Annotated in this window: 54 protein-coding genes (2 of these 54 only partly in view); 29 read left to right on the top strand and 25 right to left on the bottom strand. The window is 63.5% G+C overall.

The features are described from left to right. The 8 genes from NKH90_RS09540 to NKH90_RS09505 form a co-directional block, all read right to left on the bottom strand. Positions 1–908 carry the 5' portion of a 2-hydroxyacid dehydrogenase gene (locus tag NKH90_RS09540; protein WP_352612246.1) on the bottom strand. It extends 133 nt beyond the left edge of the window, so only the first 908 of its 1,041 coding nucleotides appear in the window; its start codon is at positions 906–908; its stop codon lies beyond the left edge, outside the window. A 7-nt stretch (positions 909–915) separates the two neighbouring features. Further along, the gene (locus tag NKH90_RS09535) at positions 916–2,478 is read right to left on the bottom strand and encodes an FGGY-family carbohydrate kinase (protein ID WP_352612244.1); all 1,563 of its coding nucleotides are present in this window, start codon (positions 2,476–2,478) and stop codon (positions 916–918) included. After that, on the bottom strand, positions 2,478–3,602 hold the full coding sequence (locus tag NKH90_RS09530) for an ABC transporter ATP-binding protein (RefSeq protein ID WP_352612242.1): 1,125 nt from the start codon (positions 3,600–3,602) through the stop codon (positions 2,478–2,480). Before NKH90_RS09530 ends, NKH90_RS09535 begins: the two co-directional genes overlap by 1 nt. Further along, on the bottom strand, positions 3,599–4,717 hold the full coding sequence (locus NKH90_RS09525) for an ABC transporter ATP-binding protein (RefSeq protein ID WP_352612240.1): 1,119 nt from the start codon (positions 4,715–4,717) through the stop codon (positions 3,599–3,601). The genes NKH90_RS09530 and NKH90_RS09525 overlap by 4 nt, the downstream gene beginning before the upstream one ends. A gap of 4 nt (positions 4,718–4,721) precedes the next feature. Next, the gene (locus NKH90_RS09520; protein WP_023676025.1) at positions 4,722–5,579 is read right to left on the bottom strand and encodes a carbohydrate ABC transporter permease; all 858 of its coding nucleotides are present in this window, start codon (positions 5,577–5,579) and stop codon (positions 4,722–4,724) included. 9 nt (positions 5,580–5,588) lie between these two features. Continuing rightward, complete coding sequence (locus NKH90_RS09515; RefSeq protein WP_352452414.1) at positions 5,589–6,512, bottom strand: carbohydrate ABC transporter permease; 924 nt, start codon at positions 6,510–6,512, stop codon at positions 5,589–5,591. Positions 6,513–6,664: 152 nt separating this feature from the next. Next, a complete protein-coding gene (locus NKH90_RS09510) occupies positions 6,665–8,110 on the bottom strand; it encodes an ABC transporter substrate-binding protein (RefSeq protein ID WP_352472259.1) in 1,446 nt (481 codons plus the stop codon). 44 nt (positions 8,111–8,154) lie between these two features. Beyond that, complete coding sequence (locus NKH90_RS09505; protein ID WP_023676028.1) at positions 8,155–9,129, bottom strand: sugar-binding transcriptional regulator; 975 nt, start codon at positions 9,127–9,129, stop codon at positions 8,155–8,157. 226 nt (positions 9,130–9,355) lie between these two features. On the opposite strand from NKH90_RS09505, the gene NKH90_RS09500 reads away from it, so the two are divergent. The 7 genes from NKH90_RS09500 (at position 9,356) to NKH90_RS09470 (ending at position 17,824) form a co-directional block, all read left to right on the top strand. Then, the gene (locus NKH90_RS09500) at positions 9,356–10,399 is read left to right on the top strand and encodes a substrate-binding domain-containing protein (protein ID WP_352612238.1); all 1,044 of its coding nucleotides are present in this window, start codon (positions 9,356–9,358) and stop codon (positions 10,397–10,399) included. 36 nt (positions 10,400–10,435) lie between these two features. Beyond that, entirely contained in the window at positions 10,436–11,704 is a 1,269-nt protein-coding gene (locus tag NKH90_RS09495; protein ID WP_352819101.1) for an ABC transporter substrate-binding protein, read from the top strand. A gap of 75 nt (positions 11,705–11,779) precedes the next feature. Next, on the top strand, positions 11,780–12,625 hold the full coding sequence (locus tag NKH90_RS09490) for a carbohydrate ABC transporter permease (RefSeq protein ID WP_352472253.1): 846 nt from the start codon (positions 11,780–11,782) through the stop codon (positions 12,623–12,625). Beyond that, positions 12,622–13,464: a carbohydrate ABC transporter permease gene (locus NKH90_RS09485; RefSeq protein ID WP_352819099.1), complete on the top strand. Its 843-nt coding sequence runs from the start codon at positions 12,622–12,624 to the stop codon at positions 13,462–13,464. Before NKH90_RS09490 ends, NKH90_RS09485 begins: the two co-directional genes overlap by 4 nt. A gap of 21 nt (positions 13,465–13,485) precedes the next feature. Beyond that, positions 13,486–14,526, top strand: coding sequence for an ABC transporter ATP-binding protein (locus NKH90_RS09480; protein ID WP_352455248.1), 1,041 nt, complete (start codon positions 13,486–13,488; stop codon positions 14,524–14,526). A 31-nt stretch (positions 14,527–14,557) separates the two neighbouring features. Continuing rightward, the gene (locus NKH90_RS09475) at positions 14,558–15,838 is read left to right on the top strand and encodes an amylo-alpha-1,6-glucosidase (RefSeq protein ID WP_352542240.1); all 1,281 of its coding nucleotides are present in this window, start codon (positions 14,558–14,560) and stop codon (positions 15,836–15,838) included. Between the two features lie 594 nt (positions 15,839–16,432). Continuing rightward, entirely contained in the window at positions 16,433–17,824 is a 1,392-nt protein-coding gene (locus NKH90_RS09470) for an FAD-binding oxidoreductase (protein ID WP_352819096.1), read from the top strand. A gap of 35 nt (positions 17,825–17,859) precedes the next feature. Here the strand turns inward: NKH90_RS09470 and NKH90_RS09465 are convergent, their stop codons facing one another. From NKH90_RS09465 to NKH90_RS09455, 3 genes are all read right to left on the bottom strand, one after another. Beyond that, positions 17,860–18,789: a pseudouridine-5'-phosphate glycosidase gene (locus NKH90_RS09465; RefSeq protein ID WP_352502990.1), complete on the bottom strand. Its 930-nt coding sequence runs from the start codon at positions 18,787–18,789 to the stop codon at positions 17,860–17,862. A gap of 12 nt (positions 18,790–18,801) precedes the next feature. Then, positions 18,802–19,911, bottom strand: a complete 1,110-nt coding sequence (locus NKH90_RS09460) for a carbohydrate kinase (RefSeq protein ID WP_352819094.1) — start codon at positions 19,909–19,911, stop codon at positions 18,802–18,804. 211 nt (positions 19,912–20,122) lie between these two features. Beyond that, a complete protein-coding gene (locus NKH90_RS09455) occupies positions 20,123–20,971 on the bottom strand; it encodes a MurR/RpiR family transcriptional regulator (RefSeq protein ID WP_352472245.1) in 849 nt (282 codons plus the stop codon). 187 nt (positions 20,972–21,158) lie between these two features. Between NKH90_RS09455 and murA the strand changes: the two genes are divergently transcribed. From murA to NKH90_RS09410, 9 genes are all read left to right on the top strand, one after another. Further along, entirely contained in the window at positions 21,159–22,415 is a 1,257-nt protein-coding gene (gene murA / locus NKH90_RS09450; RefSeq protein WP_352819091.1) for a UDP-N-acetylglucosamine 1-carboxyvinyltransferase, read from the top strand. Beyond that, complete coding sequence (locus NKH90_RS09445) at positions 22,412–23,302, top strand: glucosamine kinase nucleotide-binding domain-containing protein (RefSeq protein ID WP_352819089.1); 891 nt, start codon at positions 22,412–22,414, stop codon at positions 23,300–23,302. The genes murA and NKH90_RS09445 overlap by 4 nt, the downstream gene beginning before the upstream one ends. 184 nt (positions 23,303–23,486) lie before the next feature. After that, positions 23,487–24,410 carry an N-acetylmuramic acid 6-phosphate etherase gene (gene murQ / locus NKH90_RS09440; protein ID WP_352819165.1) on the top strand — a complete coding sequence of 308 codons (924 nt, stop codon included), beginning with the start codon at positions 23,487–23,489 and terminating at the stop codon, positions 24,408–24,410. A gap of 99 nt (positions 24,411–24,509) precedes the next feature. Next, complete coding sequence (locus NKH90_RS09435) at positions 24,510–26,030, top strand: ABC transporter substrate-binding protein (RefSeq protein WP_352819087.1); 1,521 nt, start codon at positions 24,510–24,512, stop codon at positions 26,028–26,030. A 34-nt stretch (positions 26,031–26,064) separates the two neighbouring features. After that, positions 26,065–27,024 carry an ABC transporter permease gene (locus NKH90_RS09430; protein ID WP_352819084.1) on the top strand — a complete coding sequence of 320 codons (960 nt, stop codon included), beginning with the start codon at positions 26,065–26,067 and terminating at the stop codon, positions 27,022–27,024. Beyond that, the gene (locus NKH90_RS09425) at positions 27,024–27,863 is read left to right on the top strand and encodes an ABC transporter permease (RefSeq protein WP_352452396.1); all 840 of its coding nucleotides are present in this window, start codon (positions 27,024–27,026) and stop codon (positions 27,861–27,863) included. The genes NKH90_RS09430 and NKH90_RS09425 overlap by 1 nt, the downstream gene beginning before the upstream one ends. Then, positions 27,860–29,608 (top strand): ABC transporter ATP-binding protein, encoded by a 1,749-nt coding sequence (locus NKH90_RS09420; RefSeq protein ID WP_352819082.1) that lies wholly within the window; start codon positions 27,860–27,862, stop codon positions 29,606–29,608. The genes NKH90_RS09425 and NKH90_RS09420 overlap by 4 nt, the downstream gene beginning before the upstream one ends. A 68-nt stretch (positions 29,609–29,676) precedes the next feature. After that, on the top strand, positions 29,677–30,678 hold the full coding sequence (locus NKH90_RS09415) for a serine hydrolase domain-containing protein (protein WP_352819080.1): 1,002 nt from the start codon (positions 29,677–29,679) through the stop codon (positions 30,676–30,678). 5 nt (positions 30,679–30,683) lie between these two features. After that, positions 30,684–31,814, top strand: a complete 1,131-nt coding sequence (locus tag NKH90_RS09410) for an anhydro-N-acetylmuramic acid kinase (protein WP_352819078.1) — start codon at positions 30,684–30,686, stop codon at positions 31,812–31,814. On the opposite strand, the gene NKH90_RS09405 is transcribed toward NKH90_RS09410, so the two are convergent. Together NKH90_RS09405 and NKH90_RS09400 are read right to left on the bottom strand one after the other, a co-directional pair. Then, positions 31,815–32,243, bottom strand: coding sequence for a GNAT family N-acetyltransferase (locus NKH90_RS09405; protein WP_352819076.1), 429 nt, complete (start codon positions 32,241–32,243; stop codon positions 31,815–31,817). A gap of 49 nt (positions 32,244–32,292) precedes the next feature. After that, positions 32,293–33,474 (bottom strand): MFS transporter, encoded by a 1,182-nt coding sequence (locus NKH90_RS09400; RefSeq protein ID WP_352819073.1) that lies wholly within the window; start codon positions 33,472–33,474, stop codon positions 32,293–32,295. Positions 33,475–33,522: 48 nt separating this feature from the next. Here NKH90_RS09400 and NKH90_RS09395 point away from each other — a divergent pair, with 48 nt between their 5' ends. Then, positions 33,523–34,062, top strand: a complete 540-nt coding sequence (locus NKH90_RS09395; protein ID WP_352452390.1) for an Lrp/AsnC family transcriptional regulator — start codon at positions 33,523–33,525, stop codon at positions 34,060–34,062. A 202-nt stretch (positions 34,063–34,264) separates the two neighbouring features. Next, complete coding sequence (locus NKH90_RS09390) at positions 34,265–34,528, top strand: sigma-70 region 4 domain-containing protein (RefSeq protein WP_352503014.1); 264 nt, start codon at positions 34,265–34,267, stop codon at positions 34,526–34,528. Here NKH90_RS09390 and NKH90_RS09385 read toward each other — a convergent pair. The 6 genes from NKH90_RS09385 to NKH90_RS09360 are packed head-to-tail and all read right to left on the bottom strand — an operon-like array spanning position 34,522 to position 38,901. Next, positions 34,522–35,781: an ABC transporter substrate-binding protein gene (locus NKH90_RS09385; RefSeq protein ID WP_352472226.1), complete on the bottom strand. Its 1,260-nt coding sequence runs from the start codon at positions 35,779–35,781 to the stop codon at positions 34,522–34,524. The genes NKH90_RS09390 and NKH90_RS09385 overlap by 7 nt on opposite strands. 48 nt (positions 35,782–35,829) lie before the next feature. Further along, positions 35,830–36,258, bottom strand: a complete 429-nt coding sequence (locus NKH90_RS09380; RefSeq protein ID WP_352819071.1) for a DUF4440 domain-containing protein — start codon at positions 36,256–36,258, stop codon at positions 35,830–35,832. 8 nt (positions 36,259–36,266) lie between these two features. Continuing rightward, positions 36,267–37,322: an aldo/keto reductase gene (locus NKH90_RS09375; RefSeq protein WP_352819069.1), complete on the bottom strand. Its 1,056-nt coding sequence runs from the start codon at positions 37,320–37,322 to the stop codon at positions 36,267–36,269. Further along, entirely contained in the window at positions 37,319–37,678 is a 360-nt protein-coding gene (locus NKH90_RS09370; RefSeq protein WP_352472221.1) for a TIGR04076 family protein, read from the bottom strand. The genes NKH90_RS09375 and NKH90_RS09370 overlap by 4 nt, the downstream gene beginning before the upstream one ends. Next, entirely contained in the window at positions 37,679–38,167 is a 489-nt protein-coding gene (locus NKH90_RS09365) for a DUF3830 family protein (protein ID WP_352452384.1), read from the bottom strand. Further along, entirely contained in the window at positions 38,164–38,901 is a 738-nt protein-coding gene (locus NKH90_RS09360) for a GntR family transcriptional regulator (protein ID WP_352502975.1), read from the bottom strand. Before NKH90_RS09360 ends, NKH90_RS09365 begins: the two co-directional genes overlap by 4 nt. A gap of 125 nt (positions 38,902–39,026) precedes the next feature. On the opposite strand from NKH90_RS09360, the gene NKH90_RS09355 reads away from it, so the two are divergent. The 6 genes from NKH90_RS09355 to NKH90_RS09330 all read left to right on the top strand — a co-directional run bounded on the left by NKH90_RS09355 (position 39,027) and on the right by NKH90_RS09330 (position 43,961). Further along, on the top strand, positions 39,027–39,824 hold the full coding sequence (locus NKH90_RS09355; RefSeq protein ID WP_352612206.1) for an ABC transporter ATP-binding protein: 798 nt from the start codon (positions 39,027–39,029) through the stop codon (positions 39,822–39,824). Next, positions 39,821–40,570: an ABC transporter ATP-binding protein gene (locus NKH90_RS09350; RefSeq protein WP_352819066.1), complete on the top strand. Its 750-nt coding sequence runs from the start codon at positions 39,821–39,823 to the stop codon at positions 40,568–40,570. Before NKH90_RS09355 ends, NKH90_RS09350 begins: the two co-directional genes overlap by 4 nt. Beyond that, a complete protein-coding gene (locus NKH90_RS09345) occupies positions 40,567–41,475 on the top strand; it encodes a branched-chain amino acid ABC transporter permease (protein ID WP_352819064.1) in 909 nt (302 codons plus the stop codon). The genes NKH90_RS09350 and NKH90_RS09345 overlap by 4 nt, the downstream gene beginning before the upstream one ends. Then, the gene (locus tag NKH90_RS09340; RefSeq protein ID WP_352819163.1) at positions 41,472–42,449 is read left to right on the top strand and encodes a branched-chain amino acid ABC transporter permease; all 978 of its coding nucleotides are present in this window, start codon (positions 41,472–41,474) and stop codon (positions 42,447–42,449) included. Before NKH90_RS09345 ends, NKH90_RS09340 begins: the two co-directional genes overlap by 4 nt. After that, entirely contained in the window at positions 42,446–43,738 is a 1,293-nt protein-coding gene (locus NKH90_RS09335; protein ID WP_352819062.1) for an NAD(P)/FAD-dependent oxidoreductase, read from the top strand. The genes NKH90_RS09340 and NKH90_RS09335 overlap by 4 nt, the downstream gene beginning before the upstream one ends. 76 nt (positions 43,739–43,814) lie before the next feature. Continuing rightward, positions 43,815–43,961 carry a hypothetical protein gene (locus NKH90_RS09330; protein ID WP_352452379.1) on the top strand — a complete coding sequence of 49 codons (147 nt, stop codon included), beginning with the start codon at positions 43,815–43,817 and terminating at the stop codon, positions 43,959–43,961. A 51-nt stretch (positions 43,962–44,012) separates the two neighbouring features. Here the strand turns inward: NKH90_RS09330 and NKH90_RS09325 are convergent, their stop codons facing one another. From NKH90_RS09325 to NKH90_RS09300, 6 genes are all read right to left on the bottom strand, one after another. Further along, positions 44,013–44,849: a GNAT family N-acetyltransferase gene (locus NKH90_RS09325; protein ID WP_352819060.1), complete on the bottom strand. Its 837-nt coding sequence runs from the start codon at positions 44,847–44,849 to the stop codon at positions 44,013–44,015. 5 nt (positions 44,850–44,854) lie between these two features. After that, positions 44,855–45,595, bottom strand: coding sequence for an aspartate/glutamate racemase family protein (locus NKH90_RS09320; RefSeq protein WP_352819058.1), 741 nt, complete (start codon positions 45,593–45,595; stop codon positions 44,855–44,857). Positions 45,596–45,597: 2 nt separating this feature from the next. Continuing rightward, a complete protein-coding gene (locus NKH90_RS09315) occupies positions 45,598–46,416 on the bottom strand; it encodes an ABC transporter permease (RefSeq protein ID WP_352819055.1) in 819 nt (272 codons plus the stop codon). Positions 46,417–46,420: 4 nt separating this feature from the next. Further along, positions 46,421–47,332: an ABC transporter permease gene (locus NKH90_RS09310; protein WP_352612193.1), complete on the bottom strand. Its 912-nt coding sequence runs from the start codon at positions 47,330–47,332 to the stop codon at positions 46,421–46,423. Between the two features lie 197 nt (positions 47,333–47,529). After that, positions 47,530–48,819 (bottom strand): ABC transporter substrate-binding protein, encoded by a 1,290-nt coding sequence (locus NKH90_RS09305; protein ID WP_352472208.1) that lies wholly within the window; start codon positions 48,817–48,819, stop codon positions 47,530–47,532. Between the two features lie 36 nt (positions 48,820–48,855). Then, positions 48,856–49,944 (bottom strand): ABC transporter ATP-binding protein, encoded by a 1,089-nt coding sequence (locus tag NKH90_RS09300; RefSeq protein WP_352819053.1) that lies wholly within the window; start codon positions 49,942–49,944, stop codon positions 48,856–48,858. Between the two features lie 258 nt (positions 49,945–50,202). Between NKH90_RS09300 and NKH90_RS09295 the strand changes: the two genes are divergently transcribed. The 5 genes from NKH90_RS09295 to NKH90_RS09275 all read left to right on the top strand — a co-directional run. Then, positions 50,203–50,916: a GntR family transcriptional regulator gene (locus NKH90_RS09295; protein ID WP_352819051.1), complete on the top strand. Its 714-nt coding sequence runs from the start codon at positions 50,203–50,205 to the stop codon at positions 50,914–50,916. A 339-nt stretch (positions 50,917–51,255) separates the two neighbouring features. Beyond that, positions 51,256–53,343, top strand: a complete 2,088-nt coding sequence (locus NKH90_RS09290; RefSeq protein ID WP_352819049.1) for a di-heme oxidoredictase family protein — start codon at positions 51,256–51,258, stop codon at positions 53,341–53,343. Beyond that, the gene (locus NKH90_RS09285; protein ID WP_352819046.1) at positions 53,340–54,770 is read left to right on the top strand and encodes a putative sulfate exporter family transporter; all 1,431 of its coding nucleotides are present in this window, start codon (positions 53,340–53,342) and stop codon (positions 54,768–54,770) included. The genes NKH90_RS09290 and NKH90_RS09285 overlap by 4 nt, the downstream gene beginning before the upstream one ends. Positions 54,771–54,806: 36 nt before the next feature. Continuing rightward, entirely contained in the window at positions 54,807–55,529 is a 723-nt protein-coding gene (locus NKH90_RS09280; protein WP_352819044.1) for a phosphoadenylyl-sulfate reductase, read from the top strand. Between the two features lie 437 nt (positions 55,530–55,966). Further along, positions 55,967–56,780, top strand: the beginning of a protein-coding gene (locus tag NKH90_RS09275) for an AfsR/SARP family transcriptional regulator (RefSeq protein WP_352819042.1). 2,435 nt of this gene lie beyond the right edge of the window; 814 of the gene's 3,249 nt are visible here — the first part of the coding sequence; it begins with the start codon at positions 55,967–55,969; its stop codon lies beyond the right edge, outside the window.

Raw genomic sequence — 56,780 nt, 5'->3', positions numbered from 1 at the left:
AACAGCGGCCAGTCGGCAGGCACCGGCTCGATGGCGAACGTCTCCAGCATAGCGCTGCCGATCTGCCCCGAGACGAGCGCATCGTAGAGCGCATCGTAGTCGACCAGCGGTCCGCGCGCGGTATTGACGAAGATTACGCCGGGTTTCATCCGGGCGATGGCGTTCTTGCCGATCAGGCCGCGCGTCTCCTCGGTGACCCGGGAATGCAGCGTGACCACATCGGAGCGCGACAGCAGATCGTCCAGCGCAACCAGTTCGACGCCGGCATTGCGGTCCTCGGCGCTCAATTGCACATAGGGATCGCAAACCAAGATGCGGCAGCCGAAGGCGCGCAGCAGGCGAACCAGCCTGGTGCCGATATTGCCGTAGCCGATGACGCCGACGGTCATTTCGTTGAGCTCGCGGCCGGTGCGATCGGCGCGGTAGAGATCGCCGCGCCATTCGCCCTTGCGCAAGGCTTCGTGACCGACGCGGATCAGCCGCGTTTCAGCGAGAATGGCGCCGATGGTGAACTCGGCCACGGCGCTGGCGTTGCGGCCGGGCACATTGACCACGGTGATGCCGTGGGCCTTGGCGGCGGCCATGTCGATGTTGATCGGTCCGCCGCGCGAGACCGCAACCAGCTTGAGCGTGGGCAGGCGCTGCATCATGCTTTCGGAGAGCGGCGCAAGCTGAGTGACGAAGATTTCGGCGTCGCCGATGAAATCCACCACCTCGTCGGGATCGCCGAAATACTCCTTGACCTTGTCCAGACCAAGTGCGGCATTGCCGAATTGCATCGGCTCGTCGGGCCAAGCGGTCTCAATGCTGCGGATGTCGAGATTGTCGCCGCAGGCCGCCTCGATTTTCTCGCGAAACACTTCCGGAAGCATGAAGCGGTCGCCGATGATCGCAATTTTCTTGGGCATGCTCTTCTCAATTCACGTCGGTTTGCCTGGACGCGGCCATCGAGCGCCAGACCGGCCGCAGCGCCTCATGCGCCAATGTGTAGGACGGAGCCATCGCCTCATAGGCAGCGGCAAGTTTCCGGTCGCTGGGTTCGGCCGTACGGAGCAAAGGCGTGACCCATTCGCTGACGCAATCGTCCATCGATGCGTATTGGCCGACGCAGACCGCAGCAATCATTGCGGCGCCCGCAGCACCGGCCTCCTCGCGCTCGCTGGTGCGAATGTCGGCGCCGACCGCAGCACCCAGGATCTTGCGCAGAGCCGGGCTCCTGGCCGCTCCGCCGGTCAGGCGGATTTCCTTGGGCAGGGGGCCCATGGCGGCGTAGCAATCGCGTGCCGCGAAAGCCAGCCCCTCGAACACCGCGCGGACTATGTCGGCATAGCCGTGCCTGGACGAAATGCCGATGAAGCCGGCCCTGGCATTGGCATCGACGAACGGCCCGCGCTCGCCGGCCTCCGAGACATAGGGCTGGTAGAGCAGCGAGCCTGGCTCGGACGACGATATCCACTGGTCGACCAGCGCGATCATCTCGCCATTGGTCCGCGTAATACCTTGCGAGGCGAGAATGCCGGAGGCGAGGCCAAGGACCCAGTCGATATTGAGCGTTGCCGCCATGTTCGACTGCATCTGCGCAAAGACGCCGGGTGCCGGCATCGTCATCGTGTAGCCGGTTGCAGCCTCGTTGAGCAGAACCTGGTCCGGCGTTTCGGCAAGCCGCATATGCATTCCGGTGGAGCCGATGATCGAGCATCCCGGCTTGCGTTCGCGATCGAACAGGCCGGCGCCGAGCGCCGTGCAGGCGACATCGACATAGGCCAGAACGACCGGTGTGCCGGCGAGCAGGCCGGTCGCATCGGCTGCTGCCGCCGACAGCGAGGTGCTTTGCCTGGTGCCATCGACGATGGGCGGCAACAGATGCCGGAGATCGGTGACGCCGAGTACCTCGAGCACATCATCGCAATAGCCGCGCGTGCGGAAGTCGCCGAAGGTGAAGGTGCCCTCGGACGGGTCGGTGGCGCGGTGGCCGGTCAGCTTGAAATAGAGCCAGTCCTTGCAGTGGAACGCCGTCGCTGCATTGGCAAGCATCGCGGGCATGTGGCGCTTCATGAACACGAACTGCGATCCCTGCTGGCAGGCAGCGAGCCCGCTGCCGGTCTTTTCGAAGCGCAGCCGGTCCTCCGGCCGCGCGCGGATCTCCTCGACGACCGCGGCAGCGCGCGCGTCGAGCCACAGCCAGCCCTTGGCAACCGGCTCGCCATCCTTGTCGATCAGCCAGGTACCGTCGCCCTGCCCGGTCACGGCGATGGCAATGGTCCGGCTGGCGAGATCCGGCACCTTGTCGGCAAGCTCGCACAAGGTCGTCGCGGTATCGGCCCAGGTGCGTGTCAGGTCCTGCTCGGCGCCGCCGCCCGGCAGTGTCTCGTATTTATTGGGCAGCGCGGCGGACGCGATCTGCCTGCCCGCCGTGTCAAAGGCGACGGATTTTATGACAGACGTGCCGGCGTCGATGCCGATCAGCACATCCTGCATCAAGCCAGCTCCGTGCCGTGCGAAATGGCATTGCCGCTCGCCTGATCGAAGACGTGAAGGTTTTTCGGATCGATGCTGATCTTGATCGGCGCGCCAAGCTCCAAGCGGGTTCGGTCATGTTCGACCAGGACCAGCGAACCGCCGGCGAAATCGGCGGCGATATGGGTCTGGTCGCCGAGCCATTGATTGGCCGAAACCGTCGCCGGCACACCATCCTTCGAGCGGCGGACCGCATAGGGCCTGACGCCGATGACGACGCGCTGCCGGTTGAGCAATTCGTCGCGAACCGGGCCGCTGAACGCATCCTTGTCGTAGTCGAGCGAAAGCCCGTCGGGCAGCTTGAGACTGATCTTGCCGGCGGCCGTGCCGACATAGGCCTCGAAGACATTCATCGGCGGCTCGCCAACGAAGGTGCCGGTGAACAGGTTTGCCGGCCGCTCCTTGAGCCTGTCAGGCGTGTCGAACTGCTGCAGCACGCCGCCCTCCATGACGGCAATGCGGTCGGCAAGCGCGTTGGCCTCGGTCTGGTCGTGGGTGACCAGGATCGCGGTCAGGCCGCGCTCCTTGATGAAATGCTTGATGCGGCCGCGCAGCACGGCGCGAAGCTGCGGCTCGAGCTGGCCCATCGGCTCGTCCAGCAGATGCAGGTCGGCCTCGCGGATCAGCGCCCGGCCAAGGCTGGCGCGCTGCTGCTGGCCGCCGGAGATCGAGCTCGGATAGCGCTCGAGAATGTCCTCGATCTCGAGCAGCTTGGCGATGTTGGCAACCTTTGCATCGACTGCACTCTTCGCCAGCCTGGCGGCCTTGAGGGCGAAGGCCATGTTCTCGCGCACGGTCAGCGGCGGGTAGAGCGAATAGCCCTCGAAGGCCATTGCGACGTTGCGCCTGACCGGCGGCAACGTGTGCACTTTGCGGCCGGCAACCGCGATGGCGCCGCGCGAGACCTCTTCGAAGCCTGCGATCATGCGCAATGTCGAGGTCTTGCCGCAGCCGGAGGAGCCGAGCAGCGCCACGATCTCGCCCTTGACGATTTCCATCGTCAGGTTCTTGACGGCGTGTACGCCACGGTCAATCGGACCGTAGAACTTGTCGACGCCCGAAATGGTGATTGCGGTCGGGCTCATGCCGCTTCTCCGCTGCGCAAATTGACGACGTTTTTCGAGCCGATGCGCTCGCCGCTTGTGCGATCGAACAAAAGGGCGCTTTTACTGTCGACGGCAATGTAGACCTTGCCCTCGGATTGGCCCGGTGTCCCGGAAGGACGCGAAACCAGGATTTCACGGCCGCGCACGGTGCGCACCAGCGTGACGATCTTCTCGTTGAGCGGCGTCTCAGCCTCGACCGTCACCGGGATGGCGCCGAGCGTGCGTTCATCGACAAACGCCAGCGCCTCCGGCCGCAAACCGATCACGCAGTCGCGGCCGACCGCCGTCTCATGAGCGCCGGCAAGATGGACCTGGACGTTGGACAGGCCGACATAGATGCCCTTGGCGTCCCGCGCCGGCTTGACGTCCAGAAGGTTGATGGTCGGGTCGCCGAACAGCCGGGCAATCTCGACGTTGGCCGGCTCGCGATAGATCTGTTCGGGCGTGCCGAGCTGTTTCACGACGCCCTGCGACATCACTGCGATGCGATCGCCAAGCGCCATCGCTTCCTTGTAGTCCTGGGTGACGTAGACAACGGTTGCGCCACGATCGGCGAGCAGCCTTGGCAGCTCGAGCCGCATTTCGAAGCGCAATTTGGCATCGACGTTGCGCAAGGGATCGTCGAGCAGCAGAAGCGGCGGCGAGCCGACCAGGGCGCGGGCAAGCGCGGTGCGCTGCTTCTGGCCGTTGGACAGAGCCCGCGGCTTGTGGCTGAGCACATGGCCGATCTTCAACAGCTTGCCGACGCTCTCGACGCCGGCCTTGATCGCGCCCTGCGACGAATGCTTCGCCTGCAGCGGCGTGGCGATGTTGTCGAACGCCGTCATATGCGGGAATAGCGCGAAGTTCTGGAATGCCATGCCGACGCCGCGGAACTCGGCGTCGACGTCGGTCATGTCCTCGCCGCCGATGAGGATCTTTCCCTCGTCGGGGTCGATGACGCCGGCGACCAGCCGCAATAGCACCGTCTTGCCGGCGCCGGACGGCCCGAACAGGACCAGCGTTTCGCCGTCGGCGACGGTCAGCGACAGATTGTCGAGAACGGTCTGGCTTTTGTAGCGCTTGACGATGTTTCGCAGTTCGAGGCTTGCCATCGGACTATCCTTTCACCGCGCCAAGCGACAGGCCTTCGACGAGATAGCGCTGCGCATAAAGCGCGAGCGCCAGCGTCGGCGTGATCGACAGCACGATCGCCGCCGATATCTGGCCATACTGGATGCCCGAGGAGGTGATGAAGGCGAGCGCGCCGACCGTCACCGGCTGCTTGTCGGCCGAGGCAAGCACCAGCGCGAAAACGAAATTGTTCCAGGCAAAGATGAAGGCGAGCAGACCGGCAGCGGCAATGCCTGGGCCGGCGAGCGGCAGCGCGATCTTGCGGAAGGTGGCAAACCAGGAATGTCCGGCAATGCGGTAGGCGTATTCGATGTCGGCGGGAATGTCTTCGAAATAGCCGCGCACGATCCACAGGATCAACGGCAGGCAGATCAACTGATAGACCCAGATCAGCCCGATATAGGTGTTGGCCAGCCCGAGCTTCTGGAAATAGAGGGTGAGCGGCAGGAGCACCAGCAGCGCCGGCGCGAACCGGAACGACAGCAGCGTGAAGGCAATGTCCTCCGAGCCGCGGAATTTGTGCCGCGCAAAGGCGTAGGCCGCCGGAACGCCGAGCAGCAACGCGACGGCAACCGAGGTGACCGACAGGAAGACGGAATTCCAGAGGTTGCGCATGAAGGCGATGTCGAGCGTGCCGGCCGCCGTCATCAGCTTGCCGGTGATCAAGGCAGTGTAGTTGGCGAGCGTCGGCTCGAAGACAAGCTGCGGCGGAATCCGCAGGATTGTCTCGTTGGTCTGGAACGACATCATCAGGATCCAGACGATCGGGAACATGAAGAAGATCACGACCAGCGCCAGGGCAATGCCGCGCAGGATGCGTTCGAGAAGCGAGGTGTGTTCCACGCCAGCCTCCTATGCCTGGCCGCGGGCGCGTTCGCGCAGCCGCAGCCAGTTCTTGATGAAAATGTTCGAGAGGAAATAGGTGATCGCCCACAGGATGATCATCAGTGCCGCCGAGCGGCCGACATTGGTCGACTGGAAGAAGTTGAGGTAGGCCTCGACCTGGAACACGGTCAGCGTGTCGCCCGGACCGCCCTGCGTCATGGCGTAGATGATGTCGAACTGCTGGATGGAATCAAGCAGGCGGAACAGGGTCGCCGTCAGGATGTAGGGGGTCAGCATCGGCAGTGTGATGCGGAAGAAGACGAAGCTGCGTGGCACGCCGTCGAGTGCTGCCGCCTCGAAGGGCTGCGTCGGCAGGCTGCGCAGGCCTGCAAGCAGCAGGATCATGATGAAGGGGGTGTAGACCCAAATGTCGACGAGCACGACGGTGAGCAGCGCCGTCGACGGAGACGAGGCCCAGCGGAAATCCTGCAACCCGATCAGGCTGGCGAGATAGCTGAGCACGCCGAAACCGGGATTGGTCATCAGCTTCCACATCAGCGCGGCGAGCGCCGGCGCCGTCATCAGCGGCATCAGCAGCATGATCGAGATGAAGTTGTTCAGCGTCGAGCGCTTTTGCAGCAGCATGGCGATGCCGAGACCGAGAAGCAGTTCAAGCACAACGGTGATGCCGGCGTAGAGCAGCGAGATCTCCAGGGTGTTCCAGAACTTCGGGTCGGTGAAGAAGGAGATATAGTTGTCGCCCCAGTTGAACTGCCGCGCCCAGGGTTGGCTCAACCGGTAGCGCTGGAACGAATAGACCACCGACGTCAGGAACGGGATCAGGATGCCGATGCAGACCAGCAGAGCCGGCAGGCTGAGGAGATAGGGCAGCACCCGCTTGCTGATCCTGAAGCCCGACGGCCTGTTTCTTTGTATTGTCGCCGCAGTCATCGGCTGCTCCGTCATCCTGTTGCTTCGCCGTCCCGGCCGCCCAAGGGAGCAAGGCGGCCGGTCGGGCGAGCAGGCGGCACCTTTCGGGACCGCGTCGCAAACGTATCACATCTCAAAGGCTGGCCCGCGGACGGGCCAGCCTTGGCCGCGGCTTAGCCGAGCCCGGCTTCCTTGAGCTGGCTGTTGATGCTCTCGGCCAGCTTGTCGAGGCCCTCGTCGACCGGCACTTCCTTGGCCACCATCTTCTGCAGCGTCGCCGCCCATTCGGTGGTGAGATCGAAGAACAGCGGCTGCGGGGTGAACTTGATGCTGGCGCCCGGCGCCGAGACGTCGAACATCTCGACATAACCCGGATAGCTCTTGTTCAGCTTCTCGCGGAACATCTCGTCGTTCCAGACCGACTGACGAACCGGATTGACGAAGTCCATCTTGGTCGCACCGAACAATGCATGCTCGGGTCCGGATGCCCATTGCATGAAGTACCAGGTGGCGTCCTTGTCCTTGGAGAAGTTGGACATCGACAGCGACCAGATCCAGATATTGGGCGTCGGCGCCTTGGCGGCAGGATTGGCCTTGAATGCCGAAAAGGCGAGCTTGCCGGCCATCTTGTTGTCGCCGCCATTCATGAAGTAGCCAAGGATGTCGGCGTCGTAAATCATCGCCGAAGCACCTGCACCGAGATCGGTGCCGACCTGGTACCAGGTGTAGGTCGACCAGTCCTTCGGGCCGCTCTCCTGGATCATCTGGACCCACTGCTTGTGGAAAGCCTTGGATTCGGCGGTGTTCATCGCGGCCGACAGCTTGCCGTCAGCCGAGACGTTCAGGTCCTTCTGGTCGAAATTGGCGTAGGCCGACAGGAAGCCCGGGTGGATCGTTGCCCAGGAGCGCGAGCCGCGCACGCCGATGCCGTAGACGCCACCGCCGACGTCCTTGGTGAGCTTCGCCGCCGTAGCGACCATCTCATCCATATTGCCGGGAACGCTGACGCCGACCTTGTCGAACATGCCCTTGTTGTAAGTGATGTTGTTCTGTTCGAAGCCCCACGGAATGCACCATTGCTTGGCGTCTTCCGAACCGAGCGCGCCGCCCGGCTGGCCGTTCCAGGCGCAGGAATTCTTGACGCCCGGCAGGAAGTCGTCCCAGGCATATTTCGGGTTGGTCTTGGCCGGATCCTTGATCCATTCGTTGAGGTCGGTGATCCAGCCGGCCGGGCCGTAGGTCCAGGTCATGTAGGCGCCGGTCATGAAGGCATCGTATTCGGGCGAGCTGGCCGACAGCGCGGCGGTAACCTTGTCGAAATAGACGTCTTCGGGGAACACGTCATAGACGACTTCCATGCCGGTCAGCTTCTTGAAATTGTCGAGGTTGGCAATCATCGCATCGGCGTAAGGATGCTTGTTGAGCAGCAGCTTGATGGTCTTGCCCTTATGCGCCTGCCAGTCGAAATCAGCCGCCAGGGCGCGGGTCTGCCCGAAATTGAGCAGTGTGCCGGCGGTGCTGGCGGCAAGGCCCATTGCACCGAGGCCCTTGATCAGCCCACGGCGGTCGACTTGTCCACGCAGGAATGCGTCGATGAGGTCTTTCTCTTTCTCATGCATTTCTCTTCTCCTCCACAGGGTAGTTTCAACGAAATGGTTGCCGGCTACCCGACCGGCGTCTGTTCCACGAGCGATCGCGCCGTCCGCTCGTCGGTTATCAAGCCTTTGAGATAACGGCCCTCCAGCACTGACTTGATGGCGCGAACCTTCACCTTGCCGCCGGCGACGGCGACAATCCTGCGGTTGCTGATGTCTTCGCGCGCCAGTGCCAGCGCCCGGTCGGAAAGCGTCGTCGCAACGGCCTTTCCGGCATCGTCGAAGAAATGGCCGAGCAGTTCGCCGACACCGCCGTTGCGGCGGATCTCCTCCATCTCGCCCTTCTCGATCATGCCGGTGGCGACAAGCGAGGCCTCACGTTCGGCGGTGCCGATGCCGGCGATGAGCAAGTCGGCGGACTTGGCGAGGTCGAAGACATCGCTGACGCCTTTCTGCCCAAGCAATACTGTTCGATCCTCGACCGTGTTGGCGAACATCGGTACGGGCATCACATAGGCCTCCGCGCCGGTGCGTTCGGCGACACGGTGGATGACGTCATGCGGATTGGCGGAGAACTTGCGCGTCAGGCCGCCAAGCAGCGAAACGAAACGGATCCTGCCGGCCGATATGCGCGGCAGATATTCGACGCATGCGGCAAGCGTGCGGCCGTGGCCGACGCCGATCAGCGCCTCTTCGCCGCGTTCGATCTCGCGCTTGAGAAACTGCGCGCCAGCAATGCCGAGCGCCTTGAGCGGCAGGTCTTCGGCATCGAAGTCCGGAACCACCTCGCAGTAGTCGAGGCCGTACCGGCCGGACAACTCATCCTCAAGCTCCACGCATTCTGAGACTTCGCCGTCGATGTAGACTTTGACCAGGCCTTCCTGATTGGCCTTGGTGATCAGGCGATGCGCCTTGAGACTGGTCAGGCCGAGCCGCTTGGCGACCTCCGACTGGGTCAGGCCGCCGGCATAGTGAAGCCAGGCGGCACGGGCGGCCATCCCGGTCTCATCGTCGCGCAGCAGGCCGTTGCCAAAACCAACCATTTCCGCCCTTTGATATTTTTATCAGTTGCTGCAAAATTTTTCACAAGGCGTCGCCCGAGTCAAGCAACCGCTGCGTTTAAATCTCCGGCCAGGAGCTTGCCGGCCGGGGCCGAATTGGGCCGCGCTAACCAACGGGCAAGAAACAACACCGACCATGCGCATTTAAAACGTTTGCAATTTGGATTGGACGCATTACAAACGTTTCAAACTTCGTTCGGGAGAAACGATGCCGGCCCGCGTTACCACCCTCAAGGAACTTGCTGCGCAGCTCGGCCTGTCGATTACCACCGTTTCGCGCGCCCTTGCCGGCCACGTGCAGATCGCCTTGAAAACGCGCCAACGTGTCGCCGAGGCTGCGCATCAGGCCGGCTATGTGCCGAACACCGCAGCCCGCACGCTGGTCTCCGGCCGCAGCGGCTTTGTCGGCATGGTGCTTCCGATCCGCGGCCCCAATCTGGTCGACTCCTTCCTCGGTGAATTCGTCACAGGGCTCGGCGAAGGGCTGGTTTCGCACGGCTCCGACCTGATCCTGGCCGCAGCGGCGCAGGGCCAGTCGGAACTTTCCGTGCTTCGCCATGTCGTCGAATCGGGCCGCGCCGACGGGGTCGTCGTCACCCGCATCGCCGAGGTCGACGAGCGGCTTGCCTATCTGCGCCAGCGCAATTTCCCGTTCGTCGCGCATGGCCGGCTGCTCGACGGCGACTTTGCCTACCATTGGCTCGATACCGATGGCGCGCATGCTTTCGGCGAGGCCTTCGACATGCTCTACGATCTCGGACACCGCCATTTCGGCCTGGTGACGATTTCGGAGCCGATGACATTTCGCCATCTCAGGCAGGACGGGCTCGCCGCCGCGATCGCCCGCCGGGGCGATCCGTCCGTCAGTCTCGATGTGGCGACGGCGCCGCGTTTCGATCGCGGTGCCCGCATCCAGGCAATCAACCGGCTTCTGCACGCCACCGAGCGGCCGACGGCGATTGTCGCACTGTTCGACGAGCTGGCGCTGACTGTGATGGAAGAGGCGGGGCGCGCCGGACTTGCCATTCCTCGCGACCTTTCGGTGATCGGCTTCGACAACATAGCCGCCTCCGCCTATGCGCCGCCGGGGCTGACCACTTTCGACGCCTCGATCCGCCAGTGCGCGCGCGAGATCGGCGAGATGCTGCTGACCGTCATCGGCGACAGGCCGGACGCGCCACTGACGCGGCTGGTCCGGCCGACACTTGTCTTGCGGGCAAGCCATGGCCCGGCACCCACAGGACGGAACTGACGCCTTAGCGGCGCACAACCAGGGAGGAAGACGACGATGAATGCGTTGAGGACATTGGCAGGTGCGGTGCTGGCGTTGTCGCTTGCTGCCGGCGCAGCACAAGCCCAGCAGGTGTTGTTCTGGTCGACACAGGCGCGACCAGTGGAAGAGACACAGAAGATGCGCAGCGAAGTGCTGAAGGGGTTTGACGGCCAGGTCGACTATCAGGTCGCCGAGGACGGGCCCTGGCTCACCCGCCTTCAGGCCGAACTGCAGGCCGGCGCCGGCACCATAGGCGTGCTCGGCGGCCTGCACGGAGACTTCTCCACCGTCGGCGCGAACCTTGTCGATCTCTCTGGCGTCGATCTCGGTGGCGTCAAGGTCAACGAGACCTACAAGAAGCTCGGCATGCTCGGCACCGGCGAGCAGAAGTACCTTCCATGGATGCAGGCCACCTTTCTGATGGCGGCCAACAAACAGGCGCTGCAATATCTGCCGGCCGGCACCGATCTCAACACCATCACTTATGACCAACTGATCGAGTGGGCGAAAAACATCGCTGAAAAGACCGGTTCGCCCAAATTCGGTTTTCCGGCCGGCCCGAAAGGGCTGAAGCACCGTTTCTTCGAGGGTTTTCTCCTTCCATCGTATACCGGCTCGATGGTGACGAAGTTCCGCTCGGCGGAGGCCGAAACGGCGTGGAACAAGTTCAAGGAATTGTGGCAATACACCAACCCGAATTCGACCAACTATGCCTTCATGCAGGAGCCGCTGCTGACCGGCGAAGTCTGGGTGGCATTCGATCACGTGGCGCGCCTCGCCGACGCCTTCAACCAGAAACCCGATGACTTCGTCGCCTTCCCGGCGCCGGTTGGCCCGTCAGGCCGCGGCTACATGCCGGTGGTGGCCGGCGTCGCTATCCCGAAGACCTCGCCCGACATGGACAAGGCCAAGGCGCTGGTCGCCTATATGCTGAAACCGGAAACCCAGATCGCGACGCTGAAGGCGACAAACTTCTTCCCCATCGTCGACGTCAAGCTGCCCGACGACATGCCGGCCTCGGTGAAGGCCTTCAGCCCAGTGATCGCCACCATGACCGGAGCTCCCGATGCATTGCCGGCGCTGCTGCCGATGGGACTTGGCGGCCTCGGCGGCAAGTTCAATCAGATCTACACCGACAGCTTCGAGCGCATCGTGCTCGGCGGCGAGGATGTGCACGGCGTGCTCGACGAACAGGCGACGGCGCTGAAAGCGATCATCGAACAGGCGAAGGCGCCGTGCTGGGCGCCCGACAAGCCCTCGCAAGGCGCCTGCCCGGTCGATTAAGAATCCTCCCGGGCGTCCGGATTTCCAGCGCGCCGGGCGCCCACCCCTTTTGAAGCTTCGAATAGAGAGCGCTCCATGCACAGCAAGGCCCTGCCCTATCTGCTGCTGACACCGGCGACGCTGTTCCTCTGCGTCTTCTTCCTCTACCCGTTCGTGTTGGTCGCCTTCGAGGCGTTCACCCGCGACGGCGGCTTTACGCTCGACAATTTCCGCACCATGGCGGGCAGCTGGAAGTTTCCGGTCACTGTCCGCAATACGCTACTGCTGAGCGTCGTCGTCGTGCCGATTCAGTTGGTCATGGCACTGCTGATGGCAACCGCGGTGTCGCGGCTCGAAACGGGACGCAGCGCCGCGCTTTATATCTTCGCCATTCCGCTCGGCATCTCCGATCTGGCCGCCGGGCTGATCTGGCTCGCCATCTTCGACCAGTCCGGCTTCCTGAACACCTTGCTCTCCAATCTCGGCGTCATCGACAGCCCGGTCATGTTCCTCGGCTACCAGAGCAAGCTGACGATCTTCATCGCCGTGGCGCTGGCCGAGATCTGGCGCGCGACCGCCATCATGATGGTCATTCTGGTCGCCGGCATGGGGCTGATCCCCCGGGAATACTACGAGGCGGCGGAGGTTTTTGGCGCTAGCCCGTGGAAGCGCTTCATCAAGATCACGCTGCCTCTGCTGCGCCCAAGCCTGCAGACGGCGATCATCCTGCGCGTCATCCTTGCCTTTGAGGTCTTTGCCGTGGTTGCAGCACTCGGCGGCACCAATCTGCCGGTGCTGATGGGCGAGACCTACAATTGGCAGTTCACGCTGCAGGACCACAATGTCGCCGCCGCCATGGCGCTGTTCATCCTCGCCATCTCGATCGGTTTCACACTGTTCTTCCTGCGTGTGCTGCGTGTGCCGAAGGAGGCGCGGATATGAGCACCGTCGCGGAGATCTCGATCGCCGCGCCTGAGGCCCGCAAAGCCGGCAATTGGTTGCTGGTCGCAACGGTCATCCTGCTTTGCGTCTGGGTGCTGCTGCCGATCTATCTGCTGATCGTCAACGCGCTGTCGTCGCCGGAAGAGGTGACCGCCTTTCCCAAGCGCTTCTTCCCGTCATTCGATTTCGGCAGCCTTTCTTTCTTCATCAATTTCGCCGGCGTCGCCAAGGCGCTGTGGAACTCCGTTCTCGTCGCTACGCTGACGATGATCCTCTCGATCGGCTTCGGCGCACCCGCGGGCTACGCACCGTCGCGCTTCGATTTCCCAGGCAAGGAAACGTTCCGTTTCCTCGTGCTGATGACCCGCGCCTTCCCGCTGCCGCTGCTGGCGCTGCCGCTGGCGGTGATGTTCATCCGCACCGGCCTCGACGACACCGCGATCGGGCTGGCGCTGGTCCACACCACGCTGGCGCTGCCGTTTGCGGTGCTGATCACTTTCTCGCTGTTCTCCGGCATTCCCGTCGAGTTGGAGGAGGCGGCCTGGACGCTCGGCTGCACGAGATTGCAGGCATTCCGAAAAGTCATTCTGCCGCTGGCGCTGCCGGGCATCGCGGCGTCCGCGGTGTTTGCCTTCACCATCTCCTGGAACGAGGTGTTTGCCGCCGCCGTGCTCACCATCGAGAACCGGACGCTGACCGCCTTCCTGCTGCAGAGCCTTGGCGAATCGCCGCTCTACCTCAAATTCACCGGCGGTGCTGCCTTGGTTATCCCGGCACTGATCTTCATTTTTGCCGTCCGCAAATATCTGTTCGCCATGTGGGGGATCGCCAATCGATGACGCGCACAAAAGAGAACGCCGATGGCTGAGATCGTCATCAAGCAGGTGGCAAAACGTTTCGGCGGCTTCACCGCGCTGCATTCGATCGACCTGACCATCGCCGACCAGGAATTCATGGTGCTGCTCGGCGCCTCGGGTTGCGGCAAGACCACGCTGCTGAGGATCGTCGCCGGGCTGGAAACGCCAAGCCAGGGCGAGGTCTGGATCGGCGGCCGTCGCGTCGACCATCTGCCGCCGCGCGAACGCGGCATCGCTATGGTGTTCCAGAATTACGCCGTGTTCCCGCACCTGACGGTATTCGAGAATATCGCCTTCGGCCTGCGCATGAAGAAGCTGCCGCAGCAGGAGGTCGACGGGCGCGTCAACCGCACCGCCGAGCTAATGCATATCGAACAGCTTTTGAAGCGCTATTCGGGCCAGCTTTCCGGCGGTCAGCGCCAACGCGTGGCTGTGGCCCGGGCCCTGGCGATGGAGCCTGACGTGATCTTGATGGACGAGCCGCTGTCCAACCTAGACGCGCTGCTGCGGCTCGAAATGCGCGCCGAGCTCAAAGGTGTGCTCGCGGCGTCCAAGACCACCACCATCTACGTTACCCACGACCAGGTCGAGGCGATGAGCCTTGCCGACCGCATCGCCGTCATGCATCAGGGCCGTATCGTCCAGGCCGCCTCGCCGGTAGAGGTCTACCGCAATCCGGCGGCCCGCTTCGTCGGCTCCTTCATCGGCAACCCGCCGATGAATTTCATCCCGGCGACGAAGACGGCCGACGGCAGTTGGACCGTCGCCGGGCTGACGCTGCCCGGCCCCAAATCGGACAAGCAGACGATAGAATTCGCCATTCGCCCCGAGGATGTGGACGCCGGCAACGAAGGTATTAACGCCACCGTGCGCGTTGTCGAGCCGCTCGGACCGCACACGCTGGTCACCTGCGACGTCGAGGGCGGCCTGTTCCGCGCCATCCTCGAATCGAATGCCACGGTCGCCGTCGGCGATCACTTGCGGCTTTCGCCCAAACCCGATCGCATCCGCTGGTTCGATCCCGAAACCACCAACGCCCTTTGATCCCCTTCGATCCTGAAAGTACGAACGCCCGATGATATCTCTTGCTGTCGACGAAACCATCGCCCGCGCCGTCGAGGTGCTCAGGGAAAATGACCAAGGCACCTACACCATACCGACCAAGGGCCTCTACCCGTTTCAGTGGAACTGGGATTCCTGCCTGACCGCGCTCGGCCTTGCCCACTATGACGAGGCGCGCGCCTGGACCGAGATCGACACGCTGTTCGCCCACCAATGGCCAGACGGCATGGTGCCGCACATCGTCTTCCATGTCTGGAGCGACGGCTATTTCCCCGGGCCGGAGGTCTGGCGAACCAATCGCCCGACTGCCACCTCCGGCATCACCCAGCCGGCGGTCGCCGGCTTTGCCGTGCGCCGCTTGTTCGACCAGGCCAAGGACAAGACCCCGGCGGCCGAGCGCGCCCGCGCGCTGTTGCCGAAAATCGATGCCTGGCACCGCTGGTTCTACGAAAATCGCGACCCGGACGGCGAAGGGCTGGTCGCCATAATCCACCCATGGGAGTCCGGTCGCGACAACTCGATCGACTGGGACGAGGCGTTCGAGCGCGTGCCGACCGAAGGCGTCGAGCCCTACACCCGCCGCGACATCCTGCACGCCGATCCGGCGCATCGTCCAACCAAGGCACAGTATGACCGCTATGTCTGGCTGTTGCAGCATTTCCGCGGGCTTGGCTGGGACAATGCCCGGCTGCACGATGCCTCGCCATTCCAGGTCGTCGATCCCGGCTTCAACGCCATCCTGATCCGTTCCGCCGCCGACCTTGCCGATCTCGCCGAGGCACTTGGCGAAACCGAAATCGCAGAAGCCAATCGCGCCCGTGCCGAAAAGGGGCTTTCGGCAATGGAACGGCTGTGGAGCGACGCGCATGGCCAGTACATTTGTTTCGACCGAGTGGCCGGAAAGCATGTTGACAGCGCGTCGGTCGGCGGCATTCTGTCGGTATTTTCGGCCATCCCGGAAAGCCGGGCAGCGACCATCGCTGCAACGATCGAGCGCATCGCCGGCAAAACGCGTTGCATCGTCCCGTCGCACGATCCTGAGGATGGGCGCTTCGACCCAAAGCGCTACTGGCGCGGCCCGGTCTGGCTGGTGGTCAACTACATGATCGCCGACGGCCTTGCCGTCGCCGGCCACAGCCAAATCGCACAACGCATCACGCAATCCAGTCTCGAGCTGATCGCCGAGAGCGGTTTTGCCGAATATTACGATCCCCTCAACGGCGAGCCGCTCGGCGGCAATCGCTTCACCTGGACCGCGGCAATGGTGATCGAGTTCCTGAAGGGCAGAGCCTGAAGGCCGCCGGCTACCAAAGCCCGTTCTGTCCGCCGAATAACAGTCGATACTATTTGCGTCTGAGGCACGTCCTGGGTCCATCAAAACAGGGCCAAGGCATGCCAATCTTCACCATGCCAGAGCTATAATAATTCTTCACAAACCGCTATCTATACTGCGTCGAGGCGGGGAGAAGCGCGGCTCGCGGCACTTGGCATTCCGGTCTTCGCCTGCACCCCGGATCTGTTTCCGGACATGATGGCGGCGGCACGGCGGCGGGAGGATATCGGCGCCTGGGCGGCGGGAGCCGACATCAAGCTCATTTGCGCCGAGGCTGAGGCGCCTGGGACGCGTGAGTGAGCGTTTGCCTCGGTCCAGAATACTGGGCCGCCCGCAGGTAAGCGCTTGCGGTCAAAGGTTTGACAAATAGCCGGCCGCGCCTATGGTCGACCTGTTACAGGAGCGACGCATGGCGAAGACAACCGGCTGTATTCTTGGCGGGTTTTCCGCACATTTGCTGAACAGTAGAAATCAGCCACGGCCGCTTTCACAGCCCTCGCCCTTCCCTCTCCCGGCCGCGTCGATGCGCCCGGGCCGTTCATGTCCTTGAGCCACATGTCGCAGAAAATTACCGAGCTTCTGTCGCGGCTGGAAAAGCGGCTGGACAGGTCAGCGATTGTCTCGTCTGAGGAGGCCGGACCACGCTACCGGGAAGACCCCGACGGCAAGGACGGCGCGCCGCCGGCGATCGTCTTGCGTCCACGCACGACCGGCGAGGTGTCGGACATTCTGCGCCTGTGCAACGAGGTCGGGCAAAGGCTCGTCGTCCAGGGTGGCCGCACCGGTCTTGCGGGCGCGGCGCGCATCCAGCGCGGCGAAGCGGTGCTGTCGCTGGAGCGCATGACTTCCGTTGAGGCTATCGACCGCGAGGCGGCGACCATCATCGCCGAGGCCGGCGCGCCGCTGCAAGCGGTGCAGGAAGCCGCCGATGCGGCCGGCTTGCTGTTCGGCGTCGACATCGGAGCGCGCGGCACGGCCACCGTCGGCGGCAATGTCGCCACCAATGCCGGCGGCATCCGTGTGCTGCGCTACGGCATGTACCGGGCGCAGGTGCTTGGGCTGGAAGCGGTGCTTGCCGACGGCAGTATCCTGACCTCGCTCAAGGGTTTGGCGAAGGACAACTCCGGCTACGACCTCAGCCAATTGTTCATCGGCAGCGAAGGCACGCTCGGCGTGGTCACGCGCGCATGCCTGCGGCTGCATCCGAAGCCGGCCACCGAGATCACCGCCTTCTGCGCGCTTGCTTCGCTGGACGCGGCGATCACGTTGCTTGCGCGGCTCAGGCGGAAGCTCGGGCCCTTGCTATCGGCCTATGAGGTGAATTTCGCACCGCTCTATGGCGCCATGATCGCCGGCATGGAGGCGCCGGCGCCGCTGCCGGTCGGCTCACCCGTCTATGTACTGGCCGAAATACAGGGCAGCGAGCCGGACCGCGACGCCGAACGCTTTGCCGCGGTGCTGATGCAGGCGGTTGAAGATGGCCTGATCGACGACGTGGTCGTCTCGCAATCGCCGCGCGAATTCCGGGCGCTCTGGGCGGTGCGCGAGGAGGCCAACCGTTTCCTGTTTTCGATGGCAGGCCTGATCGGCGTCGATATCAGCATCCCACTGGCGAGAATGGCGACTTTCCTAGGCGAAACAGAAGCCGGCATCAGGGCCGTCGACCCTGGCGCCGACATCTACGTCTTCGGCCATCTCGGCGACGGCAATCTGCATTACCAGGTCCGCACCGCGGATCCGGCGGCCGCATACGGGATCATCTACCAGGGTGTGGCCGCGGCTGGCGGCGGCGTCTCGGCCGAGCATGGCATCGGCCTGGACAAGAAGGAATGGCTGCACCTTGTGCGCCGCGACGCCGAGATCGCGGCCATGCGGCGCCTGAAAGCAGCCTTCGACCCGAACAACATCCTCAATGCCGGGCGCATCTTCGACCTCGCGCCGGGCTGAAATCGAAGGTGCGTAGCGCTGGCCGGGCGCTGTCTCTATCTGGTCGCGCCCTTCAATTCCGCATGCGCAACCGCGATGCGGGCAGCAAGCGCGGCGTTGTTGCGGACCAGCGCGATGTTGGCCTTCAGGCTGCGGCCTTGCGAAAGCTCATTGATGCGTGCGAGCAGAAACGGCGTCAGTTCCTTGCGCCCGATGCCGCGCTTCTCGGCCTCAGCCACGGCCGCTGCGATCGTGCCGTCGATGAACGCCGGATCGAGCGCGTCCGCTTCGGGAATAGGGTTGGCGACGAGAATGCCGGTGCCGGATTCCATCTCGTCATGCAGCAGCATGGCTCGCGCGATCTCGTCGGGCGTGTCGAGGCGATGATCGGCCTTGAGCCCGCTGGAGCGGGTGTAGAAAGCCGGAAAATCATCGCTCCCATAGGCGATCACCGGCACGCGCTGAGTTTCCAGATATTCCAGCGTCTTCGCAATATCGAGGATCGACTTAACTCCGGCGCAGACCACGGTCGTGCCGGTTTGGCCGAGTTCGGTCAGGTCGGCGGAGATATCGAAAGTGGCTTCGGCGCCGCGATGCACGCCGCCCACGCCGCCGGTCGCAAAAATGCCGATCCCGGCTAACGCGGCGATCCGCATCGTCGCCGAGACGGTGGTTCCGGCCGAGCCGCCGCGCACCATGATGGCGGCGAGATCGCGCCCGGAAGCCTTGACCACGCCCTTTGCCGCTGCCAGCTCTTCCAGCTCACGGTCGTCGAGGCCAACCTTGATCTTGCCGGCGACCACTGCGATTGTGGCGGGCACGGCGCCGTTTTCACGCACCACGGTCTCGACACCACGGGCAGTTTCCAGATTGGCCGGATAGGGCATGCCGTGGGTGATGATCGTCGATTCCAATGCCACCACCGCGCGGCCTTCATCAAGCGCAGCAGCGACTTCATCGTTCAGGTGGACAAGGAAAGGTTTCATATCATCTCGCTTTCAGGCAGGAATGCGGTACATGCCGGCGGCAAGGAAGCGCGGCGACAGATCGGGATGGACGCTGGCTTCGCTCTCGGTGGTCAGTGTGGCAAGCAGCGCGCCGGTGCGCACGGCATGAGCGACCGGCTCACCCGAAAGCACCTTGTACAGTGTGCCGGCGATCATCGCGTCACCGGCGCCGGTGATATCGACGGGCTGCGCCGGGACGGAGTGCATGGTCGTCACACCGCTCTCAGTCGCAACGGCAAATCCATGCGCGCCCACGGTCACGATCACCTCGCCGGCGCCGGCCGCGCGCAGCGCTGCCGCTGCTTCCTCCGGCGTCAGCCGCCTGTCGGCATCCGTCATGCCGAGCATCGTATTGGCCTCGTCATGATTGGTGAACAGAAGATCGATGCCGGTCAGATCCTTCGGCAGGCGCGCTGATTTCGGCGCCGATACCGTGTCGACGGCGAGCTTGAAGCGCGCACCCTGCTTGCGCGACATCAGTGCTGCGAGGGTCGCGGCCGGCAGATTGCAGTCGATGAACACCCATGTCGCCGAAGCCAGATGCGGCCAGACGCGGTCGAGATAGGACGACGAAAACAGATCGAAGATCTCCATGTCGGCAATGCCGAGCACGAGGTCGTTGTTGCGGTCGAGGATGGCCGCGTATTCCGCCGTCGGCCGTTCCGTGGTGGTGATGACCTGGCTGACATCGGCGCCGAGGTCGCGCAGATGCCGCACCAGCGAGCGGCCGGTTTCATCGTCGCCGACGATCGAGACGAAGCTTATGTCGACGCCGAGGCGGGCAAGGTTTTCGGCGACGTTGCGGGCAACCCCGCCGAAGCTGCGATAGCCGTCGACCGGGTTCGACGTCTCGAAAATCAGATCCTTCTTGGCGTGGTATTTGCGGTCGAGCACCGCGCCGCCGACGCAGACCATGCGCTTGGACGTCGGCAAGACGTAACCACGGCCGAGAATGTATCCCTTGTTGACAAGTTGCACGATGTGGGCCGCAACCGTCGAGCGGGCGATGCCGAGCACCGTTGCTATGTCCTGCTGGCCGGCGAATGGGTTCGCGGCAATGAGGTCGAGAACCGCTTGTTCCTGTGCTCCAAGGTCGTCCATTGTCTCACCCGGCCGTCGAATTCGAGGCTGAATGTTGATATAACAACAGATGCTGTTGTCAACAGTTGTTTGGACCTGGGCATTTCCGGTCGGGTGCCCACATTTGGTCAGGCCACTTGTGTCGACCTATCGGACGCGCTCGCGCTGAAGGCCCTACGGCGCGGGCATTTCTCCGAGAACAGGGAGCCTTAACGCGAGACTGCGAACACCACTAAGCCTTCAGCACCGAGACGGCCAATTCGCTGTTGTGGACGTATTCGTTGGCGTCAGGCTGCTTCTGCACGAGCAGGATGAACAGCAGGTCGGTCAGCGTCAGTTGTGCATCACGCGCAGTTATCGATGACGAGCGCGCGCGCTCTTCATCGGCGATCGTGTGGAGGCGAATGTCGGCAACCCGGCTCAGCGGATTGTCGCGAAGTCCGGTGACGGCGATCACGGTGGTGCCACGTTTGCGGGCAAGTTCAGCTATCCGCAGGGTTTCGATGCTCGCCCCGGAATAGGAGAGCGCGAACAGCACGTCACCTCTTCCAAGCGTCGAGACATTGGCCATTTGCACATGGCTGTCGCTGTCGTGCAGCACGTTGCGTCCGAGTTTCATCAGCTTGTAGGAAAAATCGCGCGCCACCAGCGAGGATGCGCCGACGCCGGCCAAATGAATGCGGCGCGCACCATTCAATGCTTCGAGGGCCTTGCCGATTTCCTGCTCGGTGTTGGCCGCGACGGTCTGCTGCATCGACAAAAGCTTGCTGCCGATCAGCTTGCGCAGGATGACCAGATAGCTGTCGCCGACCTCGATCGAACCGTGGATCATGCCGGCCGGCACGTGCCATTCCTGCGACTTGGCCTCGCTGACGGCGAGCTTAAGCTCCTGATAGCTGGAATAGCCGAGCTTCTGGCTGAACTTGACGACGCTCGACTGGCTGCGGCCGATCTCGGCGGCAAGCGCCGCCGTCGACAGGCGGAGCATCTGGTCGGGATTATCGACGATATACTGACCGATCTCGCGGTCGCCGGGCGCCATGACTTCGAGCTTGGCCTCGATCTTCTTCAGGACGGACATGCGTTCCCCCATTGCCTGTCATAGACAACGCCAAGCCAAGGAATAAATTATTCCGCCTCTGATTGACAGCCAAGAATGAACCATCAAATCTCGACTGGTGCGGTTGCGGCCCAGCCTTCGGGCATGTCGACGATTCGGACATGAAAAGATCGTAGACTCGCCGACAGCTCGGGATTAGGTCAGAGCCATGGACAAATTGCGGATCGTCGGCGGGCACAGGCTTGAGGGCGCGGTGACGATCTCCGGCGCCAAGAACGCGGCCTTGCCGCAAATAGCGGCGGCGTTGCTCAGCCCCTATCCGCTGCAGCTGACCAACCTGCCTGAGGTGACGGATATCGACAACATGCTTGGCGTCGTCGGCCTTCATGGGGCCGAAGTCACCAGATCGGCGCATGCCGCCACAATCGATACCAGTGCTGCCGCTTCCAGGGAGACAAGCTACGATACCGTCAGGCGCATGCGCGCGACGGTGCTGGTTCTCGGTCCACTGCTTGCCCGCTTCGGCCATGCCCGGGTCTCGCTGCCTGGCGGCTGCGCGATCGGCGCACGGCCGGTCGACATGCATGTCGCCGCACTTGCCGCACTTGGCGCCGATATCGCGATCGAAAACGGACTGATCGTCGCGTCTGCGCCGGGCGGACTGAAAGGCGCGCGCATCGTTTTGAGCTCGCCGTCGGTCGGCGCGACCGAAACGGCGATGATGGCGGCGACGACGGCAAACGGCGAGACCGAGATCCTCAACGCGGCCCGCGAGCCGGAGGTGGCCGATCTTGCCGCCTGCCTGAACGACATGGGCGCGCGGATCGAGGGCGCCGGCACGCACCGCATCCTGATCGGGGGCAGCACAGACTGGCGCGCCGCCACGCACGACATCATCCCGGACCGGATAGAGGCCGGCACCTATGCCGTCGCAGCGGCCATCACCGGCGGTCAGCTCGAGCTGACCCACGCGCGGCTCGAGCACATGGCATCCGTCGTCCAGCTGCTCGAAGCAGCCGGTGTGAAAATATGGCCGGGCGACCGCGGGCTGATCGTATCGAGAGACGGGCCGCTCAAGGCGGTCGACGTGACGACGGAGCCCTATCCGGGCTTTCCGACCGATCTCCAGGCGCAGTTCATGGCGTTGATGTGCTGTGCCGAGGGCGCTTCGCTGTTGCGCGAGACGATCTTCGAGAACCGCTTCATGCATGTGCCTGAACTGATGCGGCTCGGCGCCAATATCAAGCTGCAAGGCACCATGGCGCTGGTGCGCGGAGGCGAGAAGCTGAAGGGCGCGCAACTGATGGCGACCGACTTGCGCGCCTCCGTCTCGCTGGTGCTGGCAGCGCTGGTGTCGGAGGGCGAGACGACGATCAATCGCGTCTATCATCTCGACCGCGGGTACGAGCAGTTGGACCGCAAGCTCCGGCTGTGCGGCGCCCAGATCGAACGAATAAGGCAATGAGTGCCGGTGGGGCGTCTCCGCATTATTTCCTGGGCGTTGATGGCGGCGGAACCGGCTGCCGGGCGCGTATCGAAGACGAGGCAGGAACCGTGCTCGGGCAAGGCCTGTCGGGCCCGGCGACAACGCGACTCGGTATAGAGGTGGCCTGGGCCTCGATTGCCAAAGCCTTTGGCGCGGCGATCGAAGAGGCAGGGTTCGCGGCGGCGGAAATCGCCAGGATCCGCGCGGGTATCGGTGTTGCCGGCATCGGCCGTAAGGGTGCGCTCGAGGCGTTTCATGGCATCGAACAACCCTTTGCGAGCATCGACTTCGTCAGCGACGGCGTCGCGGCTTGCCTTGGCGCGCATTCGGGTCAAGACGGCGCCATCGTCATAGCCGGGACCGGTTCGATCGGGCTCGGCTTTGTCGAAGGGCGCGACCTGCGCGTCGGCGGCTACGGTTTTCCGATTTCCGACGAGGGCAGCGGCGCCGATCTCGGACTGAAGGCAGTGCAGCTTGCCTTGCGAGCCCATGACGGCCGGCATGAGCGGACGGCGCTGCTGGCCGAGGTGATGCAGCGCTTCAAGGACGATCCGTTCGAGGCGGTGGCCTGGATGGACCGCGCCAGTGCGACGGACTATGCCGCCATGGCGCCGATGGTGATCCGCCATGCCGACCAGGGCGATCCGGCCGGTCGGCGGATCGTGCAAGGCGCTGCCGAGCAGATCGACACCTTCGTGCGGGTGCTGTTCGAAAAAGGTGCGCCGCGGGTTACGCTGCTCGGAGGGTTGTCCAGCCCGCTTGAGCCATGGCTCGCTCCCGACGTCCGCCGACGGCTGAAACCGGCCGACGGCGACGCGGTTTCGGGAGCCATAATCCTGGCCAGAAAATCCCTCTGCCGCCAGTGATGCCTTGCTCGCAAGGAATATAATATTCCTACTTTCCGTTGACACAGGGAATATCGAATTCTAAGAAGTTAACGAAACAGAACCGGCGCAGCCGGTACGGAGCCGACGGCCAGGTGCAGGCACTGGACGCCGCTTGCTGCGGGCATCACAGTCCTGCTCGCAGTCGCACTTGAAAGTAAGCGAAGTGGTCGAACAAGGGTTGATGTCGGAGCTGGAGCGGCTGGTTTCCGAGGACCGGAACCCGAAAACCATGGACATCGATCTGTTGCCGACCCTCGAGGTGCTGCGCAAGATCAATGACGAGGACAAAGGCGTTGCGGCAGCCGTCGAGAAGGTCATCCCCGATATTGCTGCGGCTGTGGACCGGATCGTGAGCGCGTTCCAGAACGGTGCACGCCTTGTCTATATGGGGGCTGGCACCAGCGGCCGGCTCGGCGTCCTCGACGCCTCGGAATGTCCGCCGACCTTTGGCGTACCCGAGGACATGGTGGTGGGCCTGATCGCCGGCGGCGTCGACGCGCTGGTGCACTCTGCGGAAGGCGCCGAGGACGATCCGAAACAGGGAATAAAGGCGCTGCAGGACATCAAGCTGACCGCCGACGACGTGGTGGTCGGCATCGCTGTCAGCGGACGCACACCTTATGTCATCGGCGGCCTGACCTATGCCAAGGAAGTGGGAGCCACCACCGTGGCGTTGTCCTGCAATCCTCGATCGACCATTGCCGGCATTGCCGATATTGGCATCTCTCCGGTGGTTGGCCCGGAGGTCCTCACCGGCTCGACCCGGCTGAAATCGGGAACCGCGCAAAAGCTGGTGCTCAATATGCTGTCCACCGCCAGTATGATCCGCATCGGCAAGAGCTATCAGAACCTGATGGTTGACCTCAATCCAAGCAACAAGAAGCTTGTCGCAAGGGCGGTCAGGATCGTGATGCAGACGACCGGCTGCGCGGCACAGCAGGCACGACAGGCACTCGACCAGACCGGCAATGATGTAAAACTGGCAATCCTCGTGACGATCACCGGCATGGGTGTCGAAGAAGCACGTAAGGCGCTTGCCAACGCGGGAGGTTTCCTGCGCAAGGCGATAGGCGAAAAGACGGTGTAAAACCGCATGGATACTGGGCCGATGTTCCGGGGCGTGTGTCCCTTTGAAGCGGTCCGGGGAACTGCAAGGCATCTGGTTTAACAATAATGGGAGACGACAATGGTACGGCACATTGGCAAGAAACTGCTTTCCGGCATGACGCTCGCGGCAATGGTTGGCATCGCCGCGCTACCGGTGCAGGCGAGTGCGGCGACGCTGCATATGGCGTGGTCGCAGGACGCCACCGGTCTTGATCCGCACAAGCAGACGGCATTCTCCTCACTGCGGCTGCTGGAGCTGATCTACGAACCGCTGGTGCGGCTCGACGCAAACCTGCAAATCACGCCCGCGATTGCCGATTCATGGCAGTTCTCGCCGGGCGGCAAGGAGCTGAGCTTCAAGCTCAATCCGAAAGCAAAATTCCAGAACGGCGCCGCCGTGACCTCGGCCGACGTCAAGGCATCGTTCGAGCGTATACTCGACGAGAAGACGGGTGCTGCGGCGCGCGCGAACTTTCTCTCGATCGCCAGCATCGACACGCCCGATCCAGCCACCGTCGTGTTCCACCTCTCGCAGCCGGACGTGCCGATCCTGACGGCGATGAGCGACGTCAACGCGGCGATCGTCCCGGCAAGCGAAATCGCGACTGGCTCGATCGGCACGACAACGATCGGCTCGGGTCCGTTCAAGCTCGAAAAATGGGATCCGAATTCCAAGGAAGTGCTTGTCGCCAACAAGGACTGGGCAGGCGGCGCGACCGGCGTCGACGGCATCGATATCAGCGTGCTGCCGGACGAGACGGCGATCCTGGCGGCGATGCGCACCAAGCAGATCGATTTTGCCCTGCTCAACGATCCGCTTGTCGCCACGCTGGTGCCCAAGGAAGCCAGCCTGCAGTTGAACCGCGTGCCGGTGCTTGCCTATCACGTGCTGCAGCTCAATCCCTCCCGCAAACCGATGACCGAACTCAAGGTGCGTCAGGCGATTTCCTGCGCCATCGACCGGCAGGAAGTGCTGGACACCGCCTCGCTCGGCGAAGGCAAGGTCACCGGCCCGCTGACCATCCCGGCACTGGCGACCGATCCGAAGCAGTTGTTCTGCTATAAGCGCGACATTGAGAAGGCCAAGCAGTTGATGGCCGAAGCCGGGTATGCCGACGGCTTTTCGGCGACCGTGATCGGCGCCACCGGCGAGCCGCCGACGGCAGCGGCGGAAGCCCAGGTGATCCAGTCGCAACTCGCAGAAATCGGCGTCAAGCTCGACATCAAGATGATGGAGCTCAACGTCTATGTCGACGCCTGGCTGAAGGGCGATTTCGACATGGCCGTCGCGCTGAACGGCGGCAGGGCCGATCCCTACACTATGTACAACCGCTACTGGACCAAGACGGGCAATCTGCAGAAGGTGGCGAACTATATCGACGACACGCTGGACAGTCTTATGCAGAAGGGCCGCACCGAGACCGACCCGGCAGCGCGCAAAGCGATCTTCGCCGACTTCGAGAAGCACATCACTGAGATGTCGCCCTGGATCTGGCTCTACACGTCCTACAGCTACACGGCACAGCAGAAGAATATCGCAGGATTCGAACCGGTGCCGACAGGCTCGCTGTTCAGCCTCGCCAAGGTGACGATCCAGTAGCTGCTTTGATGCCGGACGAGAGGATATTCTTCGCGTGAACTATCTGATGCGGCGACTGGCGACCTTCCCTCTCGTCCTGCTTGGCGTGTCCATCGTGGTGTTCCTGGCGATCCGGATGGTTCCGGGCGATTCGATCACGGCAATGCTGGGGACCGAAGCCGGCCTGCTGACGCCGCAGCAGCGCGATGCGCTTGCAGCTTATTTCGGCATCGACCAGCCCTGGTTCATCCAGTACTGGCGCTGGCTGCTTGGTCTTTTCCAAGGCAATCTCGGCCTTTCGTCCACCTATGGCAGGCCGGTGCTCGACGTCATCCTCGAGCGTTTCCCGCTAACGTTGGAACTCGCCCTGCTGTCGATGGTCATCGCCCTGCTTGTCGGCATGCCGGCGGGGATCTTTGCCGCCACCCATAACGAAAAGCTGTCCGACCTCGGCGTGCGCGTTGTCGCAATGATCGGGCAGTCGACGCCGAACTTCGTCCTTGCCCTGCTGATCATCTACACGCTGTCGGCGGGGTTTGGCGTTTTGCCGGCGATGGGCGAGTTTTCGCCGCTGTGGCAGGATCCGCTGCGCAATCTCGGCCAGCTGTTGCTGCCTGCGGTCACGCTTGGATTTGCCTTCGCGGCTTCGGTGACCCGCATATCGCGTTCGGCTATGCTCGATGTGCTCAGCGACGACTATGTCAGGACGGCGCGCAGCAAGGGCGTTTCGGCGCGCGGCGTCATCTGGCGGCATGCCTTGCCCAACGCGCTCATCCCGGTCGTGACACTGAGCGGCATAGAGTTCGGCTACCTCCTGGGCGGAGCTGTCATCGTCGAGCAGATTTATGCGCTGCCCGGTCTCGGCCGCATGGTGCTGGATGCCATCCTGCAGCGCGACTACGCGCTGGTGCAGGGAAGCGTGCTGTTCATCGCCTTCAACTTCATGATCGTCAATCTCCTCGTCGACCTTGCCTATGTCGCGCTCGACCCGCGTATCCGGCTAAGCGAGCACTGATGGCGACATTGCGGGCTATATTTGCGCATCCCAGTGGCCGCATCGGTGGTGCGATCGTTGCGCTTTATCTGCTGCTTGCCGTGCTTGGCATGCTGGGGCTGACGCCGCACAATCCGCTGACGCAGCACCGGGTCGAACGGCTGCATGCGCCTGACGGCACCTACTGGATGGGCACGGACCTGTTCGGCCGCGATGTCGCAAGTCGGCTGATGACCGGGATCGGCCAGTCCTTCATCGTGGCCTTCTTTTCGGTCGCCGTCGCGACACTGGCCGGCACCGTGCTCGGGCTGGCGGCAGCCTGGTTCGGGCGCCGCTGGGACGGCCTAGTGATGCGCATCATGGACGTTGTGCTGGCGTTCCCGGCGATCCTGCTGGCGCTGCTGATCGTCGCGGTTGCGGGACCGGGAACCTCGACCAGCGTCATTGCCATCGCCATCGTCTACACACCGATCTTCACGCGCGTCGTGCGAGGTCCGGCTCTGTCGCTCAAGGCGCGCGAATTCGTCGACGCGGCCCGCACGTTCGGCAGCAGTGCGGGCTATATCGTAACACGGCATCTGCTGCTCAATCTGGTGGCGCCACTGACGGTTCAGGTGACGCTGGCGCTGGCCTGGGCACTGCTGACCGAAGCCGGCTTAAGCTTCCTCGGGCTCGGCACGCAGCCGCCCGCCGCGTCGCTCGGCCTGATGCTGAGCGACAGCCGCAATCTGATGGAGACAGCTCCCTGGCTGATGATCTTCCCGGGCGTGGCGATCATGATCGGCATCCTCGGTTTCAACCTGCTCGGCGATGCGTTGCGCGATGTCCTCGACCCGAAGATGCGGAGATCGATCGCATGATCCCGCTGCTGTCCGTCAGCGGATTGCGCGTCGGCTTCGGCCGCAACCCGCAAGCCAATGAGGTCGTGCGCGGCGTCAGCTTCGATCTCGCCGACGGCGAAACGCTGGCCATCGTCGGCGAAAGCGGCTCGGGCAAATCGGTTACGGCGCTGTCGATCAATCGCCTTGTCGATTATGGCGGCGGCCGCATCACCGGCGGGTCGATCAAGCTGAGGCGGGCCGACGGCAGCACCTTCGACCTGACAGCCGCAGCCGAGCCGCAATTGACGAAGATCCGCGGGGGCGAAATCGGCATGATCTTCCAGGAGCCGATGACCTCGCTCAATCCGGTGCTGACCATTGGCTGGCAGATCGAGGAATCGTTTCGCCTGCATCGCGGCCTGACCGGACGACAAGCAACGGCGGCAGCCAAGGACGCGCTCGACCGCGTCCGTATTCCCGACGCAGCGAGGCGGCTGAAATACACGCCCAACCAGCTGTCGGGCGGCATGCTGCAGCGGGTGATGATCGCCATGGCGATTGCGTGCAACCCGCGCCTGCTCATTGCCGACGAGCCAACGACGGCGCTGGATGTTACGGTGCAGGCGCAGATCATGGCGCTGCTCGCCGAATTAAAGCAGGAAACCGGGATGTCGATGATCTTCATCACCCACGACATCGGTCTGGTTGCAGGCATCGCCGACAAGGTGATGGTGATGCAAGGCGGAGAAGCTGTCGAGCAGGGCGCATTGAACCAGATATTGGACGATCCGCGGCATCCCTATACGCGGCATCTGCTTCATGCGGTGCCGCATTTCGCCGGCGGCAGTGCCGCACGCAAGGACGTGCAACGCAAAACGCAAAAAGCTGCCGAGCCGGCGCTGAAGGTCGATGGCCTCGTAGTGCGGTTTCCGGTCAAGGCTGGGTTTTTCAGCCGCGCCAGCGGTGCCGTGCACGCGGTGGACGGGGTGGATTTCGAGCTAATGCCGGGCGAGACATTGGCGGTCGTCGGCGAGAGCGGTTCCGGAAAGTCCACTACCGCCCGCGCGATTCTGGGGCTGGTGCGCCCGACGCACGGCACAATCTCGGCCAGCACGCGCAAGCCCGTCACCGGGCAGAGCGCCCTTCCCATGCAGATGGTGTTCCAGAATCCCTATGGCTCGCTCAATCCCAGACTCACCATCCAAAGCATCCTCGCAGAGCCTGTGATCGCTACCGGCGGACGGATAACTGCTGAAACGCGGGCGAAAATGGCCGCGCTGCTGAAACGCGTCGGCCTTCCGGAAAACAGCCTGCAGCGCTATCCGCACGAATTCTCCGGCGGCCAGCGGCAACGCCTGTGCATCGCTCGCGCGCTGATGCTCAATCCTTCGGTTGTCGTCCTCGACGAAGCGGTTTCGGCGCTCGATGTGTCGGTGCAGGCCAGGGTGTTGGAGCTTTTGATCGAGCTGCAGCGTGAATTCGGGCTGGCCTATCTGTTCATCTCGCATGACATGGCTGTCGTCGAGCGGATCGCCCATCGCATCGCGGTCATCTATGCCGGCCAGATTGTCGAGATCGGCGATGCCAGATCGGTGCTCTCGGAGCCGAAGCACTCCTATACCAAACAGCTTATCGCGGCCGTTCCTACTATAGACCGGCGGCATGAACGTTTCGAGCTGGACACGCGCCAAGTCCCCTCGCTCGTGCGTCCGCTGGGGTTTGAGCCGGGGCCGGCCAATTGGCAGCAATTCGGGCCGGATCATAGGGCACGGGTGGAAGCGTGATGATTGTCGCTCGAAAGCATGCAGAGTCAGACGGACAGCCCCTCGCTGCCTTCCAAACGGAGGCGTAGTTGATCGACCATGATCTCCTCTCCCGCGCATTCGCCCCGCTCGAAGCGGCCGTAGCCGCATCGCGCATTCCGGGCGGCGTGCTCGGCATAGTTGACGGGGACGGCGAACGCATCGTCCGGGCAATCGGTTGGGCTCAAACCGTGCCCAAGATACGGCCGATGCATGTCGGGACATGGTTCGACCTGGCCTCGCTGACCAAAATCATCTTCACCACGTCGCGTATCCTGGCACTGGCGGAAGAAGGCGTCATCGACCTCGACGCGCCGCTGATTTCCGTCCTGCCCGACCTTCGCCAATATGACGAAAAAGCCTGGGAACGGAACGTAACGTTTCGTCAGTGTCTCGGCCATCAGACACCGTTTCCCGCCGTCGCGCCGATCTACACCTATGGCCACGATCCGGACCTGCTGCGCGCCTTCATCCTGCAGCGCGAATGGCAGGCTGGCGAGCCGGTCTATTCTGATATCAACTTCATCCTGCTCGGCTTCGTCCTGGAGCGCCTGTCTGGCAAGACCATTCGCGACATAGATCCCGGTCCGGGCTTCGCGTTCTCCGCCGAACCGGATCAAGCGGCGGCGACCGAAGACTGCACATGGCGCCATCGCGTGCTCTGCGGCGAAGTCCACGACGACAATTGCTCGGCCTTGCAAGGTGCCGGTCACGCTGGCCTGTTCGGAACGGCGGCTTCGGTCCTCGACTTTGCGCAAGGGCTGCTGGACGGGACCGGCGCGTCGCAGCGTTCGATCGCGCTAATGCGCACGCCCTTGTCGGCAACCCGCACCCATGGCTGGGAGCGACCCTACGAAGGCTGGTCCGGCGGCCGGTTATGCAGCCCCGAAACCATCGGGCATACCGGCTTTACCGGTGTCGGGCTGTGGGTCGACTTCGACAAAGGCAGAGCCTGGACCTTGCTCACCAACCGGATCCATCCGACACGTCATTTCAACAGCGGGATCGCAGCGCTTCGCCAAGCGGTCGGCGATCTCGTCAACGGAGCCTGACAACCATGAATCCGAAAAATGGCGGACCCATGTGGGCCGTCGGCCTGATGACCGGCACCGTGCTGGACGGCAATATCGATGTCGCGCTGATCAAGACCGACGGCGAACGGATTGACGACTTCGGCATCTACACGCTGGCCCCCTACCCGCAGTCGATCCGGACCTTGCTGGAAGAGACGCTGCGGCAGGCAAGGAGCTGGAATTTCACAGGGCCGGAACCGGCAATCTTCCACGAGGCAGAGGAAGCGCTGACGCGCGCCCAGTCCGCGGCAGTCAAGGATCTGGTCGAAAGCCACGGGCTGACGATGGCCGATATAGGGGTCGTCGGCTTCCACGGCCAGACCGTGCTGCACCGTGCCCCGCAAGTGGGCCGACTGGGCCAGACCCGCCAGCTTGGCGACGGCGAGCTGATGCATGCCATCCTTGGCACCAGGGTCGCCTATGACTTCCGCTCGGCCGACATGCGCGCCGGCGGCCAGGGCGCGCCGCTGTCGGCCGCCTATCACGCCGCGCTGCTGCGCGAAGCCGACGCCACCGGCGACACGGCGGTGCTCAATCTCGGCGGCGTCGCCAACATCACCTGGTGGGACGGCACGGACAATGTTGTTGCCTTCGACACCGGGCCCGCCAACGCACCGCTGAACGATTTCATCAAATCGAAGGGGCTCGGCGAAATGGACCGCGACGGCGCCCTTGCCCGCGCCGGCACGGTCGACGAGGCACGGCTGGCCAAGCTCCTGCAGCATCCGTATTTGACCAAACCCTATCCGAAATCGCTGGACCGTTTCGATTTCGGCGCCTCGATGGCGGACGGAATGAACACCGAGGATGGCGCAGCCCTGCTGACGGCCTTCACCGCGGCCGCCGTCGGCAAGGCGCTCGATCTTCTGCCGCGCCGGCCGAAGCGGCTGGTGGTCAGCGGTGGCGGTCGACACAACCCAACGATCATGGCCATGCTTGCCAGCCGCGCTGGCGTGGAAGCGGTTCCGGCCGAGGCGCTTGGCTGGAAGGGCGATGCGGTGGAGGCGGAGTGTTTTGCGTTCCTGGCAGTGCGCGTGCTCAGGGGCTTGCCGATCAGCTTTCCCAGTACGACCGGCGTGCCCCAGCCGATGCGCGGCGGACGCCTTGCCGGCTAACTAAGCCAACAATTTCTTCTGCAGGAAGATACGGCTGCGGCCAATGGGGAAATCGGCAAGCACGCCGAAGGGCAAATAGCCCTGGCGCTCATAGGCCTTGGCGGCCTTGGGATTGAACGTGTCGATCCAGGCGCCGTGACAGTCGCGCGCGATCGCCTCCCTCTCGGCCGCCTGGAGCATCCTGCCGGCCATGCGGTGACCGCGCAGTTTTTCATCGACCCAGAGCCATTGCACATAGAGCCAGCCCCAGGCTGTATATCCCGAGATGCCGGCGACAATAGCGCCGTGCTCATCGCGCACGAACACGGCCAATGCCTTCCTGCAGGAGGCGCCGACATCACTGTCGTTGAACGCCGCAAGCCGCTCTCCGAGAAAAGCCAGCTCGTGCGGCAAGGGGTCGGCGGTTGTCTCAAGCGTTGTATTGTCCATCCACCAAGCATCTATCGAAGGACGGGACCGAGACGCAAGCCTTGCTGTGCTATAGCTTCGGCGAACGCCACGCCGCTGCCGCAGCAGCGATTAGCATGAGCAAGGCTGCAACCACCGCGGATGCCGCAAAGCCGAACGTGGAATAGAGCGGTCCGAACGCCGTGGTGCCGACGAACACCGCGAGATAGGTCACCGCGCTGTTCAAACCCATAATCGTGCCGCGGCGCGCAGGGTCGAGTGCCGAGAGGCGCATCACCAGCACGTTCAGCCCGAAATGATTGGCAAGGCCCCAGACGGCTATCACCGCTATGGTCAGATGAAAACTACTGCTTGCCGCGGCAATCGCGACATAGACGACCGCGACGAGCAGGTAGGCAAACGGCATGACACGCCGCGCACCCAGGCGATCGATAACGCCGTCAAGAAGCGCCGCCGCGCCAAAGCCGACACCATAGGCGAGCGCGGCCAGCCCGTTCGCGCTGACCGGCCGTCCCAAGCCGTTGTGAAGGTGATCGCCAAGATAGCCGTAGATGCCGTAGAACGCGGTCATGAAGGCCGCGCAGGCGACCAGCAGCGGCACTATGCCCGGAACGGCCAACGCACCCAGCGGCGTCGGTGCCGGACCGCTCTTCCTGACATCGCTGAGCGAGGTCAGCGACAGGCTGGCCAAGGCGAGTGCTGAGAGCACCGCGACCGCAGCGAATACCGCGCGCCAATGCACCAGATCGGCAAGCACGGCCGACAGCGAAACCCCGGCGACCATGCTCAGCGTCCAGCCGGTCAGCACGACGCCTATGGTGCCGCTTTCGCGGCCGGGCGGCGCAATCGCGGCGGAGCTGGCATAGATTGCCGGCATGGCGACACCTGCAGCGATGCCGGCGAGAAGCTGGGCCGCGACCAGCGCCGTCACGGTCGGCGCAGCGGCGCTGGCGACGAGCGCTATCGCCAGCAGCAGCAACGCCCCTTGCAGCATGCGGCGGGCGCCAAGCCGATCGATATAGCGCGCCAGGAACAAGGCGCTTGCCGACGTCCCGAGCCCGAACGCGGCCGACGCGATCATAACCGCCGGCACGCTTGTGCCGAAGGACGCGGCCACCGCCGGCGCGATCGGACCGAGCACCAGCGAGTTCGAGCCGATCACGGCAATGCACCCCGTCAGCAGGTAAGCGAGTGCCGGGATTGGCGGCTTGGGCGCCGCTGCGAATGTGGCGACTTGATCAGTGTTCGACATATGGCAATAATGGCCGTATTAAATTCTGCATCAATCGGGAATTTTAATATGGATGAAGAAACAGATGGCATTCCGCAGAACAGGCCCGCCGCCCGCGATATCGATGCAACCGACCGAAAAATATTAGGCGTTCTGGTCGACGACGCCACGATCAGCTATGCCGAGCTCGGCGACCGCGTCGGCCTTTCACCGCCGGCAGCCCATGAACGCGTCAAGCGCCTCCGGCGCAGCGGCGCCATCCGCAACACCGCGGTCATCATCGATCCCAAGGCGGTGCACAAGCCGCTGCTTGCCTTCGTCCATATCGACACAAAGGGGTGGGGAAAGACGCCGGAGCTGATGGCAATCTCCGAACACCCCGAAGTCGAGGAGATCCATTCGGTGGCCGGCGACACATGCATGCTGATCAAGGTCCGCACCGAGGACACGCGGGCGCTCGAGGGCCTGCTGTCGCGCCTCTACGAAACACCCGGCGTCACCTCGACCCGAAGCTATGTGGTCCTGTCGACCTATCTCGAGCGGCCGGTGCAGCCGGGGATAACGACGGAATGGCCGACCCCCCGGCACATGGCCAAGCCGCTTTATTAGCTCAAACGGTCCTCACGCGTATCCAAAGTCGAACCGGAAACGTCTCAGGCAAGCATCCTGTGGTCATCCGTCGGGCCGGTTCGTTTGCGCCGGTTCTTGGATCCGACTGGATGCCTGTTGCGCAACCGGAGACACGCGATGAGAAAATTGATCGTGGGCAGCTTCATTTCGCTGGACGGCGGGCCAGGGCGCGGATCGCGCCATCGAGCGGCTGGTGATCCATCTGCCGCCCAAGGAGCGCGCCTGCGTCCTGCTCAAGGATGTCTTCGACTATTCGCTGGAAGAGATTGCCGATCTCGTCGGCTCGACCGTGGGTGGTGTCAAAGCTGCGTTGAACCGAGGCCGCTCTGGGCTGGTGCGGTGGTCGTTTCCAGGCCGGCCTGACCAGCAACAGGACATGCAAGTGTCCGGCATCAACCTCAATGGAATGGGATCGATGCCGGACAAGACATGGGCGGCTTACTGAAGCTTCGCCTGCAGGGCGTTGACGTCATCCGTCGTCATTTCGCCGTCGGTCGTCACCTTGCCGTCGACGATCTTCCAGAGGCGGAACGGGCCGGTGATGTCGCCGTATTTGTCGAAGGCGACCGGGCCGATGACGCCTTCGTAGCGGATCGGCTTGCCATCCTTGATCAGGCCGAGCGCCTTGGCGAACTCGTCCTTGCCGGCATAGATCGGCGTGCCGGCCGGGTCGACCGCCTTGTACATCGCCTCCTTGATCTTGGCCGGATCCTCGGAGCCCGCAATGGCGATGGCCAGGCCGACGATGGCGCCGGCATCATACGACCGGTCGGCCGCCGGGTTCGACGGTTCGATGCCCGAAAATTCCTTATAGTTCTTGGTGAAATACTCGGTCGATGCGGTCGGGCTGGTGCCGGAGGAAGTGCCGTACGCATCCTTCAGATAATCCGCGCCAACGGATTCGATGAAGTCCGGGCTGTTCATGCCGTCATTGAGCAGGAATTTCTGGACACCGCCCTGCGAAATCCAAGTGCGGGCGATGGTTGCGCCGTCGACAGGCGTGCTGACGAGATAAAGCCCGTCGGGCTCGCCGGCCATCGCCGCCGTCACTTCCGAGGCATAGCTCGACTGCTTTTCATTGTAGGGCGTGTCGGAGACGATGGTGCCGCCGAGTGCCTTATAGGCGCGCGAAAATTCCGCCACCATGTTGACGCCGAAGTCGTTGTTGACGTGGATGACCGCCAGCTTCTTGAAGCCTTTGTCGATGGCATATTTGGCGGCGGCGACGCCCTGCAGCGCATCAGATGTGATGGTGCGGAAGAAGATGCCGTTGGTCTTGCCGTCGCGCCCGAGCGCCGTCAGCGTCGGCGACGAGGAAGCAGGCGACACCTGGACTATCTTGGCCGGAGCGGTGACCGAGGTCAGGATCGGGATCGACACCGAGGAGATGATGCCGCCGATGATCACTGGCACCTTCTTGACCTGCACGAGCTGCGTCGCGGCGTCGACCGCAATGTTGCCCTGGCTCTGGCTGTCGCGCGTGTCGGTTGCGAGATCGCAGCCGCGGACGCCACCCGCATCGTTGATGTCGCGGAAGGCCATCTCGACCGATTTGGCGCCGGCCTGGCCGTACTCGCCGGCCGGGCCTGTCAGTTCCATGACGAGGCCGACGGTGATCTTGCAATCGGCGGCTTGCGCTGCGCCGGCCGCTGTCAGCAGTGCGAGCGCGGTGGTGATCTGAAGTATGGTCTTTTTCATTGTTGTTCCCCTTTCGTTACACGACTCTCATTGATGTCTTGAGCCTGTTCAGCCTTCCGGCATCTGCAGCCAGGTTTCATGCAGATGTCGCCATTCGACGCCGTTGGGCGCCGATGAACTGGTGGTGAAAACGGCACTTGAGCGGCGGCGGCTATGTTTGCCGGCGCGCTGCTGCGCTTCGATGTAGCTGACGACGATCGTGTCGCTTTGTTGCCAGCCGGCCCGGATTTCCTCGATCGAGATGGTGAAATCGCCGTCACAAGTGGCGCGGCTTGCCCTGACATGGTCGAGCACCGCGTCACGATCGAGGACCTGGCCGTCCGGCACAACCATGCGGAAGCCTTCGCCCATGACGCGTTCGAAGCGCCTGAAATCTGAATTGTCCGCACTCGCCGCATTGAACCAGTCGACGAAGAAGCGGTGGAGATCGACCACCTCGGCGCTGGCGCGGGAAAGCAAGGAGGGCTTTTCGTCCATGGCCGCGTTCATTTCCTGCCTGCATTCAAATTGTAATGCATGATCGAGCCGTGGCGGCCGTGACGGTCGCGTTCCAAAGTGTAGACGTCTCCCAGCGGCCCACGGCTTTGCGCGATCACGGCAGCGATCCTCGCCCGGTCGTCGGCATCGAGCGCGACGTCCATGATTCTGGCATTGGCAAGGGCGTGCGCCTGGTTGCGAGCGCCGACGATGATGGCCGCCACTTGCGGCTGCTCCAGCACCCAGGCGCTGGCGATGGTGGCGATATCGACGCCGTGGCGGTCGGCGACGGCCTTCAGTGTGCGAAGCAACTCCTGGAAAAGCTCCCAGCCACCAAAGTCGTCAATGATCAGCTTGTATTTGACCAGCGATCGGTTTTCGAGCGGCGTCTGCGGCTCGGCAGCGCCAAGCCATTTTTCGCTGAGGAAGCCGCCAGCCACCGAACCGTAGCAGAGGAAACTGACGCCGTGCCGGCTGGCGAGCGCTGCAAGGCTGTTGGCTGGCCGCTGGTCGAGCACCGAGTATTGCAATTGCTGGCTGACCAGCGGCACACCGGCGGCCAGGATCTCGGCCAACCGCGGCGTGTCGAAGTTCGTGGTGCCGATGTTGCGCACCTTGCCTTCCCTGCGGATTTCGTTGAGCCAGCCCATCGCTTCGACATAGCCGGGCAGCGCATAGTCCCACCAGTGGAACTGCACGAGATCGAGCCGCTCGGTCTTCAGCCGCCGCAGCGATTGCTCGACGATGCTGCTGATGTAGTCGCGGCTGATCGTGGAAAGCCGTTCGAGGTCAGGCACCAGCTTGGTGTGCACCTTCATCTTGGCGGCAGCATCAAGGCCACGCTCATTGGCAAGGCGCAGGCGTGCCGCGCCGATCAGCTCCTCGACACCGGTATAGATATCGGCGCAATCATAGGTCCTGATGCCGGCGTCGAAGGTGGCGATCAGGTCGGTTACCGCCTGTTGGCGGTCGATCGCGCCGTGCCCGCCGGCAAGCTGCCAGCCGCCGCGAATAACGCGCGAGATCGTATAGCCGGGGCTGAGCTCGAAAGCCTTGGCGGTCATCTCCGGTCATTCTCCTTCGGCAGCGGCACCGCCGTCGTTTCGGCATGGCTGAACCGCCGCTTGCCGGTCCTGACGATCCTCAGCCGGCTGGCACAATTGGGATCCGGACAAGCGATCTCGGCGTCCGACGTCATCCAGTCGTTCCTGTGGGTCGGGCGCTGCTTTGCGGCCAGAAGCGGCAACACTGCCGCAATGGAATAGATCGAGAAACCTTGCCCCGCCGGCATCGACAGCATCTCGCCCTTCAACTCGAAATAGTCGCCGGGCTTGGCGCCGCAATAGATCGGCTTGCCCTCGGGGATAACCGCCTCGACGCGAAGGTCGAAGAGCTCAAAACTGTCGTCGGTCTCAGCCATTCAGATCTCCACCCGGGTGAAGGTGATGTCGCAGGCACCGTTGCGGCGGATCACGCCACAAGCAGCTGCGAATTTGTCGCGATCCTCAGGCACCACCTGCGCGACGACGCTTCCGGCAAGCCAGCCGATCGGGAACAGCAGGCGTGCACCCGCTCCGTAGAACAGGCCGACGTCAAAGATGGCATTCGGGTTGCCGCCCCACATGCGCGGCGGCACGTAGGACAACACGATGTCGCCCGGCTGCGGCGTCAGCGTTGCGTTCTCCGCCGGCAAGGGCCTGGCATAGGTTTGGCCCTCAAGTTCGGCTGATGGAACCGGGCAGGAGATTTCCGGCCCCGTCCACATAGCATGGATGCCGGAAACGACGCGCGGCTGCTCGAGATACGCCAGCAGGAAGGCGGCGTTGTCGGGCGCCTTTTCAGGCAACAGAAGCGCGGTCACGGAAAGCTTCGAGCGTGGCTCGGTGATGCTGATGCCAGGCGCCGTCATGCCCTCAATCCTTCCTTGCTTGTGGATTGGAGCTTGTCGCGCAGAAAGGCGAAGGGCCGGCTGATATCGGCCACCAGCGCCTCGCGCGCCGCTTGCGCATCCTGCCTCGCAAGCGCTGCGACGATGCTGCGGTGGTAGTGGGCCGTATCGACCTCGCCGGCGTCGGAGAAGGCGTAGATGGCAACGCGGATGCAAGGCCCGGATTGCAACCACAGGCTCTCGATCATCGGGATCAGCACGGCGGAACCGCAGCAACGGTAGATCTCGAAGTGGAAGCTCTGGTTGAGCGTGGCCTCGCGGTCGATATCCTTCTTGTGCTTCAGCGCCCGCATCTCGTCCCATTCGCCGAGCATGGCCTCGACCGAAGCAATCTGGCGCGCGTTCATGCGCGTGGCGGCCAGGGCGATCGCTTCGCCCTCGATCAGGGAGCGGGCCCGCAAGAGGTCGTCGATGCGCTCCAGCGTGATCGGCGGCACGCGCACCGAACGGTTGGGAAGCGCCTCCAGCGCCTTCTCGGTGATCAGCCGTCCGAGCGCCTCGCGCACCGGCATGGTGCTTGTGACCAGCGCGTCGGCGAGGCCGCGGATGGTTAGCACCTGGCTCGGCTCGAAAAGGCCGCCGATCAAGGCGCGGCGCAGCTCCGAATAGACGCGATCCTGCACGGTCTCGCGGCCGACCGGCGTAAGCTGGGCTGCGATCACCTCATTGTTCTTTTCGATGGCGGCCTTCTGCATGGGCAATCCCGGTCTTGGCCGTTTTCGGCTTGCGGAAGAAATTAAAGCCGAATAGCGTGATCAAAGCAAGTGTGATCACAAATCAAATCATTGGCGGCGAAGATCGCTTTCGGCCTGAGGGATTCATGGGCGACACGACGGAACGGCAGGAGGAGATCCGCACGCCGGTTCTGACGGCCAGGAACGTCGTCAAGCGCTTCGGCGGCCTCGTCGCGGTCAACAATGTCTCGTTTGACGTCCGGCCGGGTGAAATACTCGGCCTCATCGGCCCGAACGGCGCCGGCAAGACCACGATGTTCGACCTGCTCGCCGGCAGCATTCTGCCGACCAGCGGCGAAATCCTCCTCAATGGCGTATCGGTGTCGGGGGAAGCAGCCCATCGGCGCATCGGCCGCGGCCTTGGCCGCACGTTCCAGATCCCCCGGCCCTTGCCTAACCTGACGCTGATCGAAAACGTCATGCTGGCCGCGCAAGGACAGACTGGAGAAAAACTGCTCGCCAATTTCCTGACGCCCCGGCGGGTCGCTGCCGAAGAAAGGGCTGCCGAGACAAGAGCCGTCGAACTGCTCGAGCTCGTCACGATCGCTCACCTCGCGCACGAACCTGCGCGCGTGCTTTCAGGCGGCCAGCGCAAGCTGCTCGAGTTGGCCCGCGTGATGATGGCCGACCCGGCGATCATCCTGCTCGACGAGCCGGCGGCCGGGGTCAACGCAACCCTGCTCGAGATCATTATCGATCGCATCCGCGACATCAATGCGCGCGGCATCACCTTCCTGCTGATCGAGCACAATATCGACATGGTGACGCGGCTTTGCCACCGCGTCCTGGTCATGGCAAGCGGCCAGCTTCTGTGCGAAGGCACCCCGGAGGAGGTGGCGCGCGACCCGCGCGTCATCGAGGCCTACCTCGGAGGCACGGCATGAGCCAAAAGGTACTCGATGTCCGCGATCTCGAAGCCGGCTACGAGCCTGGCGTTCCGATCGTGCGCGGCGCTTCGATCACCGTCGACCAGGGCGAGATCGTCGTCGTTCTCGGTCCCAACGGCGCCGGCAAGTCGAGCCTTATCAAGGCCATCGCCGGCCTTGTCCCGATCACCGGCGGCACGGTGCTGCTGGACGGCAAGGATATCACGGCGTCGCCCGCTCACATCATGGTCCGCCGTGGCCTTGCTTTCGTGCCACAGACAGAGAACATCTTCCCGCTGATGTCGGTCGAGGACAATCTCAGGGTCGCCTGCGGCATCCTGAGGCCGCGCGAGGTCCCAGCCCGCATCGAGGAGATGTATGCGGCCTTTCCCGATCTCGCCCGTCAGCGCAGAACGGCCGCGGGCAATCTGTCGGGTGGACAGCGGCAGATGCTGGGCGTCGCCCGGGCGTTGATTGTCCATCCCAAGGTGCTGGTGCTCGACGAGCCGTCGGCCGGCCTGTCGCCGAAATTCGTGGCGATGGTGTTCGAGATGCTGGCCGGCATCCGAAAGTCCGGCGTCACCATCCTGCTGGTCGAACAGAACGCCAAGGCAGCGCTTGCCATTGGAGACCGCGCCTATGTGCTGGTCGAGGGCAAGGAGCGGCACCAGGGCGTCGCCTCCGAGCTCTGGAACGACCCGGTCGTCGCTGAACTCTATCTTGGCCAGCGCCGCCTCGACCTTGGACAAGGAAGCGCGGCATGAACCTGCAATTCGTCGTCGACGGACTGCTGGCAGGGTCGATGATCGGCCTCGGCGCCATCGGCGTGACACTCACCTATTCGATCCTGCGCTTCTCGAACTTCGCCCATGGCGACTTCATGGCCTGGGGCGCCTATGCGACGCTCGCCGTGGTTGGCGCCATTGGCGCGATTTTCGGCAAGATCGCGCCGATCGCGCCCCTCTCCTTCGGTTGGCCGTTGATCGTCGCGCTCATCATCGGCATGGCGGCCACCGGCCTGCTGGCGCTGGTGCTCGACATAGTGCTGTTCGCGCGGCTGCGGGCCAAGGGCCAGGCGATCATCGTGGTGATGGCCAGCTTCGGCGCCTCGATGGCGCTGAGAAGCCTGCTCGAATTCATCTTCACCTCGCGTCCGACCTATTTCAGCCGGGCGATCCAGATCGCCATGCCGATAGGTTTCGGCATCCGCATCACCCCGGACCAGATCGCGCTGCTGCTGCTGACCGCCGTGCTGGTGCTCGGCGTGCATCTCCTGATGACGCGGACCCAGACCGGCCGCTCAATGCAGGCATTGAGCCAGAACGCGGCACTTGCCCGCATCGTCGGCATCGACGTCGCCAGGGTGGTGCGCGTCACCTGGATCATCGGCGGCGCGCTGGCCTGCGTCGCCGGCGTCATGATCGGCATTCTCATCCAGGTCCGCCCGTTCATGGGTTTCGAGATGCTGCTGCCGATGTTCGCGGCCGCCATCCTCGGCGGCATCGGCAGCGTGCCTGGCGCCGTTCTCGGCGGCCTGATCATCGGCATGGCCGAAGCGGCTGCCGTGCATTTGATCGGCGCCGAATGGCGGGCAGCCGTCTCGTTCATCATCCTGATGGCGGTGCTGTTCGTGCGGCCCATCGGCCTTTTCGGAGCGAGGGAACGCTGATGGATCTGCTCAGCTACGGCGCCTTCTTCCTGACCACCGCGCTGATCTTTTCGCTCATCACGCTCGGGCTCAATCTGCAATGGGGGCTGACCGGGCTTTTCAATGTCGGGGTCGCTGGTTTCGTTGCCATCGGCGCCTACACCTCGGCGCTGCTGACCACGCCCGACGATGCCGCGCGCCTGGGCGGCTTCGACCTGCCGATCCTTATCGGCTGGCTTGGCGCCATGCTGTTGGGCGGCGTCACCGCCGCCATCACCGGCATTGCCACGCTACGCCTGAGATCGGACTATCTGGCGATCACTACTTTCGGCGTCGCCGTCGTCGTGCAACTGGTAGCGCTCAATGCCCAGAAGCTGACCGGCGGGCCGTTCGGCATCGGCTTTATTCCGCGTCCGTTCGGCGGTCTTGCCGAAACGCCGTTGCTGTTCAACCTTTCGAACCTTGCAATCGTCTCGGTGGTGACGCTGATCGTCTATCTCGCGCTGGAGCATCTGTCGCGCAGCCCGTGGGGGCGCGTGTTGAAGGCGCTTCGCGAGGATGAGCGGGCCGCGATATCCCTAGGCAAAAGCGCACGGTTCTACCGCGTCCAGGCCTTTGCCGTCGGTGGCGCCATCATGGCGCTTGCCGGTGCGCTGCAGGCGCATTTCACCGGCTTCATCGCCCCGGACAATTATTTGCCGGCACTGACTTTCCAGGTCTGGGTGATGCTGATCGTCGGTGGCTCGGGCAGCAACATCGGCGCCGTCATCGGCAGCATCCTGGTCTGGGCGATATGGGCAGGATCGGGAGCCTTGACCAGTATGTTGTTCTCGCCGGAACAGCAGGCCCGCGCCGCTTCGCTGCAGATCGTCGCCATCGGCGTGATGCTGTGCGTCATCCTTCTGGTCAGGCCGAACGGCCTGTTTGGCGACAGGCCGCGGCGTCCAAGGTTCGGCAAGCGTGCACGCGTGGCCCCGAGCGAGAGCGGCTCATGAACGGCGTGACCGGGCCGCACGGCGTTTCCCTTTGGCATGCCGTCAGCCGCAGTCGCCGCGACCGGCCCACCCTCGAAGGCGCACTCGATGTCGATCTGGCAATTGTCGGCGGCGGGTTTTCAGGCCTTTCCACCGCGCTGCACAGTGCCGAGAAAGGCATCTCGGTTGCCGTCATCGAGGCGGAAATCATCGCCTGGGGGGCAACCGGCAGGAATGCCGGCTTCGTCGTCCCGAATTTCGCGAAAAGAGACCCCGACAATATCATTGCCCAACTCGGGCCCGAACGCGGCGAACGCCTTGTCGATTTCGCCGCCGGCAGCGCCGACCTCGTCTTCGACCTGATCAGGCGGCATGCCATCGAATGCGATGCCGTCCAGAGCGGCTGGATACAACCAGCCCATTCACCGGCTGCTTTGCAAAAGACCAGATCGCGCGCCGAACAATGGGCACCGCGCAGAAGGCCGGCTATTGCGCTGGATAGACAGGCGGTCGAAGAGCTGACCGGCGTTCGCGGTTATCTCGGCGGCTGGATCGACAGATCGGGTGGCGTCCTCAATCCGGTCGAATATGCGCGCGGATTGGCCGACGCGGCGGAAAAGGCCGGAGCGCGCATCTTCGAGCATACGCGTGTCGCGTCGATCGATCACATAGGCGATGGTTGGGCTTTGAAGACGGCCTCCGGTTCGGTACGCGCAGGAAAGGTGCTGGTCGCCACCAACGCCTATGGCGGAGCGCTGGATCGGGCGTTGCAGCGAACCTATTTCCCGCTGAAAATCTTCCAGATCGCGACAGCGCCGCTGCCGCGCGAAATACGCACTCGCCTGCTTCCTGGCGGGCAAGGCGTCGGCGACACAAGACGCAATCTCTTCACCTTCCGCTTCGACGGCGAAAACAGGCTGATCACCGGCGGCATGCATGTTTTTGGCCCCGGTGCCGACACGCGGGTGCCGCGGGCGATCTGGCGGCGGCTTGCCAGATATCTCGATCTCCCGGACATCCCGCCGCTTGAATACAGCTGGTCGGGGATGGCTGCCGTCGAGCCCGACTTCCTGCCGCACCTCGTCGATCTCGGCCCCGGGCTGATCGCCGGCTTCGCGTGCAACGGACGCGGCATCGCCATGACCACTGCGATGGGCAAGGTGCTTGCGGATTGGGCTGATGGCACAAAGCCTCAGGATTTGCCGCTGCCGTTTGCGCCGCCGTCGCCGATCCCGTTCCATAGCCTGATGCGGCATGCACCAAACATGGTGCTCCCCTGGAGCATGCTGCGCGACCGGCTGGATGGCTGATCGACGTGCGTCTCTGGCCGCCGTCCTGATACCCGAACTGCTAGACTCGCCCACACCATGTTGTTAACGACAGCGGATGAAGCAGAACTATCTTTATCTCATCATCGGCGCTTTGGCCGTCGCCGTTATTGCGTTGGGGATTTACGTTTATCGCGAGGAGACTAGGCCGAAAGGCGTGGAACTTCGCATCGACGATTCCGGCATTTCAGTTCAGGAAAAATAGACCGCGTAGTCCTGTTGCCCGACTTTGCACTGGAAGTCGGCTTGTACCGCCTCACCCCAACTCCAACGTCGTTATCGCAAAAACTCCGGACTGCACGAGCTGCGGCGCCTTTCCCTTGTACATCCGAGCCGTCTCGAAGCCCGGTTGAAGGCCTGCGGACGACAGCAAGTCTGCAAATTGCCGGCTGGTTTCGGGAACGTCGAGATGGACGTTTCCGGGACCGGACATGTGCGCGAGCGCGGCGAAGAGATGGCTTGCCGCGTCCAGGCTGTCGGCAAAGAGCGGGCCGATCTTGCAGCCGTCCCGGCATTGGCGCGCGACGCCGTATCCCGCAATGGCGCCGTGCTCGAGGATCGCAAGCGCCATATGCGGCGGGCGCAGCCAGTGTTCCAGGAAGGATCGCCTCGGACCGGGAAAGAAGCGGCGGTCATAGTCCAGTATGTCCGGCACGAGTTCCGGCCCTATGGCGCGAATGTCGTTGCCGACGGCTGCCGGCACATTCGGTGCCCCCATGAACCGGATCGTCCGGTAGGCCGGTGCAAAACCCATGCTGCGGTAGTTGGCCTGCTGTTCGACGACACCGTCGAGGCCGATCGTGCGCTTGCCGAGCCGCGCCGTGCCGGCATCCCAAACGACCTTGCCATGGCCTTGGCCACGCTTGTCCGGCCGGCAGATGTAGAGGCCGATGAAGCCGAAACCGTCGCCATAGGCAACGGCCGAAATGCCGGCCGCCATCTCGCCATCGATAAAGGCGCCGATGAAGCCCTGCGGGTCGGCTGCCTGAAACAGCGCGGCATCGTTAAGGCCGGGATTCCAGCCTTCCGTCGCCGCCCAATCGACAAGGGTTTGCACTTCTTCACGTGCGAGCGTTCGGATCGTTCGGGGCATTGCGATCACTCGGCGGCGCCAGGCGCGAAGGATTTTAAGGCGCCATGATAGGGCTTTGCCAGAGGGCTTGCATAGGCGCCGCGCTTGGATGTCGTCAGGCCAAGGGCGATCAATGCCTCGGCCTGTTTCACGGCAGCGCCCACGCCGTCGATGACCGGAAGCCCGAATTCCCGCTGCAGCGCCGCCGCCAGATCGGCCATGCCGGCACAGCCGAGCACGATCGCCTCGGCGCGATCCTCGTCGATGGCGCGCGCAATCTCGCTGCGCAGCCTGAGCAGTGCGTCGGACGCCGGATCTTCGAGGGCAAGAACCGGGATGTCGGCGGCGCGTACGCGTGCCCGCCCCACCATGCCATAGCGCTGCACCAGGCCTTCGACCGGCACGCGCGAACGTCCGGTGGTGGTGACGACGGTGAAGCGCTGGGCGATGAACGAGGCCGTGCTGAGCGATGCCTCGCAAATGCCGATGACCGGAATGTTGGCCATGGCGCGCGCGGCATCGAGGCCGGTGTCGTCGAAACAGGCAATGATCGCGGCTTGCGCGCCCGAGCGTTCGCCGGCGGCGATCTCGACCAGCAGGCCGGGCACGGCAAGTGCTTCATCGTAATAGCCTTCGATCGATACAGGTCCCATCGACGAGGTGACGGCAATGATCTTCGTCGATTGAGCAGCGACCGATCGGGCCGCCGCTGCGATAGTGCCGGTCATGCTGGCCGTGGTGTTTGGATTGACGACGAGGATCTGCACTGTCAGGCACGCTCGCGGCGGCGGCCGACATAGACGATTGCGCCGAGCGTCAGCAGGATCACCAGGAAGGAAAACACGGTCGTCACGGTGCCCAGCGCATAGAGCACCGGCGTCGTGACATTCGTCGTCATGCCGTAGATTTCGAGCGGCAACGTGTTGAACGTGCCCGAGGTCATCAGCGTGCGGGCGAACTCGTCATATGACAGAGTGAAGCCGAACAGGCCGACGCCGATCAGGCTGGGCGCAATCATCGGCAGCACGACATGGGCAAAGGTCTGCCACGACGATGCTCCGAGATCGCGCGCGGCTTCCTCATAGGCTGGCGAGAACCGGTTGAAGACAGCAAACATAATCAGCACGCCGAAAGGCAAGGTCCAGGTCAGATGGGCGCCGAAAGCGGAGGTGTACCAGGCGGGGCGGAAGCCGATCTGCTGGAAGACGACGCCGATGCCGAGACTGATGATGATCGACGGCACGACCAGGCTGGCGACGGCCAGATAGAACAGTGCGGTTGCGCCGCGAAATTTCTGCCGGAAGGCCAGGCCGGCGAGCAGCGACACGGCGACAGTGACGACCATCACCATCAGGCCAAGGACGAGCGAGCGTTTGAAGCTGCCGCCGAAGTCGCCGACCGCCTGGCGCTCGAACAAATTGGCGAACCAGTGCAGCGACACGCCGTTCAGCGGAAATGTCAGACCGCCGTTCTCGCCCTGGAAAGAGAGGATCAGGATCGCCGAAAGCGGGCCGTAGAGGAACAACACGAAAAGACCGAAGAACGCCGCCAACACATAGAATTCGAGGGTGCGCTTGTGCTGGCTCATCGCCTCACAGCTCCTTGCGGATGTCGACGATGCGCAGGATGCCCGCGACCATCAGCAGCACCAGCACCAAGAGCACGACGGCGTTGGCGGCGGCTGCCGGATATTGCAGCAGCGACATCTGGTTCTTCATCATCAGCGCGACGGAGGCGCTCTGCCCGCCGGACATCACCTGCACCGTCGAGAAGTCGGCCATCACCAGGGTGACGACGAAAATGGTGCCGATCGCCATGCCGGGCTTGGCGAGCGGAATGACGACGTTCCACAGAACCTGCCAGCCGGAAGCACCGGCGTCGCGCGCGGCTTCTATCAACGACTTGTCGATGCGCATCAGCGTGTTGAAGATCGGCGTCACCATGAACAGCGTATAGAGATGCACCATGGCCAGCACCACGGCGAATTCGGAATAGAGCAGCCATTCGATCGGCTTCGGGATCAGCCCCATTTGCACCAGCGTCGAGTTGACCAGGCCATTGCGGCCAAGCACCGGAATCCACGAGATCATGCGGATGATGTTAGAGGTCAGGAACGGCACCGTGCAGACAAGGAACAGCACCATCTGCATGGCCGTGGTCCTGATATGGAAGGCAAGGAAATAGGCGACCCAGAAACCGATGAACAGCGTCAGCGCCCAGACGATGGCGGCGTATTTCAGCGTATTCAGGTAGGTTTTCCAGGTGACCCAGGAGCCGAGCGTGTCGGAATAATTGGTGGTCAGGAAATCCGGATACATCGCCGCGAAATCGTAATCCCAGAATGAGACCACGGCGATCATCAGAATTGGCAGCAGGAGGAACGCGCCGAGGATCAGCGCCAGCGGTGCCGCCTGGAGATAGGGGGCGACTCCGGCAAAGGAGCGCCTACGTCTGGCAGGCTTTGCAGACGTAACGTGCGTGGATTGTTCGAGCGCTACTGCCATCTATATCTCGGTCGAAGTCGGCGATGCGACTGAGGGGTGTTCCCTTCTCCCCCTGTGGGAGAAGGTGGCCGAGCGAAGCTCGGTCGGATGAGGGGTGTTCCAGCTTGGCACCAACAGTGCTCCGTCCAGCACCCCTCAACCGTCTTGGCGCTGCGCGCCAATCCACCTTCTCCCACAAGGGGAGAAGGCAGAGGGCATCAAGCAGCGATGAACTCGTTCCAGCGCTTCACCATGTAGCGGTCCTCGTCCATGACCGAGTTCCAGCAGGCGACCTTGCCCATGCGCTCTTCGAACGAGCCGCCGTCACGCACGGCGCCAGCCTTTTCCATGACCTTGCCGTCCGGCGACAGGATATCGCCCTTTGCCGGCTTGCCTTCGATCCAGTAGCCCCACTCGTCCTCGGACATGAACTTCTTGGCCGACACCATGTTGGCCGAGTAATAGCCCTGGCGGTTGAGATAGCCGCCAACCCAGCCGGACGTGTACCAGTTGATGTATTCATAGGCGGCATCGAGTTCGGCGCCGGAGAGATGGGCTGCCAGGCCAAGCCCGCCACCCCAGGACCGGTAGCCTTCCTTGAGCGGCTGGAACCGGCACGCGATGCCCTTGGAGCGGACCGCGGCCACGGCCGGCGACCACATCGACTGGATTACGACTTCGCCTGAAGCCATCAGGTTGACGCTCTCGTCGAAGGATTTCCAGAAGGCGCGGAACTGGCCGGCTTGCTTGGCCTTGATCAGGAAGTCGATCGTCTTGTCGATCTCCTCCTTGGTCATGTTGCCCTTGTCGGCGTATTTGATGTTGCCCGTTGCCTCCATGATCATCGCCGCATCCATGATGCCGATCGACGGGATGTTGAGGATGGCGGTCTTGCCCTTGAAGGCCGGATCCATGATGTCGGCCCAGGTGGTGATATCGCGGCCGACGAGGTCGGGGCGGATGCCGAGCGTATCGGCATTGTAGATCGTCGGCACCATGGTGAACCAGTTGGTCGGCGCCTTGGCGAAGACCTTGCTGTCCTGCGCCTCGACGTAACCGACGGTATGCGGCGCGGTGCCCTGGGCAATGACGCTGTCCGGCGTCAGCTTGCCGGTTTTGAACAGCGGCACCAGCTCGTCGTAATATTTCAGCTTGCTGACATCCATCGGCTGCAGGACGCCTGTCGGGAACACCTTCTTGCAGATCCAGTATTCGATGTCGGCGATGTCGTAGCTGTCGGGCTGCGTCACGGCGCGCTGCGCGGCGGCGTCGGAATCGGTTGCTGTCATCTCCAGCGTGATGCCGAGGTCGGCCTTGCACTTGTCGGCGATGGCATTGAGGTTGGATACGCCGGTGCCGAACTGGCGCAGCGTAATGTTCGATTGCGCCCAGATGGTCGGAAAGCCAGATATGGCGCCGGAACCGGCGGCGAAACCGACGGCGGCGGCACCTGTCTTGAGCAGCGAACGTCGCGATATTCCAGTCTTCTTGTCGGTGGTGTTGGTCATGTTCAGTTCCCCTGTTTTGGTTGGTTATGCTGGATTTCAGGAATCGAGACGGCCAAGGACGATCGCGTCCTCGGCGTCCCAGGCGATCGGCACTGCGTCGCCGACGGCAACCGGCCTGGCGAAGAAGCTGGTGTCGTCGACGATCACCGTGAAATCTTCGATGCCGGCGCCATTGACCAAGAGCTTCACGGTCGAACCGCGGTACTCGATGTTTGAAACGATGCCAGTGAAGCCGAGCCCGGCTGCCGGCGGCTCGCCGATGCGCACGTGGTCGGTGCGAATGGCGATGTCGATGGGTTCCCCGGTCTCCCTGCCCTGCCCGCTGGCGGCGAGCGTGACGCCGACGGGCACATCGAAAACGACCATGCCGTCGCGACTGCCGGCGACGCGCCCGGAGATGACATTGTGGTCGCCCATGAAACGAGCGACGAAGGCCGTGGCCGGCCGCTCGAACACCGTGCGAGGGTGCGCCGCCTGCTCGATACGGCCGTCGTTCATCACCACGATCAGGTCGGCCAGCGCCATCGCCTCTTCCTGGCTGTGGGTGACGTGGACGAAAGTGATGCCGAGCGACGTCTGCAGCTTCTTCAGTTCGGCTCGCATGCGGATCTTCAGGAAAGGATCGAGCGCCGAAAGCGGTTCGTCGAGCAACAGCGCCTCGGGATCGGTGATTAAGGCGCGCGCAAGGGCAACGCGCTGCTGCTGCCCGCCGGAAAGCTGCGCCGGGCGGCGGCTGGCATAGGCCTCCATCTGCATCAGCTTCAGCATGTCGAGCGCCTTGGCGCGGCGCTCCTCCTTGCCGACGCCTTTCATCTTCAGGCTGAAGGCGACGTTGTCGATCAGGTCGAGATGCGGAAACAGTGCGTAGGACTGGAACATCATGGCAGTGCCGCGCCTGGCCGGCGGCAGGTCGGTGACCACTGTGTTGCCGAGACGCACGTCGCCACTCGATATGCTCTCGTGCCCGGCGATCATGCGCAGCGTCGAGGTCTTGCCACAGCCGGACGGACCGAGCAGGCAGCAATAGGTTCCCGCAGGGATTTTCAGGCTGATGCCTTCGACGGCAGTCGTCGCGCCATAGACTTTCGAAACGGACACAATGTCGATTTCGGCGGCTTTGGACATCCAGCTTCCCCTTTGGTCGGATTAGCCAAAGCATCATGCGTGCCAGTTGCGCGCCGCCGCACCAACTGACTGAATCCTCGAAGAAATCAGGGCTGCCTCTATGTAGCTGCCGACACGTCGCCCTTGTGCGATGCACAAATTATAGGCGATTGCCGCCGATCTTCGCAAAGATCGTATGCAATCTTTTTCATCTCTGTATTCACTTTGTCTCTCGTCCAAGCGATGCGATTCAGGGTAGAAGAACGCAGGACCACTGCCATGAACATTGCCGACCAGACCTTCCCTGCTATCGAGGCCGCCAACGAGGATCGCGCGCAGGCGATCCGCGACCAGTTGCGCGACGCGATCGTCGATCGCCGGCTGGCGCCGGGAACAAAGCTTTCCGAAGGCGAAGTCGGCACGCTGTTCGATGTCAGCCGCACCGTGGCGCGTGCCGCACTGCAGATGCTTTCCTTCGAGGGATTGGTGCGCACCGAGCGCAATCGCGGCGCCTTCGTCGCCAATCCGTCGCCGGAGGAAGCGCGGCAGGTTTTTGCTTCGCGCCGGCTCATCGAACCAGGCATCGCGATCGCCGCCGCCGGACGGATAACGCCGGCGCATGTCGCCGCGTTCAAGGCCCAGCTCGACGAAGAAGGCCGTTTCATCGCCGAACGCGGACCGAACGCAAGGCGATCGGAGATCAAGGCGTCGGGGGATTTTCACCTGCTTCTGGCGTCGGTCGCGGGAAACGTCATCCTGCAGCGCTTCATGGAGGAATTGGTCGCTCGTTCATCGCTGGTGATCGCACTCTATGGCCGCTCGGGCATCTCGAGCTGCGGCCACAACGAACACACGCAGATCCTCGAGGCGCTGGAAAATGGCAATGCCGAACGCGCCAGCGCGCTGATGCTGCACCACATCGACCATATCGAGGCCGACCTCGATTTGCGCGTCAGGAGCGGCCCGGCACTCAGGCAGGCGCTCGAGTTCTGAAAATTTGCCGTTCGCGGCAACCTCGCCATGCCCATAATCACCTTTGCCCGACAAGCGCTTGCCTTGCGAAGCGCGCGCGGCCGCACGCCTTCCCCCAAAGCGCAAGATACGGCCGGCGGTTGAGGTGCCGTACACGATACGTAAGTGCACCCGCTCAATGATTGCGTCGAGATAAGCGTCACATGCTCGGGGCCGCATGTAGACGCATCGAGGTATCGAGCCGGGGATGTCGCAATGCGCAAGGGCCTTGCCGCGGTGCTTATGGATTTCGTCAAAACTCGTCGGTCGCGAGGAAGCTGCGCCTCGCTGGACCTTTCGTTTGGCCGGATTATCTCCGGAATGACAGCGGTGTCTTTCAGCTTGCTGCCGACGGTGGGCTTCACCAGCGATCACATCTCCGCCTGGCGCCTGGGCGCCCGTATCGTCGCCGTCGGGCTGCCGGGCGTGGCCGGCGTGCGCGAGGTGGGGCGTTTTCATAATGGCGGACCGATACCGGGAAATCCGGAATTCCTGCTGACCACGCGCGAAGGACGTGTGCTCGATCCGCTTAGGGTTCTGGTCGCGGTAGGCAGCAATTTCGGCGCGCCACCAGGCGATCTCGTATTCAAACCTGGCGCGATCCTGTCAATCGATCCGCGCGGCGACAAATCGGGCACGATCCTGGTTCCGCAGGATCTCACCGACCAAGATCTAGCCGACTATGGCGGAGCGAGCCCAGTCCAGCTCTACACGGCGCAGAGCGAGCCATTCCTCAACCGGCGCTACAATGGCCAGGCTCGAACGGCGCGGCTGGCGGCGGCATCCGGACCGCGCTACATCTCGATCAACAACGCCTTTGGAAGGCCCTGGATCGCCAACGCGCCGAACGGATTGGCCGGCGAAGGCAGCGTCACCGTCGTCGACCCCGACGGAGCCCCGCTCGACAATGCGCCAAGCCGCGAGGCCGGCGGCGTGTTCGCCGGCCGGTCTACCGATCGCAAACAAGCGCAGATCGCTCAACCCACTGGATGGCTGGCGAGCGGCTGGCTGGCCAACGGATGGCTGGCGAAGCGGCTGAACTACCGGGCAAGCGGCCAACTGACGCCCGGCGGGCTGCAGACCGGCGCGCTCGGAACGGCGTTTCTCGGCCCGTCACCGGACGGCAGCGGATTTGCCGTGTTCGCTGCGGTCACTGCGGACGGCAGCGTGGTCCAGGTCCATGTCCAGGACGGTGTCGACGGCCTAGCCGGCCCTGGCACGGTGAGCACGGGCCGCAACAGCGGCGACGATCCCGGCGTCATCGGCATTGCCTTCAAGTGGAATCCGGACCGTGTTCTCTACATCGCCGACCCCGGCCGCGACCGGCTGGTGCTGCTGAAACTGCAAGACGACCGGCGGCATTTCACGGTCGCCGGGGCTGGCATGGTCTCGCTGCCGGAATTCGATCGTCCAGTCGACATCGCCGCCGCTGTCCCCGAGATCGCCAATCCGCACTTTTCGAGCCATACGACGCTTGCCGGGGGGTCGGACCTGTTCGTCGCCAATCGCGGCGACGGCTCGCTGCTGCGCATAAGCCAGGACGGCCGGCTTCTCGCACGAGCGACGATCGACATCCCTGGCCTTGGGCCTCTCGGCGGCGATCGCCTGCGAGCCATCGGAACGTCGGCGGACGCGCAGCGGATCTGGATAACGATAGGCGGCGAGCTTCCCGGATTTCCCGGCCGCGACGGAGCGCTGCTCGAGGTTCCTGCTTTTGACGAGCACGGCGTGTCGGCGACGGCCCAGCAGACGCAAAATGCTGCCGCCAACCCCGATCTCGCCGCTCGCGGAAGGGAGCTGTTTCAGACCGATTTCACGCCGCGGACCGGTCTTGGACCATTGTTCAATGCGACGTCCTGCCTGTCCTGTCATCCCGGCCCCGGCGGTGCGAGCGCGGATGAGAACCGTTTCGCGCGCAGGATAGCCCATATGGATCCGGGATCCGGGCGCACGGTCCCGATCGATCATCCCAACAGCCCGGTCGCCCGGCGCTACATGCTGCGCGATGGTGCCGGCATCGCGGCTGAACCGGCTGCACTGCCGCAGCAGGCCAATGTCATCTCGCTGCGCATGCCGCCCAGCCTCTACGGCGTCGCTGGCATAGACGACATACCCGACAGCGTCATCGAGGCGCAGGCAGTCAGCAAAGGCGACGGGATCAAGGGCCGCCCGCACTATGTCCTCGATGCCAACGGCGCGACGCGCGTCGGCCGCTATGGCTGGAAGGCCGACATTGCGGTCCTCGAAGAGATGGTCGCCGACGCTTTCACCAGGGAGCTCGGCATCACCAGCGTCGTCTCCGGCCACAGCGGGACGGACACGCAACCCGTCGAACAAGGGTCCGGAGAGATCGAGGCGGTGGCTGCCTATCTGCGAACGCTCACCCCGGCCGAGGAGGCCAGGCGATGAGCATCGCCCTGACGTTTTCGCATGCGCCGGAACAAGCGCACTCGATCTTGCCCGGTATAGCCGTGGCGGCCGCGCTCGCCCTTGCGGGCGGCTGGATTGCCGGCGGATTGGGCGAGCCGCTGTCGCGCAATCCGGTCCTCGTCGCCATGCTCTTCGGGCTGCTGATCGGCAACAGCTTTGCCTGCCCCGACGTCCTGCGCCCGGGGCTCGACTTCACCAAGCGCTACCTGTTGCGCCTGGCGGTCGTCCTTGTCGGCTTCCGCATCACGACGCGACTGTTCCTCGATCTCGGGCTGATGCCGCTCGCGGTGGCGGCCATCGAACTGATCCTGGTCGCGGCTTTGCTCTACGCCATCGCACGTAGGCTGTTCAGGCTGGAGGCCGAGATCGCGTTGCTGGTCGCGGTCGGAAGCGCCGTCTGCGGCGCAGCCGCCATTCTCTCAGTGGCTGCGCTGATGCGCGCACGCGACCAGAGCGCCGGGGTTGCGATCGCCCTGATCACGCTCAGCGGCACCGCGGCGCTGCTCGTCTATCCCGTGATGTTCCTGGGCGGCTGGCTGCCGCATCTCGACGACCGGCTCTACGGCGTGTTCGTCGGCGCGAGCATCTTCGAACTGGCGCAGGTCTACGGCGCCTCCTTCGCAGTCTCGGACGGGGCGCTGAACACCGCTACCCTCGTCAAGCTCAGCAAGGTGCTGATGCTCATCCCGCTTCTGCTGGCCATCGGCACGTTCTTTCGCGGCCGCAAGAGCGCGCCCGGAGCAACGCCGATCCCGTTCCCGTGGTTCATCGTCGCCTTCATCGGCGTGGTGATGCTCAATTCGCAAATCACGCTCGATCCGCAACTGCGCCGCGGCATTCTCGACGTCGACCAGTTCCTGTTCCTGATGGTGATGGTCGCGCTCGGGGTCACCACACGCATCGGCCGTCTCGGCGAAGCCGGCGGTGCGTGGCGCCTGATCGGCCTCGGCTCCAGCGGAGTGCTTTTGTCGGCAACCCTGGCCTATGGCGCACTGATCCCGTTCTCGGCCGGCTTCCTGGCCTCGCCGTCGGTCTCGAGCGAAAGCGCAATGCTGGCCAGCGATGGCGGAAGGCTCTTCGCTTCGGTCGGCTGCGCCAAATGCCATGTGCCGGCGCTGGCGGGCACAAACGGCGAAGTCAGGCTCTACTCGGACCTTTTGCTGCACGACATGGGATCGGCGCTCGACGACAAGATCATCCAGGGTAACGCCATCGGCGCCGAATGGCGGACAACGCCGCTGGTCGGCATCCGCCTGCGCCAGCGCTTCCTACATGACGGCCGCGCGACCACACTGCGCGATGCAGTGTTCGCGCATGGCGGCACGGCGCAGATCGTCCGCGACCGCTTCTTCGGCCTGGACGAGGCCGACCGCCAGGCGATCCTCGATTTCGTGAGCAGACTATGAACCGGCCGCGTCACGCCAAAACCGGACCGAATCGCCATGCATGAAGGCATCATCGCGGAGCTGAACCATCTCGACGGACCCGAGCTGCTGGCGCCACTCGTCACCGACTTGTTCCGCGGAAAGGTAGCGCTCGTCTCCTCATTTGGCGCGGAATCTGCGGTGTTGCTGCACATGGCCGCATCGATCGACAGGTCGCTCCCCATCGTCACGCTCGATACCGGAAAGCTGTTTGCGGAAACGGTCGCCTATCGTGCGCAATTGACGGCCTTGCTCGGCCTCACCGACGTGCGCATCGTCACGCCCCGGGCAAATGTCCTGCGGGTGCTCGACGGCTCTGGATCGCTGCACCGCAGCGATCCGGACCGGTGCTGCCACATCCGCAAGGTGCTGCCGCTCGAGAAGGCCCTGAGCGGTTTCAAGGCCTGGATTTCCGGCCGCAAGCGCTATCATGGCGGAGTTCGCACGGATGTTGCGACGCTGGAAGAAACTGACGGACGCCTGAAGATCGAGCCGCTCGCCCGCTTCACCCGGCAGCAGATCGAGGTCTATCTCGACCATCATCGCCTCCCCCGGCATCCGCTCATCGAAAAAGGCTATTTCTCGATCGGTTGTGCGCCCTGCACCGTCGCGTGCGGCAGTGCGGACAATCCGCGCGCGGGCCGCTGGAGCGGATTGTCGAAAACAGAGTGCGGGATCCACCGGTCGCCCATCCCCTCGCACAATCCGGTCCCGTCCGCTTCCCGATTTCCGGTTGCGTAAGGCACCGAAGACCCGGGCGCCCAACAAGCCTTGAAAACTAGGCACGCTTGCGAAAACTGGGAGATCAATCGCCGGGAAACTAGGTGACCGTACCGATGTGCGCGGATGCCACTGCGCACAGGATGAGCTCGTGCGTTTGGAAAGGACTGCCAGGCAGCCCATGAGCTTGCCAATCGGAGGGAATAGCCATGATCAGGTCTTCTACCGGATTTGGAGCCGACGGTCGAAGACCGAGTGCGAGGTTCGCCCGCCGTCCATTGCCCAGTTTCAGGTTGCGCAACCATCGAGATCCGCCGTCCCGGGATCAGCCAGTGCCGCTTCATCTACGAAGCCCCCACGAATTGTCGCATGACTGCGCCAGGCTAACGTCAATCGGATCGGCGGGACGGTCATGGCAGCACGACCGTCGCTCGATGATTGGTCGAGCGGGAGCCCCCATGGCCGCCTTAGACGCCTTTGAAGCCGATGCGACGCAACCGCTCTCGGGCACAGGCCGGATCGCCAAGCTGGCGGCGCCGCGCAGCGCCAGGATACTGAGGCGGAACCGCGTTCTCGAAGCGATCGATCGGGTGTCGCGGTCGAGCGTATGCTGGGTGGCGGCGCCGGCCGGCTACGGCAAGACGACCGCGGTCATCGATTATCTCGAAAGCGTCGAGGCGCCGCACATATGGTACCGTGTCGATGAGGGCGACCAGGATATAGCGCGGTTCTTTCAATATCTGGCGCAGTCGCTGGACTCAGTCTCGGCTGGAGACATGCCGGTCTTCGGCGCCGAGTATGCCGAGCAGCCGAAGGAGTTCGCCAGGCGCTTTTCCAGAGCCTATTTCGCTCGGCTAAAGCCTGGCACAATTCTGGTGCTCGATGATTTGCACGACGCCGATACCGCAGAATTTCGGGCGGTGCTTTCCGAGATGTTCCGTGAACTTCCTGACACTGTCCGCTGCATCTGTGTCTCACGCACGCTGCCCCAGGAGGAATTGGGCGACCTCATTCTCAAGGGCAAAATGGCTGTCATCGACCGCCACGCGCTCGAATTCTCGACCGCGGAAGCGCGCGATCTCGTCCACCTGCGTTCGAGGGACGCCGCTCGGGTCGATGTCGAGGCGGCGCGCGGTTGGGCGGTCGGGCTCGTCCTGCTCGCGGACCAAGGCACCAAAGCCGGACTGGACGGCACAACGGAGACGGTCCCCGGCGGGCAGAACGTGCTGCCCGACGTTCTCGGTCGTCATTTCTTCCTTTCCCTTCCCTCCG

Origin of the sequence: Mesorhizobium sp. M0898, from assembly GCF_040319695.1 — a bacterium.
Classification (GTDB): Bacteria; Pseudomonadota; Alphaproteobacteria; order Rhizobiales; family Rhizobiaceae; genus Mesorhizobium.
This window is presented reverse-complemented; position numbering and strand designations above follow the sequence as displayed.

Bases quoted from the DNA above. Each gene is read 5' to 3' on its own strand.
- NKH90_RS09295 (WP_352819051.1), top strand. From the start codon at position 50,203: ATGAACATTGCCGACCAGACCTTCCCTGCTATCGAGGCCGCCAACGAG.
- NKH90_RS09510 (WP_352472259.1), bottom strand. From the start codon at position 8,110: ATGCATGAGAAAGAGAAAGACCTCATCGACGCATTCCTGCGTGGACAA.
- NKH90_RS09285 (WP_352819046.1), top strand. From the start codon at position 53,340: ATGAGCATCGCCCTGACGTTTTCGCATGCGCCGGAACAAGCGCACTCG.
- NKH90_RS09355 (WP_352612206.1), top strand. From the start codon at position 39,027: ATGGGCGACACGACGGAACGGCAGGAGGAGATCCGCACGCCGGTTCTG.
- NKH90_RS09305 (WP_352472208.1), bottom strand. From the start codon at position 48,819: ATGACCAACACCACCGACAAGAAGACTGGAATATCGCGACGTTCGCTG.
- NKH90_RS09375 (WP_352819069.1), bottom strand. From the start codon at position 37,322: ATGACCGCCAAGGCTTTCGAGCTCAGCCCCGGCTATACGATCTCGCGC.
- NKH90_RS09460 (WP_352819094.1), bottom strand. From the start codon at position 19,911: ATGGACGACCTTGGAGCACAGGAACAAGCGGTTCTCGACCTCATTGCC.
- NKH90_RS09395 (WP_352452390.1), top strand. From the start codon at position 33,523: ATGGATGAAGAAACAGATGGCATTCCGCAGAACAGGCCCGCCGCCCGC.
- NKH90_RS09405 (WP_352819076.1), bottom strand. From the start codon at position 32,243: ATGGACAATACAACGCTTGAGACAACCGCCGACCCCTTGCCGCACGAG.
- NKH90_RS09525 (WP_352612240.1), bottom strand. From the start codon at position 4,717: ATGGCAAGCCTCGAACTGCGAAACATCGTCAAGCGCTACAAAAGCCAG.
- NKH90_RS09435 (WP_352819087.1), top strand. From the start codon at position 24,510: ATGGTACGGCACATTGGCAAGAAACTGCTTTCCGGCATGACGCTCGCG.
- NKH90_RS09490 (WP_352472253.1), top strand. From the start codon at position 11,780: ATGCACAGCAAGGCCCTGCCCTATCTGCTGCTGACACCGGCGACGCTG.
- NKH90_RS09345 (WP_352819064.1), top strand. From the start codon at position 40,567: ATGAACCTGCAATTCGTCGTCGACGGACTGCTGGCAGGGTCGATGATC.
- NKH90_RS09350 (WP_352819066.1), top strand. From the start codon at position 39,821: ATGAGCCAAAAGGTACTCGATGTCCGCGATCTCGAAGCCGGCTACGAG.
- NKH90_RS09495 (WP_352819101.1), top strand. From the start codon at position 10,436: ATGAATGCGTTGAGGACATTGGCAGGTGCGGTGCTGGCGTTGTCGCTT.
- NKH90_RS09505 (WP_023676028.1), bottom strand. From the start codon at position 9,129: ATGGTTGGTTTTGGCAACGGCCTGCTGCGCGACGATGAGACCGGGATG.
- NKH90_RS09475 (WP_352542240.1), top strand. From the start codon at position 14,558: ATGATATCTCTTGCTGTCGACGAAACCATCGCCCGCGCCGTCGAGGTG.
- NKH90_RS09370 (WP_352472221.1), bottom strand. From the start codon at position 37,678: ATGGCTGAGACCGACGACAGTTTTGAGCTCTTCGACCTTCGCGTCGAG.
- NKH90_RS09310 (WP_352612193.1), bottom strand. From the start codon at position 47,332: ATGGCAGTAGCGCTCGAACAATCCACGCACGTTACGTCTGCAAAGCCT.
- NKH90_RS09330 (WP_352452379.1), top strand. From the start codon at position 43,815: ATGAAGCAGAACTATCTTTATCTCATCATCGGCGCTTTGGCCGTCGCC.
- murA (WP_352819091.1), top strand. From the start codon at position 21,159: ATGGACAAATTGCGGATCGTCGGCGGGCACAGGCTTGAGGGCGCGGTG.
- NKH90_RS09325 (WP_352819060.1), bottom strand. From the start codon at position 44,849: ATGCCCCGAACGATCCGAACGCTCGCACGTGAAGAAGTGCAAACCCTT.
- NKH90_RS09535 (WP_352612244.1), bottom strand. From the start codon at position 2,478: ATGCAGGATGTGCTGATCGGCATCGACGCCGGCACGTCTGTCATAAAA.
- NKH90_RS09425 (WP_352452396.1), top strand. From the start codon at position 27,024: ATGGCGACATTGCGGGCTATATTTGCGCATCCCAGTGGCCGCATCGGT.
- NKH90_RS09410 (WP_352819078.1), top strand. From the start codon at position 30,684: ATGAATCCGAAAAATGGCGGACCCATGTGGGCCGTCGGCCTGATGACC.
- NKH90_RS09530 (WP_352612242.1), bottom strand. From the start codon at position 3,602: ATGAGCCCGACCGCAATCACCATTTCGGGCGTCGACAAGTTCTACGGT.
- NKH90_RS09335 (WP_352819062.1), top strand. From the start codon at position 42,446: ATGAACGGCGTGACCGGGCCGCACGGCGTTTCCCTTTGGCATGCCGTC.
- NKH90_RS09465 (WP_352502990.1), bottom strand. From the start codon at position 18,789: ATGAAACCTTTCCTTGTCCACCTGAACGATGAAGTCGCTGCTGCGCTT.
- NKH90_RS09420 (WP_352819082.1), top strand. From the start codon at position 27,860: ATGATCCCGCTGCTGTCCGTCAGCGGATTGCGCGTCGGCTTCGGCCGC.
- NKH90_RS09380 (WP_352819071.1), bottom strand. From the start codon at position 36,258: ATGGACGAAAAGCCCTCCTTGCTTTCCCGCGCCAGCGCCGAGGTGGTC.
- NKH90_RS09455 (WP_352472245.1), bottom strand. From the start codon at position 20,971: ATGTCCGTCCTGAAGAAGATCGAGGCCAAGCTCGAAGTCATGGCGCCC.
- NKH90_RS09300 (WP_352819053.1), bottom strand. From the start codon at position 49,944: ATGTCCAAAGCCGCCGAAATCGACATTGTGTCCGTTTCGAAAGTCTAT.
- NKH90_RS09470 (WP_352819096.1), top strand. From the start codon at position 16,433: ATGTCGCAGAAAATTACCGAGCTTCTGTCGCGGCTGGAAAAGCGGCTG.
- NKH90_RS09400 (WP_352819073.1), bottom strand. From the start codon at position 33,474: ATGTCGAACACTGATCAAGTCGCCACATTCGCAGCGGCGCCCAAGCCG.
- NKH90_RS09385 (WP_352472226.1), bottom strand. From the start codon at position 35,781: ATGAAAAAGACCATACTTCAGATCACCACCGCGCTCGCACTGCTGACA.
- NKH90_RS09515 (WP_352452414.1), bottom strand. From the start codon at position 6,512: ATGACTGCGGCGACAATACAAAGAAACAGGCCGTCGGGCTTCAGGATC.
- NKH90_RS09365 (WP_352452384.1), bottom strand. From the start codon at position 38,167: ATGACGGCGCCTGGCATCAGCATCACCGAGCCACGCTCGAAGCTTTCC.
- NKH90_RS09500 (WP_352612238.1), top strand. From the start codon at position 9,356: ATGCCGGCCCGCGTTACCACCCTCAAGGAACTTGCTGCGCAGCTCGGC.
- NKH90_RS09315 (WP_352819055.1), bottom strand. From the start codon at position 46,416: ATGAGCCAGCACAAGCGCACCCTCGAATTCTATGTGTTGGCGGCGTTC.
- NKH90_RS09445 (WP_352819089.1), top strand. From the start codon at position 22,412: ATGAGTGCCGGTGGGGCGTCTCCGCATTATTTCCTGGGCGTTGATGGC.
- NKH90_RS09485 (WP_352819099.1), top strand. From the start codon at position 12,622: ATGAGCACCGTCGCGGAGATCTCGATCGCCGCGCCTGAGGCCCGCAAA.
- NKH90_RS09360 (WP_352502975.1), bottom strand. From the start codon at position 38,901: ATGCAGAAGGCCGCCATCGAAAAGAACAATGAGGTGATCGCAGCCCAG.
- NKH90_RS09280 (WP_352819044.1), top strand. From the start codon at position 54,807: ATGCATGAAGGCATCATCGCGGAGCTGAACCATCTCGACGGACCCGAG.
- NKH90_RS09290 (WP_352819049.1), top strand. From the start codon at position 51,256: ATGACAGCGGTGTCTTTCAGCTTGCTGCCGACGGTGGGCTTCACCAGC.
- NKH90_RS09480 (WP_352455248.1), top strand. From the start codon at position 13,486: ATGGCTGAGATCGTCATCAAGCAGGTGGCAAAACGTTTCGGCGGCTTC.